51 protein-coding genes are annotated in these 57,671 nt (G+C 46.6%); 18 read left to right on the top strand and 33 right to left on the bottom strand.

Annotation, left to right across the window (positions count from 1 at the left end; translation table 11 throughout):
- Positions 1-164: 164 nt before the first annotated feature.
- Both F7Y48_RS20060 and F7Y48_RS20055 read left to right on the top strand, forming a co-directional pair.
- Positions 165-1,736, top strand: a complete 1,572-nt coding sequence (locus F7Y48_RS20060) for an ABC-F family ATP-binding cassette domain-containing protein (RefSeq protein WP_258507799.1) — start codon at positions 165-167, stop codon at positions 1,734-1,736.
- Positions 1,733-2,890 carry an MFS transporter gene (locus F7Y48_RS20055; RefSeq protein ID WP_258507798.1) on the top strand — a complete coding sequence of 386 codons (1,158 nt, stop codon included), beginning with the start codon at positions 1,733-1,735 and terminating at the stop codon, positions 2,888-2,890. Before F7Y48_RS20060 ends, F7Y48_RS20055 begins: the two co-directional genes overlap by 4 nt.
- A 74-nt stretch (positions 2,891-2,964) precedes the next feature.
- Here F7Y48_RS20055 and fis read toward each other — a convergent pair whose 3' ends face one another.
- The 9 genes from fis to F7Y48_RS20010 form a co-directional block, all read right to left on the bottom strand.
- Positions 2,965-3,261 carry a DNA-binding transcriptional regulator Fis gene (fis, locus tag F7Y48_RS20050; protein WP_000462885.1) on the bottom strand — a complete coding sequence of 99 codons (297 nt, stop codon included), beginning with the start codon at positions 3,259-3,261 and terminating at the stop codon, positions 2,965-2,967.
- A 23-nt stretch (positions 3,262-3,284) separates the two neighbouring features.
- Complete coding sequence (gene dusB, locus F7Y48_RS20045; RefSeq protein WP_005382505.1) at positions 3,285-4,253, bottom strand: tRNA dihydrouridine synthase DusB; 969 nt, start codon at positions 4,251-4,253, stop codon at positions 3,285-3,287.
- 139 nt (positions 4,254-4,392) lie between these two features.
- Positions 4,393-5,280: a 50S ribosomal protein L11 methyltransferase gene (prmA, locus tag F7Y48_RS20040; protein ID WP_005382507.1), complete on the bottom strand. Its 888-nt coding sequence runs from the start codon at positions 5,278-5,280 to the stop codon at positions 4,393-4,395.
- A 165-nt stretch (positions 5,281-5,445) separates the two neighbouring features.
- Positions 5,446-6,789 (bottom strand): acetyl-CoA carboxylase biotin carboxylase subunit, encoded by a 1,344-nt coding sequence (gene accC, locus F7Y48_RS20035; protein ID WP_316685319.1) that lies wholly within the window; start codon positions 6,787-6,789, stop codon positions 5,446-5,448.
- Between the two features lie 14 nt (positions 6,790-6,803).
- Entirely contained in the window at positions 6,804-7,268 is a 465-nt protein-coding gene (gene accB / locus F7Y48_RS20030) for an acetyl-CoA carboxylase biotin carboxyl carrier protein (RefSeq protein ID WP_005397840.1), read from the bottom strand.
- Between the two features lie 61 nt (positions 7,269-7,329).
- Positions 7,330-7,779 (bottom strand): type II 3-dehydroquinate dehydratase, encoded by a 450-nt coding sequence (gene aroQ, locus F7Y48_RS20025; protein WP_005397842.1) that lies wholly within the window; start codon positions 7,777-7,779, stop codon positions 7,330-7,332.
- A gap of 303 nt (positions 7,780-8,082) precedes the next feature.
- Positions 8,083-10,035 carry an acetate--CoA ligase gene (gene acs / locus F7Y48_RS20020; RefSeq protein ID WP_006742998.1) on the bottom strand — a complete coding sequence of 651 codons (1,953 nt, stop codon included), beginning with the start codon at positions 10,033-10,035 and terminating at the stop codon, positions 8,083-8,085.
- Between the two features lie 237 nt (positions 10,036-10,272).
- The gene (locus F7Y48_RS20015; protein WP_012841317.1) at positions 10,273-10,902 is read right to left on the bottom strand and encodes a 3'-5' exonuclease; all 630 of its coding nucleotides are present in this window, start codon (positions 10,900-10,902) and stop codon (positions 10,273-10,275) included.
- Between the two features lie 35 nt (positions 10,903-10,937).
- The gene (locus F7Y48_RS20010) at positions 10,938-12,764 is read right to left on the bottom strand and encodes a DUF294 nucleotidyltransferase-like domain-containing protein (RefSeq protein WP_316685318.1); all 1,827 of its coding nucleotides are present in this window, start codon (positions 12,762-12,764) and stop codon (positions 10,938-10,940) included.
- Between the two features lie 230 nt (positions 12,765-12,994).
- On the opposite strand from F7Y48_RS20010, the gene F7Y48_RS20005 reads away from it, so the two are divergent.
- Together F7Y48_RS20005 and F7Y48_RS20000 are read left to right on the top strand one after the other, a co-directional pair.
- Positions 12,995-14,182 carry a 3-phenylpropionate MFS transporter gene (locus F7Y48_RS20005; protein WP_005397849.1) on the top strand — a complete coding sequence of 396 codons (1,188 nt, stop codon included), beginning with the start codon at positions 12,995-12,997 and terminating at the stop codon, positions 14,180-14,182.
- 135 nt (positions 14,183-14,317) lie between these two features.
- Positions 14,318-17,749: a hybrid sensor histidine kinase/response regulator gene (locus F7Y48_RS20000; protein ID WP_176320522.1), complete on the top strand. Its 3,432-nt coding sequence runs from the start codon at positions 14,318-14,320 to the stop codon at positions 17,747-17,749.
- A 94-nt stretch (positions 17,750-17,843) separates the two neighbouring features.
- Here F7Y48_RS20000 and F7Y48_RS19995 read toward each other — a convergent pair whose 3' ends face one another.
- The 5 genes from F7Y48_RS19995 to F7Y48_RS19975 form a co-directional block, all read right to left on the bottom strand.
- Complete coding sequence (locus tag F7Y48_RS19995) at positions 17,844-19,229, bottom strand: class II fumarate hydratase (protein ID WP_258507794.1); 1,386 nt, start codon at positions 19,227-19,229, stop codon at positions 17,844-17,846.
- A gap of 17 nt (positions 19,230-19,246) precedes the next feature.
- Positions 19,247-19,624, bottom strand: coding sequence for a hypothetical protein (locus tag F7Y48_RS19990; protein ID WP_048626674.1), 378 nt, complete (start codon positions 19,622-19,624; stop codon positions 19,247-19,249).
- A 201-nt stretch (positions 19,625-19,825) separates the two neighbouring features.
- Positions 19,826-20,308, bottom strand: a complete 483-nt coding sequence (locus F7Y48_RS19985) for a hypothetical protein (RefSeq protein ID WP_012841321.1) — start codon at positions 20,306-20,308, stop codon at positions 19,826-19,828.
- 256 nt (positions 20,309-20,564) lie between these two features.
- Positions 20,565-22,292 carry a sodium:solute symporter family protein gene (locus F7Y48_RS19980; RefSeq protein WP_005397550.1) on the bottom strand — a complete coding sequence of 576 codons (1,728 nt, stop codon included), beginning with the start codon at positions 22,290-22,292 and terminating at the stop codon, positions 20,565-20,567.
- 12 nt (positions 22,293-22,304) lie between these two features.
- Complete coding sequence (locus F7Y48_RS19975) at positions 22,305-22,568, bottom strand: DUF4212 domain-containing protein (RefSeq protein WP_005397548.1); 264 nt, start codon at positions 22,566-22,568, stop codon at positions 22,305-22,307.
- 520 nt (positions 22,569-23,088) lie between these two features.
- Here F7Y48_RS19975 and F7Y48_RS19970 point away from each other — a divergent pair.
- Positions 23,089-24,834: a potassium/proton antiporter gene (locus F7Y48_RS19970; protein ID WP_005397543.1), complete on the top strand. Its 1,746-nt coding sequence runs from the start codon at positions 23,089-23,091 to the stop codon at positions 24,832-24,834.
- Between the two features lie 2 nt (positions 24,835-24,836).
- On the opposite strand, the gene F7Y48_RS19965 is transcribed toward F7Y48_RS19970, so the two are convergent.
- The 4 genes from F7Y48_RS19965 to aspA all read right to left on the bottom strand — a co-directional run bounded on the left by F7Y48_RS19965 (position 24,837) and on the right by aspA (position 30,568).
- Positions 24,837-25,466: a response regulator gene (locus F7Y48_RS19965; RefSeq protein WP_005397542.1), complete on the bottom strand. Its 630-nt coding sequence runs from the start codon at positions 25,464-25,466 to the stop codon at positions 24,837-24,839.
- A gap of 194 nt (positions 25,467-25,660) precedes the next feature.
- Positions 25,661-27,472: a protein-disulfide reductase DsbD gene (locus F7Y48_RS19960; protein ID WP_258507793.1), complete on the bottom strand. Its 1,812-nt coding sequence runs from the start codon at positions 27,470-27,472 to the stop codon at positions 25,661-25,663.
- Between the two features lie 161 nt (positions 27,473-27,633).
- Complete coding sequence (locus F7Y48_RS19955) at positions 27,634-28,941, bottom strand: anaerobic C4-dicarboxylate transporter (RefSeq protein ID WP_005382378.1); 1,308 nt, start codon at positions 28,939-28,941, stop codon at positions 27,634-27,636.
- Positions 28,942-29,116: 175 nt separating this feature from the next.
- Positions 29,117-30,568 (bottom strand): aspartate ammonia-lyase, encoded by a 1,452-nt coding sequence (gene aspA / locus F7Y48_RS19950; RefSeq protein WP_005397540.1) that lies wholly within the window; start codon positions 30,566-30,568, stop codon positions 29,117-29,119.
- Between the two features lie 430 nt (positions 30,569-30,998).
- On the opposite strand from aspA, the gene F7Y48_RS19945 reads away from it, so the two are divergent.
- Positions 30,999-31,517, top strand: a complete 519-nt coding sequence (locus F7Y48_RS19945) for an FxsA family protein (protein WP_053807754.1) — start codon at positions 30,999-31,001, stop codon at positions 31,515-31,517.
- A 70-nt stretch (positions 31,518-31,587) separates the two neighbouring features.
- On the opposite strand, the gene trmL is transcribed toward F7Y48_RS19945, so the two are convergent.
- The 4 genes from trmL to F7Y48_RS19925 form a co-directional block, all read right to left on the bottom strand.
- A complete protein-coding gene (gene trmL, locus F7Y48_RS19940; protein ID WP_005382381.1) occupies positions 31,588-32,067 on the bottom strand; it encodes a tRNA (uridine(34)/cytosine(34)/5-carboxymethylaminomethyluridine(34)-2'-O)-methyltransferase TrmL in 480 nt (159 codons plus the stop codon).
- Between the two features lie 136 nt (positions 32,068-32,203).
- Positions 32,204-32,812 (bottom strand): superoxide dismutase, encoded by a 609-nt coding sequence (locus F7Y48_RS19935; protein WP_005397537.1) that lies wholly within the window; start codon positions 32,810-32,812, stop codon positions 32,204-32,206.
- 176 nt (positions 32,813-32,988) lie between these two features.
- A complete protein-coding gene (gene cpxA, locus F7Y48_RS19930; protein ID WP_134648267.1) occupies positions 32,989-34,383 on the bottom strand; it encodes an envelope stress sensor histidine kinase CpxA in 1,395 nt (464 codons plus the stop codon).
- Entirely contained in the window at positions 34,383-35,072 is a 690-nt protein-coding gene (locus tag F7Y48_RS19925; RefSeq protein WP_005397534.1) for a response regulator, read from the bottom strand. Before F7Y48_RS19925 ends, cpxA begins: the two co-directional genes overlap by 1 nt.
- 190 nt (positions 35,073-35,262) lie before the next feature.
- On the opposite strand from F7Y48_RS19925, the gene F7Y48_RS19920 reads away from it, so the two are divergent.
- The 3 genes from F7Y48_RS19920 (at position 35,263) to pfkA (ending at position 38,042) form a co-directional block, all read left to right on the top strand.
- Complete coding sequence (locus F7Y48_RS19920) at positions 35,263-35,775, top strand: CpxP family protein (RefSeq protein ID WP_256954742.1); 513 nt, start codon at positions 35,263-35,265, stop codon at positions 35,773-35,775.
- Between the two features lie 111 nt (positions 35,776-35,886).
- Positions 35,887-36,795 carry a CDF family cation-efflux transporter FieF gene (fieF, locus tag F7Y48_RS19915; RefSeq protein WP_005397530.1) on the top strand — a complete coding sequence of 303 codons (909 nt, stop codon included), beginning with the start codon at positions 35,887-35,889 and terminating at the stop codon, positions 36,793-36,795.
- A 284-nt stretch (positions 36,796-37,079) separates the two neighbouring features.
- Positions 37,080-38,042 carry a 6-phosphofructokinase gene (gene pfkA, locus F7Y48_RS19910; RefSeq protein WP_005397529.1) on the top strand — a complete coding sequence of 321 codons (963 nt, stop codon included), beginning with the start codon at positions 37,080-37,082 and terminating at the stop codon, positions 38,040-38,042.
- Between the two features lie 103 nt (positions 38,043-38,145).
- Here pfkA and F7Y48_RS19905 read toward each other — a convergent pair whose 3' ends face one another.
- On the bottom strand, positions 38,146-39,528 hold the full coding sequence (locus F7Y48_RS19905; protein WP_074190085.1) for an MATE family efflux transporter: 1,383 nt from the start codon (positions 39,526-39,528) through the stop codon (positions 38,146-38,148).
- A gap of 240 nt (positions 39,529-39,768) precedes the next feature.
- Between F7Y48_RS19905 and F7Y48_RS19900 the strand changes: the two genes are divergently transcribed.
- The 3 genes from F7Y48_RS19900 to F7Y48_RS19890 all read left to right on the top strand — a co-directional run bounded on the left by F7Y48_RS19900 (position 39,769) and on the right by F7Y48_RS19890 (position 42,663).
- Entirely contained in the window at positions 39,769-40,059 is a 291-nt protein-coding gene (locus F7Y48_RS19900) for a co-chaperone GroES (RefSeq protein WP_005381516.1), read from the top strand.
- 77 nt (positions 40,060-40,136) lie between these two features.
- Positions 40,137-41,783, top strand: coding sequence for a chaperonin GroEL (groL, locus tag F7Y48_RS19895; RefSeq protein WP_005381509.1), 1,647 nt, complete (start codon positions 40,137-40,139; stop codon positions 41,781-41,783).
- 316 nt (positions 41,784-42,099) lie between these two features.
- Entirely contained in the window at positions 42,100-42,663 is a 564-nt protein-coding gene (locus tag F7Y48_RS19890) for a VC2662 family protein (RefSeq protein WP_005395435.1), read from the top strand.
- Between the two features lie 101 nt (positions 42,664-42,764).
- On the opposite strand, the gene F7Y48_RS19885 is transcribed toward F7Y48_RS19890, so the two are convergent.
- Positions 42,765-43,262, bottom strand: a complete 498-nt coding sequence (locus F7Y48_RS19885) for an MgtC/SapB family protein (protein WP_005395427.1) — start codon at positions 43,260-43,262, stop codon at positions 42,765-42,767.
- A 95-nt stretch (positions 43,263-43,357) separates the two neighbouring features.
- Positions 43,358-44,380 carry an EF-P beta-lysylation protein EpmB gene (epmB, locus tag F7Y48_RS19880; RefSeq protein WP_005381502.1) on the bottom strand — a complete coding sequence of 341 codons (1,023 nt, stop codon included), beginning with the start codon at positions 44,378-44,380 and terminating at the stop codon, positions 43,358-43,360.
- 32 nt (positions 44,381-44,412) lie between these two features.
- Between epmB and efp the strand changes: the two genes are divergently transcribed.
- Both efp and F7Y48_RS19870 read left to right on the top strand, forming a co-directional pair.
- Positions 44,413-44,979 carry an elongation factor P gene (gene efp / locus F7Y48_RS19875; RefSeq protein WP_005395425.1) on the top strand — a complete coding sequence of 189 codons (567 nt, stop codon included), beginning with the start codon at positions 44,413-44,415 and terminating at the stop codon, positions 44,977-44,979.
- Between the two features lie 265 nt (positions 44,980-45,244).
- A complete protein-coding gene (locus F7Y48_RS19870; protein WP_005395423.1) occupies positions 45,245-46,648 on the top strand; it encodes an SPFH domain-containing protein in 1,404 nt (467 codons plus the stop codon).
- Positions 46,649-46,749: 101 nt separating this feature from the next.
- Here the strand turns inward: F7Y48_RS19870 and frdD are convergent, their stop codons facing one another.
- The 4 genes from frdD to frdA are packed head-to-tail and all read right to left on the bottom strand — an operon-like array spanning position 46,750 to position 50,081.
- Entirely contained in the window at positions 46,750-47,127 is a 378-nt protein-coding gene (gene frdD / locus F7Y48_RS19865) for a fumarate reductase subunit FrdD (protein ID WP_005395421.1), read from the bottom strand.
- Between the two features lie 10 nt (positions 47,128-47,137).
- A complete protein-coding gene (gene frdC, locus F7Y48_RS19860) occupies positions 47,138-47,521 on the bottom strand; it encodes a fumarate reductase subunit FrdC (RefSeq protein ID WP_005395419.1) in 384 nt (127 codons plus the stop codon).
- Positions 47,522-47,523: 2 nt separating this feature from the next.
- A complete protein-coding gene (locus F7Y48_RS19855; protein ID WP_005381489.1) occupies positions 47,524-48,282 on the bottom strand; it encodes a succinate dehydrogenase/fumarate reductase iron-sulfur subunit in 759 nt (252 codons plus the stop codon).
- Complete coding sequence (gene frdA / locus F7Y48_RS19850; protein ID WP_047010259.1) at positions 48,282-50,081, bottom strand: fumarate reductase (quinol) flavoprotein subunit; 1,800 nt, start codon at positions 50,079-50,081, stop codon at positions 48,282-48,284. Before frdA ends, F7Y48_RS19855 begins: the two co-directional genes overlap by 1 nt.
- Before the next feature lie 435 nt (positions 50,082-50,516).
- Here frdA and epmA point away from each other — a divergent pair, with 435 nt between their 5' ends.
- From epmA to F7Y48_RS19830, 4 genes are all read left to right on the top strand, one after another.
- Entirely contained in the window at positions 50,517-51,488 is a 972-nt protein-coding gene (epmA, locus tag F7Y48_RS19845) for an elongation factor P--(R)-beta-lysine ligase (protein WP_046874653.1), read from the top strand.
- Positions 51,489-51,497: 9 nt separating this feature from the next.
- Positions 51,498-51,872, top strand: a complete 375-nt coding sequence (locus F7Y48_RS19840; RefSeq protein WP_316685317.1) for a VanZ family protein — start codon at positions 51,498-51,500, stop codon at positions 51,870-51,872.
- 21 nt (positions 51,873-51,893) lie between these two features.
- Positions 51,894-52,529 (top strand): TetR/AcrR family transcriptional regulator, encoded by a 636-nt coding sequence (locus tag F7Y48_RS19835; protein ID WP_316685316.1) that lies wholly within the window; start codon positions 51,894-51,896, stop codon positions 52,527-52,529.
- 144 nt (positions 52,530-52,673) lie between these two features.
- Positions 52,674-53,630 (top strand): DHH family phosphoesterase, encoded by a 957-nt coding sequence (locus tag F7Y48_RS19830; RefSeq protein WP_316685315.1) that lies wholly within the window; start codon positions 52,674-52,676, stop codon positions 53,628-53,630.
- 73 nt (positions 53,631-53,703) lie between these two features.
- Here the strand turns inward: F7Y48_RS19830 and F7Y48_RS19825 are convergent, their stop codons facing one another.
- From F7Y48_RS19825 to secB, 4 genes are all read right to left on the bottom strand, one after another.
- The gene (locus F7Y48_RS19825) at positions 53,704-54,849 is read right to left on the bottom strand and encodes a murein hydrolase activator EnvC family protein (protein ID WP_168187841.1); all 1,146 of its coding nucleotides are present in this window, start codon (positions 54,847-54,849) and stop codon (positions 53,704-53,706) included.
- Between the two features lie 26 nt (positions 54,850-54,875).
- The gene (gene cysE / locus F7Y48_RS19820) at positions 54,876-55,697 is read right to left on the bottom strand and encodes a serine O-acetyltransferase (protein WP_005395410.1); all 822 of its coding nucleotides are present in this window, start codon (positions 55,695-55,697) and stop codon (positions 54,876-54,878) included.
- A gap of 78 nt (positions 55,698-55,775) precedes the next feature.
- The gene (gene gpsA, locus F7Y48_RS19815; RefSeq protein WP_006743122.1) at positions 55,776-56,813 is read right to left on the bottom strand and encodes an NAD(P)H-dependent glycerol-3-phosphate dehydrogenase; all 1,038 of its coding nucleotides are present in this window, start codon (positions 56,811-56,813) and stop codon (positions 55,776-55,778) included.
- A gap of 195 nt (positions 56,814-57,008) precedes the next feature.
- A complete protein-coding gene (secB, locus tag F7Y48_RS19810; protein WP_005395400.1) occupies positions 57,009-57,473 on the bottom strand; it encodes a protein-export chaperone SecB in 465 nt (154 codons plus the stop codon).
- Between the last annotated feature and the right edge of the window lie 198 nt (positions 57,474-57,671).

Below are 57,671 nucleotides of genomic sequence, written 5' to 3'. Positions count from 1 at the left end.
GCTGAAGTTATACGCAGGCGTCTGTACACCTGATAAAAGAGAAGAGATGGCCGGTGATATTTCATCATCGGCCTTTTTGTATCTGTTAAGCAGCTACAAAGCATTATCCAGTATTGAAATAAGGGCCGGTATTGATCACCGGCCCTTTTTATTTGGTTAAAAACATGAGTATTTTACAAGTTAAAAATTTGTCTTATCAGCTCGCTGATAAGAGTTTATATAATAACGCGACATTTCGAATTAACGTGGGAGAGAAAATAGGTATCACCGGAGCGAATGGCGTTGGAAAAAGCACCTTATTAAAACTGCTTGTCGGTGAATTATCTGCAGATAAGGGCTGCATTGACTGGTTACCAAACCTTGAGGTGGGGTATTTAGAGCAACATTTTAAGATGGATAATGCGCTGACGGTTTATGAATGCTTAAAGAGTGCTTTTGAGAACTTATACGCTGCCGAGCAGAAGCTTTGGACTTTGTATCAGGCGATGACCGAGTCTCACTCTACATCTCTTTTAAGCCAAGTCGCCCGACTACAGGCATATTTAGAAGATGAAGACTTCTATGCAATTGATACCAAAATTGAACAAGTTGCTGTAGGTCTTGGCATTTATCAATTTGGCTTAGATACACCGCTTGTCTCGCTAAGTGGTGGTCAAAGACACAAGGTCCTTTTAGGGAGGTTGTTACTCCGCAACCCCGATGTGTTAATTCTCGACGAGCCGACAAACTATCTTGATGCTCTGCACATTGAATGGCTGGCCACGTTTCTCAACGATTACACTGGCACTGTTTTACTGGTTTCTCATGATATTGACTTCCTTAATCAAGTAGCGACCAGTATTTGTGATATTGATTATCAAACGGTCCGAAAATACAGCGGCACTTATGTCAAAGCAATGCAGCAAAAGCATCACGACGGTGCTTTGTTAGAAAAGCAATATAAGGCTCAGCAAAATGAAATTCGAAAGTTAGAGCAATTTATTGCCAAAAATGGCGCTGGAGTTAACGCGAGTCTTGCTAAGGGACGCAAGAAAAAACTGGATAAAATCGAACGTATTCAACTGAATTATATAGAGAAAGTATCGATGTTTGACTTTGCTCACCAGCCTATTGGGCAACAGTATGTGATTGACGCAAAAGCGTTGATGATAGGTTATCAGCAGCCTCTGCTTCCTGCGCTTGATATCACGTTAGCGCACGGGGAGAAGTTGGTCGTTTCTGGTTTTAACGGCGTAGGTAAGTCGACTTTACTTAAAACCCTTATGGGGGAGATCGAGCCGCTCTCTGGTGAGGTGGTATTGGCAAAAGGTGCAATGATTGGGTATTTTTCTCAAGATTTGTCTTGGCGTCACCCTCAGCACACGCCTGAGCAGGAGCTATGCTCTTGTGATCCAACGATATCAAGCAAAGAATCACGCAAGCTATTAGCTCGCTTTGGGGTCACCGGAGATAAGACGCAGCGCCACCTAGATACATTAAGTGGAGGTGAGCAAACTCGCGTGAAACTTTGTTGTTTATCAGTCCAGAAATGCAATGTTTTGCTGTTGGACGAGCCAACGACACATTTGGATAGCAGCAGTAAAAATGCGCTTAAAGAGGCTCTCCAGCGCTTTTCTGGTAGTGTGATTGTGGTATCTCATGAGAAGGCGTTTTTACAATCTTGGCCTGATAGAGTTTTAGATATTTCGTTGCTCACTTATGCTGAATCGGAAACAGAACAGGAGGTGGAGCTATGATGCAGTCCATAATCCTATTTCTTGTTGCTTTTCTTGTTGGTGCTGATGAGTTGATGCTTGGATCTATTCTTGAACCTATCGGAAATGATTTAAGTGTTCAACCGAGTCAGGTTACGTTATTTATTACGGCATATAGTTTAGCTATAGCAATTTGTGCTCCTTACCTGGGACGTTTATCAGACCGGGTTGGGCGTATTCGTATCATGTTGCCTGCTTGCTTCGTATTTGGGGTTGCGTCTATTACGACGGGCATAGTTCATGATTTTGAACTTGCGATTGCAAGTCGAGTGATCACAGGTATTGCAAGTGCAGGCATGTTGCCAATTGCATTCGCGTTGGCGGGAGACGCGAAGGGTAATAGAGCGATGCGTCAAATTGTGATGGTTCAGGCGGGATTAACGCTGGGTATGATAACCAGCCCAGCGATCGGAGCATTGCTGACCCAGCTTTTATCATGGCGTGCCGCTTTTATTATTTTGGGGGTTGCGGCTCTTCTTGTCGGTGCCATGAGCGTAGTGTTCATGAACAACAAGCATGATGAGTCCAAGGTATTAGATACTCTGCCGCCTATCACAGACGTCATTCATCTTCCAGGCGCGTTGAGGGCGATTTTAGCGATGTGTTTAGGCCTAGGGGGAGGTATTGGTGTATTTAACCTGATAGGCCTTCATATTCGAGATACCAGCGAGTTGGCGCTCGGTTGGGTGGGCGCTATTTATGCTGCTCTAGGGATCGTGAGTGTGGTTGGAAATATGTGCGTGGGGAGAGCTTGCCGTTGGCTTGGTAGCTCTCGAGCCGTTATGCGAGTGGCTTTAATGGTGTGCATACCTTGTAGTGCATGGGTGTTCTCAAATGAGATGAGTACGGTGACCGCTTATCTTCCAGCTCTAGTGTTCTGGTCTCTTGCTGGAGGGGTAGGCTCTCCGGCGTTACAAGCACATATAGCAAGCTTATCTGATGAACATCGAGGTGTGCTGATGTCTTCTGGAATGAGTATGATGCACTTTGGTGTCGCGATTTGGTCTGCCTTGGCGGGCTTTGCTTATTCTGTAGGTAGTGAATGGGTCGCTGTCGTGGCTTTGTTATTGTTTGGCTCAGCGGTAGTTATCTTAAAGCCAGTTGGTAATGCTGAACAAAGTGAGCGTTATTCGTAGTATTTTTGTAGATAAAGAAAAGCCGTTACCTAAAAAGGTAACGGCTTGTTCCAAATACTTTTTGAAAAACGGTCTTAGTTCATGCCGTATTTCTTAAGTTTTTTGCGAAGAGTACCGCGGTTGATACCCATCATAGTTGCCGCGCGAGTTTGGTTACCGCGAGTGTACTGCATGATAGTATCTAATAGTGGCTGTTCAACTTCAGCTAGAACTAATTCGTATAGTTCTGTTACTTCCTGGCCGTTTAGTTGAGCAAGGTAGTTTTTAAGAGACGCTTTAACAGAGTCACGTAAAGGCTTCTGAGTAATCTGGTCTTGTGACGTTACTGTAGTTACTGTTAATGCTTCTGAAGTCAGATTTTGTTCGAACATATTCGGTCTAGCTCTTCTCTTAATTATGATGCAACGTTATCAAAATAACCTTCTAACGCCTCAATTTGCAGCGGAGCTGCGTCGATAGCGTTGAAGGTACGGCGAAACTCACTTGCCTGTTCATGCTCTTTCAGGTACCACCCAACGTGCTTGCGCGCGATACGTGGACCTAAGAACTCCCCATAAAATTCATGCAGAGCATTTACATGACCAAGCATAATGGTTTTCACTTCCTCAGTTGGAAGCTCCTCCATTGTGGTGCCGTTTTCCAAATAGTGATGGATTTCCTGGAAAATCCAAGGACGACCCTGGGCAGGGCGTCCAATCATTAAAGCGTCCGCACCGGTGTACTCCAGTACAAATTTGGCTTTCTCCGGGCTATCGATATCACCGTTCGCGATAACCGGAATTGAAATCGCCTCTTTTACCGCTTTAATGCTGTCATATTCGGCCTCACCTTTGTACATACATGCTTTCGTTCTGCCATGCAGAGCAAGAGCTTGTATGCCGCAGTTTTCGGCTAATTTAGCGATCTGGACACAGTTCTTGTTGTCTGTATCCCAGCCAGTTCGAGTCTTTAACGTTACAGGAACGTCCACTGCATTCACGACCGCTTTCAAAATCTCTTCGATAATGTTTGGGTATTGAAGCAGAGCAGAGCCCGCTAGCTTCTTATTCACTTTTTTTGCCGGGCAGCCCATGTTGATGTCGATGATTTGTGCACCGTTCTCAACACTGAATTGAGCTGCGTCCGCCATAAGCTGTGGATCGGAACCCGCAATCTGTACAGAGCGAATGCCCGATTCGCCCTCGTGTACCATGCGCTGTTTCGACTTTGACGTTCCCCATAGTTTTGGGTTAGCAGACATCATTTCACTGACGGCCATTCCCGCACCATAGCGAAGACACAACTCGCGAAACGGTCTATCCGTTACACCAGCCATAGGGGCTACGATTAGATTGTTCTTAAGTTGATAGTTTCCGATTTTCAAAACGTCATCACAGTTCTGTACCAGCAAGGGCGCGCATTTTACGCATTTTTTCACTGCGTGAAAAGACTAATATTTGAGCATTTACAAATTGTTTTTGTAAATCGTATGAATTTCAAACAATTAGCTCTGAAAACCTTGTCTAGCCTTGCTTACGACCAGAGATGCGACACCATTCGCTTTGCTCAACAATCGGGTCAATGTGAAGCTCGTCACGGTAATAATTCGCAACATCTTCGGCTTGAGTGTCTAATACGCCGGACATGGCGAGGTCGCCATTTGGCTTAACTAGCCCTTTGATGATAGGTGCAAGTTCACGTAAAGGTCCCGCAAGGATGTTGGCCACAACGACGTCAGCGACGAGACCTTCAGGTTGATTTTGCGGTAAGTAAACTTCTAGTTTGTCTGCAACGCCATTACGCTCAGCGTTGTCTTTTGAAGCAAGCAGGGCTTGAGGATCAATGTCGATCCCTATCACTTTTTCAGCGCCCAGTTTGATCGCCGCGATCGCCAGAATGCCAGAGCCACAACCGAAGTCGATAACGGTCTTACCGCTTAAGTCCATGCTTTCTAGCCACTCAAGACAAAGTGCTGTTGTAGGGTGAGTACCCGTACCGAATGCAAGGCCAGGATCCAACATAACATTAACAGCGTCAGGATCTGGAATGTCGCGCCAGCTTGGACAAATCCATAGGCGTTCACCAAATTTCATTGGGTGGAAGTTTTCCATCCATTCGCGTTCCCAGTCTTTATCTTCAAGCTGTTCTACTTTGTAAGCAAAATTGTCAGCCAGCATATTGCTCGCTTTAATTTGGTCGATGATGAAGTTGGTGTCTGCTTCTGCATCGTACAGTGCCAGAATGTCAGTATCGCCCCATAAGCGAGTTTCGCCAGGTAGAGGTTCGAATACAGGCGTATCCTGCGCGTCTAAGAATGTAACAGACAGCGCGCCAGTCTCTTCCATTAGCATGTCGCCGATTTGCTCAGCGTTTTCATTGGTCGCGTTGAGTTTGATTTGAATCCAAGGCATTGGTTTTTGCTCTTAAAGTGAATGAAGTGGCGCAGAGTTTACCAGAACTCTACGATTTGTTTGAGTATATACCCAAATAAGCCTACTTATCTGTTGAATGCTTAGAGTACATACAAAACAAAAATGCCCACGGGTGTGGGCATTTTTTAAGACGTTAGCTAAGGCTTATTGTAAGCCGAGCTTCTTCTCTAGGTAGTGGATGTTTGCACCACCATGCTGGAAGTTTTCGTCATTCATAATGGAGAATTGCAGTGGCACGTTGGTTTTGATGCCTTCGATGATCATCTCACCCAGAGCATTCTTCATGCGCGCAATCGCTACATCACGGTTTTCACCGTACGTGATTAGCTTACCAATCATTGAATCGTAATGAGGTGGTACTGTGTAACCAGAATAGATGTGTGATTCCCAACGCACACCCATACCGCCAGGCGCGTGGAAACGCTCGATCTTACCTGGAGATGGTAGGAAGCGTTCTGGGTCTTCTGCGTTGATACGGCACTCAATCGCATGGCCACGGATCTTAATGTCATCTTGAGTGAATGACAGAGGTTGACCCGCTGCAACGCGAAGCTGTTCTTTGATTAGGTCGATGCCGGTAACCATTTCTGTTACTGGGTGTTCTACCTGAATACGAGTGTTCATTTCGATGAAGTAGAATTCACCGTTCTCGTATAGGAATTCGAACGTACCTGCGCCGCGGTAACCAATTTCGATACATGCACGAGTACAACGTTCACCGATGTACTTACGCATCTCTTCAGTGATACCTGGTGCTGGCGCCTCTTCCACTACTTTTTGGTGACGACGTTGCATTGAACAATCACGCTCACCAAGGTGGATTGCGCCGCCTTGACCGTCAGCGATAACTTGCACTTCAACGTGACGAGGGTTTTCTAGGAATTTCTCCATGTAAACCATGTCGTTGTTGAACGCTGCTTTTGCTTCAGCACGCGTCATTGCAATCGCTTGAATTAGGTCTTTTTCTGTGCGAACGACACGCATACCACGGCCACCGCCGCCACCAGACGCTTTGATGATGACTGGATAACCAATGCGTTTAGCAAACGCCTTGTTTTTCTCTTCGTCGTTGTCCAGAGGACCGTCAGAGCCAGGTACACAAGGAACGCCAGCTTTCTTCATTGCGTTGATAGCCGACACTTTGTCACCCATCAGGCGGATAGTGTCTGCTTTTGGACCAACGAAGATGAAACCACTGCGCTCAACTTGCTCAGCGAAGTCTGCGTTTTCTGACAAGAAGCCGTAACCAGGGTGAATGGCAACTGCTCCTGTTACTTCTGCTGCAGAAATAATTCGTGGGATATTTAGGTAGCTGTCGATACCACGAGCAGGGCCGATACATACGGTTTCGTCTGCGAGTAGTACGTGCTTAAGATCGCGGTCAGCTGTCGAGTGAACAGCGACGGTCTTAATACCTAACTCTTTACAAGCGCGAAGAATACGAAGTGCAATTTCACCTCGGTTCGCGATGACTACTTTGTCTAGCATAAGGCAAGCCCCGCTTATTCGATTACAACAAGAGGTTGGTCGAATTCAACTGGTTGGCCGTCTTCAGCTAGGATCGCTGTAACAACGCCAGATTTGTCCGCTTCGATTTGGTTCATCATTTTCATTGCTTCAACAATACATAGCGTATCGCCAGCATTTACTTTCTGACCCACTTCTACGAATGCTTTAGAGTCTGGGCTTGGAGAACGATAGAAAGTACCAACCATTGGAGAAAGAACTTGGTGACCTGCAGGCGTTGCAGCTGCTGGAGCTTCTGCTGCTGGCGCTTCTGCTACTGGTGCCGCTGCTGCTGGAGCAGGTGCCGCTACTGGAGCTGCTGCGTAGTGAACTGGTGCTTGAGGGGCTGCAGTGCCGTGACGACTGATGCGTACTGACTCTTCACCTTCAGAAATCTCTAGCTCAGCAATGCCAGACTCTTCAACTAACTCAATTAGCTTCTTGATTTTACGAATATCCATCTTTTCTTTCTCTTTTATCTTGTGATTAAGACAACCCTCGTGGGGTTGCAGAGTGTTAGGGTTACTTTGCCTGTAGCTTATTAATCGCGGCAGACAGAGCGAATTCATAACCTTGTGCGCCTAAACCGCAAATCACGCCTTCTGCTTTATCTGACAGATAAGAGTGATGACGAAATGGTTCACGTGCGTGCACATTTGATAAGTGCACCTCAATAAATGGGATGGCGACGCCAAGTAATGCATCTCGCAGTGCCACACTGGTATGAGTGAAAGCCGCTGGATTGATGATGATGAAGTCAATCTTGCCATAAGCAGCATGAATGGCTTCAATCAGTTCGTACTCACGATTTGATTGTAGGTGTTCCAGTTCCACCCCAGCGTTATGAGCTTGCTTCGTAAGAGCATCCACAACTTGTGCTAAGGTGCTGTGACCATAGTGTGTCGGTTCGCGCAGACCCAATAGGTTAAGATTTGGTCCGTTTAGAACAAGAATCCGTGACTTTGCAGACATTATGTTGCTATCTTCCCTTATCGTGAGTGGAACGTTTATATTCCCAAATATACGATAGTTCAGCACGATTTTTTTGTTAAAACCGAGCAAATTTTAAAAAATCGACCAAGATTATAGCTAATTCATAGCAATTAGCAGCAATTTACTGGTCTAATCTCCTAATAGCCACCTTCGTTTCTGTAACCAAGTTAACAAAAACAACATAATTGCCATGTTCTTTGTGTGGCTAATTTGTGCGCACAAGCAAAAAACCGCCATGAGTGATGGCGGTTTTTAAAGTGCTTTTAAAACAGTTGGTTGAATTTATGCCAATTCTGCTTTCTCTGCGATAAGTTTGTCTACCACGCTCGGATCGGCAAGCGTTGACGTGTCTCCGAGGTTGCTTGTATCGCCCGTTGCAATCTTACGCAGGATTCGACGCATTATCTTACCAGAACGAGTCTTCGGTAAGGAATCTGTCCAGTGCAGTACATCTGGTGTCGCGATTGGACCAATCTCTTTACGCACCCAATCTTTAACTTCTTTGTGCAGCTCAGCTGACGGGAATTCACCATCGTTCAATGTAATGTAAGCGTAGATAGCTTGGCCTTTGATGTCATGTGGAATACCAACAATCGCTGCTTCTGCAATCTTGTGGTGCGCCACTAGCGCTGATTCAATTTCAGCGGTACCCATACGGTGACCCGACACGTTTAGTACGTCATCAACACGGCCAGTGATCCAGTAGTAGCCGTCTTCGTCACGACGCGCACCATCACTGGTGAAGTACATACCCTTAAAGGTTGAGAAGTAGGTCTGTTCAAAGCGCTCATGGTCGCCGTAAACCGTGCGCATCTGGCCTGGCCAAGAATCAAGGATAACCAAGTTACCTTCAGCAACAGTATCTTCAAGAATATTGCCCATGTTATCGACAAGAGCAGGCTGGACGCCGAAGAATGGGCGAGTCGCAGAGCCTGGTTTTAGATCGGTTGCCCCCGGTAGTGGTGCAATCAAGATGCCGCCAGTTTCCGTTTGCCACCAAGTATCGACGATAGGTGAGTTCTCGTTACCAATCGTTTTGTAGTACCACTCCCACGCCTCTGGGTTGATTGGTTCGCCCACTGAGCCCATGATGCGCAGGCTTGAACGAGATGTGCCTGCAACCGCTTCATCACCTTTTGCCATTAGCGCACGAATCGCGGTTGGGGCGGTGTATAGAATGTTGACTTGGTGTTTATCAACCACTTCGCTCATACGGCTTGTGCTTGGGTAGTTTGGTACACCTTCGAATAAGATGGTCTTCGCCCCATTTGCAAGTGGACCGTAGATTAGGTAAGTGTGACCGGTAATCCAACCCACGTCCGCGGTACACCAGAAGGTTTCGCCTGGTTGGTAATCGAACACATATTTGAAGGTCATCGCCGCGTAGACGAGGTAACCACCAGTCGTGTGTAGTACACCTTTAGGTTTGCCTGTTGAACCTGAAGTGTAAAGGATGAAGAGCGGATCTTCGGCTTTCATCTCTTCTGGTGGGCAAACGTCAGAAACGTTAGCTGTTGCTTCGTGCCACCAAACATCACGGTGTTCATGCCATTCGACATCACCACCTGTACGTTTAAGCACCAACACTTTATTGATGGTTTTTACGTCTGGGTTAGTTAGTGCTTCGTCCACGTTCTTTTTCAGTGGAACGGCACGCCCGCCGCGCACGCCTTCATCAGCGGTGATCACGACTTTAGCGTCAGAGTCGATGATACGGCCAGAGAGTGCTTCTGGTGAGAAACCGCCAAATACAACAGTATGAACCGCACCGATGCGGGTACAAGCGAGCATAGCCACTGCGGCTTCTGGCACCATTGGCATGTATAAACACACCACGTCGCCTTTACGTACGCCTTGCTCTTTCAATGCGTTGGAGAACTTACATACTTCTTTGTGCAGTTCGTTGAAAGTGAGTGTTTTGTCGTCGGCTGGATCATCGCCTTCCCAGATGATTGCGACGTCATCCCCGTGTTCTGCGAGATGACGGTCAATACAGTTCGCCGAGACGTTCAGCGTGCCGTCTTCAAACCAACGAATGTCGACATGACCAGTATCGAAAGAGGTGCTTTTTACTTTGGTGAAAGGTTTGATCCAATCAACGATTTTGCCGTGCTCGTTCCAGAAGCCCTCTGGATCGGTTACCGACTGCTGATACATGGCTAAGTAAGTATCATTATCCGCGTGTGTATGAGTTTTAATATTTTCTTTTACCGGATAAACGTGGGCTTCGCTCATGGCTTCTCTCCTTGTGCCTTATTTCTCGGCCTTACACCAATCTAGATAAGATTTTGAATATGTTTTTGTAGGGCTGTTTTTTGGTTCTAAATAACTTGGTCGTGGTAATGACGACGTTGTGCTTATAACTGTCAGTCACTGCGCGTATTTCCACAATTAGACTTTAGGATGAGAGTGAAGGAAGCGCCGTGAAATCGCTGAAACAAAAGTATTTCTGGGAGCTAGGTCAACTGATTTTTATGTATACGGCGCGGTTAGGTTGGGCAAATCGCCTTTCGTTAAGCGAACAAAGACCAAAGCGGCAGAAATCGCATCTTGTAAAGCGTCGTGTTTATCTTGGATAGGAAGTTCGAGGTGTTTACAAATAGCATCCAGACTTAAGTCGAAATAGGCATTCGGCAAATGTCTTTCCAGCTTGTCGTGATAAATCTGACTGACCTCGATGAGCGGGTTAGGAAGTGGAAAGCCAAGTTGCCTCAGACAAGCAAGATCTAAGATCTTTTTATCGTAACGAATGTGATAACCGACAAGTGGTCGGTTGCCGATAAAGTCGAGCAGCTCGAGCAGCGCCTCTTTTTCGCTAATCCCGTCGACTAAGTCTTGGTGGCGAATTCGATGAATTTTGACTGAGCCAGAATCGAGCGATTGCGGCGCGCGTAAGCGGACTTCAAATGGCTGACTAGTGATGATGCGATTGTCGATGATCTTCGTGGCCGCAATGGTCACCAACTCGGCGCGATTTGGATCAAGGCTGGTGGTTTCGCAGTCGAGAGAAACGTATTCCGTTTTATCGGGCGTGCAAAAAAGTGACTGATAAGAAGAGCCTTTCAGTTTGTAGTGCCAGTATTTGCGTTGTAACCAGTTCATTGCCTACGCCTCTGTATGATTTATGAAAATCATGGTTAATCACGAATTTGATAGTGGAAGCCTAAAAATTGCTTAAATTTTTTCACTACATGTAAGCTGTGGCGAAGTAAATCACGCTCGGTTCTATCCAGTTGTTTAATATCAATGTTATTCAATGCTTCTTGCTTTTTGAGTTGTTGATTAAGGCGAACCTTAAAGAACAATTTCAGTGCTTCGTTGAGGTTATCTGTCGTTTCAGGCTCTAAGATGCGTTTTTTCCGAAGTGCTTCAATGCGCTCAAACGTGTTCTTCTCCTCAATGGCATATTCCAAAGACAAGGTGCGAATGCCGTGCACAATTGGGAAAATGCCGCCGCGTTTAATATCTAACCCGTCCTTAGCACTTTTTACGTTGCCAAACAGAGTTAGGGGCACAGAAAACTGCAAGGCAGGGCGAGTAAAATCAGACAGTATCAACATGCGATCTTTCATTGTGTCGCGAAGGTGGGTCGCGATTGGAGCCAGCAGTTCGCGATTTCCCGCAACAGCATGGGCGTCACTGAAAATGGCTAAGTCCATGATTTGTTGTGGTTCGGCTTTGGCTATCCAGCGGTCTAAGGTGTTTATCCACTCTTGCTGCGTTTTGACCCATTTCGGGTTGTTGACCATGACTTTACCCGGGCAAAGTGGATAACCGAGCTGTTGTAGAGTGTGCGTGAAGGATTGCATCACTTGTTCGCAATGAGGCCATTCCAAACCATCTTGAATAATTAGAGCATTGTCTTGGTCTGTCTTGAGAATTTGTTCTCCTCGACCTTCTGAGCCGAGTACGATTAAGCAGCAATGATCGTGCAAGGCCGGTGGTACCACTAACTCGAACGCTTTTTCGATAATTTGCTCGTTCACGGCGGAAATCAGCTCCATGATAAAGCGAGTGCGGATGCCGTTTCTCAATAAACTCTCGACCAATTGACGCTGGCGGTTTGAGGCCAATGCGAGCTCTTCCACACTGCTTGCTCTGGCAATACTGAGCGTTAATACGTGAGAGTGGGTAGAAAACGCGCTGAGAATTTGGGTCATATCCAGCATGCCGACGGCTTGGTTGCCATCACATACCATGAGACGTTTCATTCGATTTCGGGTCATGGTGATCATGGCATTGAACAAAAAGTCACCATCATCAACGTGATAGACAGGAAAGGTGGCGATATCACCGACAGGGGTATTGAGTGCGCAGCCATCTAACATCACGGAGTGCAGCATGTTGGTGCGCGTCACGATGGCGTATGGATGAGCCGAAGGCCATTTTTCTAATCGCGGATCGTCATCATTGAGTTTGACAAGTGCTGCATCGATCCCATTTGCTTTTAGGGTGTGCGTCACCTCGTTAATCGGCGTATTTGGCTCAAGGATCATCGGTGGGTGATAAATGCTGCGGTCCACTTTGGTGAGGATAAACTCTGCCAAGTTTTGTTGTTGGTGAGCGGCTTCGATGAGCTCTTGTCGCTTTGATAAATTGTTATCGAAATAGGCCGCAAACTGACCATTCTCGTTGTAAAGCGCCAGAAAGACGTCTTTCGGCAGCAGATAGGAGAGTGTGTCCTCAAGAGCGATGTATTGATGACGTACGTTGTCTTCAAGTAATGAGCGCACATCAAACATATCGTCGTTGGCATAATGCGCGAACACTTCCTGCTGATCTTGGGAGCGTTCTTCTACCGCGCCTTTGATCAGAATATGCAAGTGAGGGTTTTTCTGTCCGCAAGATAAAATAACATCTCGAGCTCGATAGTAGGCAACGTCCAGAGACGAGCGCAGTCGTGTCTGTTGTGCTTCGGTTAAGCGGTCGAACGGTGGAGATTGCATGTTAAATTTGTCAGGCATGAGAACACCCAATGATGGAAGGAACACTCTCTAAGTCTGACAAATTTCCTACTGGAAGCCAGACGACTTTGGTCTAAATCACGATGATTTCGCTTTAAGATGGCCAATGTCGCAAAGTTAGTATTCCATCGAGGAAACGATAAGTTGCCTATTCTTCCCTTTTTATAATACGCATAGCGATCCATAATTCCCGGTTCGAACGTTGATGTTCCCGTTTTAGGATATTAGTAATGTTGAAACCTTCTCCGTATGGCTGGATTTCCCAGTACTTTCTCGGATTCTTCTTTGCGTATGGCGTATATCTGCCATTTTGGTCACTCTGGTTTAAGGAGCAAGGTGTCTCTTCGACCGACATCGGTTTGCTAGTTGGGTTAGGTCTTGCGACACGTTGTGTCGCCAATATCGTGATCACCCCACGAGTGCACAAAGTTGAACACCTTATGCCTGCTTTACGTTGGTTGAGTTTCGCTGCCCTCCTTTTTGTTGGATTTCACTTTTTTACAGGTGGCAGTTTTTGGTTAATGGCGTTAGCGACGGTGCTATTTAACCTCTGTTGTGGACCGATTGTTCCATTATCGGATGCGATGGCAAACTACTACGCTCGTCTGAAAATGCTCGACTACGGCCGTACGCGCTTATGGGGCTCGATCGCCTTTATCGCGGGTTCGACGGCCGTGGGTTATCTGGTGGCTGAATTTGGCTCTGATATGATCTTGTACACGGCGATGGCCGGGGTATTAGTTTCGTTGCTATTTTCAATGCGTATGACTAACCCGATGCCCGTTACGCTTGGTGGGCAAAGCGCGGAGCGTCCAAAACTGAGTGCTCTTTTGACTGACAAGCCGATACTTAAATTCTTAGTGTTGGTGTCATTAATTCAGGGCAGTCATGCGGCTTACTACGGTTTTAGCGCTATTCACTGGAAAGCCGCAGGTCATTCGGAAGATGTGATTGGCTATCTGTGGAGCTTGGGTGTTGCAGCCGAAGTGGCAGTGTTTGCGCTGAGCAAGCGTTTATTTGTCGGTTGGTCAATGCGCGCGTTATTTGTTGTTGCTGCCGTTGGTGTGATGATGCGTTGGGGCATTACGGCATCGACAACGTCGATTGTTGCTTTGGTGATTGTTCAATTATTGCATGGCGTGACCTTCGCAACGGCACACATTGCTGCGATTCAATATATCCAAAACTCGGAAGAGAATAAGATAGTAGCGCTGCAAGCATTGTATAACGCGATTCCGCTAGGCGCATTCATCGCACTGATGACCGTGTTGAGCGGTTGGGGTTATGAGCACTGGGGACCACTTGTGTTCTGGGGCATGGCCGCGATGGGGTTATTGGCACTGTTCATCAAGCTCGAACCACAAGAGCCACATCATGTGGTCGATGTATCAGACAAGTCACTGGAAACACAGAATTAGACTTCTGTGACAAAGGTTAAAAACTAAGCTTTGTCTCCGTTGTGAAAGCAGTGTTAAATGAAACCTCTCCCTAATGGAGAGGTTTTTTTTATTCTCTTGCTTTAAAACGGCAAGAAAGGCAAGAAAGGATATCGGATGCAAGGATGGCTGGTGGTTCCCGTTTCTTTGGCGTATTTGGGAGCCTTATTTATCATCGCGTGGTACGGCGACATTCAGAAAAGGTGGTTAGCACGCTGGCGGCCGTGGATTTATAGCCTTTCCATTGCGGTGTACTGTACATCGTGGACCTTCTACGGCACGGTCGGGCAGGCCAGCAGTAACCCTTGGTCTTTCTTGCCCATCTATATTGCCCCCATTTTAGTGTTTACCATCGGATGGCGCGTTTTAGCTCGGCTTATTTTGATTGCTAAACGGGAACACATCACGTCGATTGCTGATTTTATCGGAGCTCGTTACGGCAAATCTCAAGGTTTGGCCGTAGTTGTTACACTCATTGCGGTTGCGGGAATTTTGCCATACATCGCTTTGCAGTTGCGTGGTATCACCATGGGGTTAGAAATCATTGCCCCAGAACTGGCTACCGATTTTGGTTATCAAAACGATAGCGTGTCGTGGTTTGTCGTGGTCGCACTGGCAATTTTTACCATGCTATTTGGTACCCGGCACATTGATAACACGGAACACCATCGTGGGATGATGATGGCGATTGCCTTCGAATCGATTATCAAACTGTTGGCGTTTTTAGTGGTCGGTGTATTCATTGTTTGGTTGGCGATGAACACCGAGAATTTGAGCTTGGTTGATGTTGCCGCACAGACGTATCAGTCACCAAACATCCCGACCATATTGATTCATACCGTACTCACGATGCTTGCGATTGTTTGTCTTCCACGACAATTCCATACGATGGTAGTGGAAAATGAACGCGCGCAAGATTTGCATGTTGCTCGTTGGTTGTTTCCCATTTATCTGATCTTGATGGGGATTTTTGTTTTACCTATTGCGTGGGTAGGGCAAGGTTTGTTGAGTGGTGCTTCGCCTGATACTTATGTGATCAGTGTGCCGATGTCGGTAGGGGCGAGTGAAATCGCTTTGCTTGCATTTTTAGGCGGCACTTCGGCGGCCAGTGGCATGGTTATCGTGTCGACGATTGCCTTAGCGATCATGGTATCGAACGACTTGGTTATGCCACTACTGTTACGTCGCATGCGATTGACGCAGCGTAACCATCATCACTTCTCTGAATTATTACTGCGGATCCGCCGTGGTCTGATTTTAGTTCTACTAATTGGCGCTTGGGGTTTTTATCAAGCGTTAGATACCATTCACTCACTCTCAGCGATCGGCTTTCTCTCATTTGCGGCGATCACGCAATTCGCGCCTGCGCTGGTGGGCGGTATGTACTGGCGTCAAGGGAATAAGAAAGGTGTGTATGTTGGCTTGGCGGTAGGCTTTACCATTTGGCTGATTACGTTAATGAGCCAAACGGACATGCTTGCCGGGAATGCCAGTAACAACTTTTTGATTTGGTTGATCACCCCACCAGAGGTATTGGCTGGCTTTGACATTGCGATTTCAGATTGGGGGATGATCCTCAGCGTGGTCGCCAATGCAGTGTGTTTTGTCGTGGTTTCTATGACTACACGACCAAGCCTAAGTGAGCGCTTACAATCGGCGTCATTCGTTGGTACGCCACTGCCTGAAAGCGAAAACATGAGCCTATACCAGAGTCGTGTTACGGTTGCTGAACTAGAAATGCTAGCGTCTAGGTTTGTTGGGCGAACGCGAGTAAAAGCGGCTTTTCAAGCGTATTGGAGCCAGCAACGAGAAGAGCTAATGCCGAATCAGCAGGCGCCATCTTCTCTGATTCGACATACCGAACGTGTATTAGCCGGGGTATTCGGCGCTTCTTCTGCTAAGTTAGTACTCACTTCTGCGTTGCAGGGAAGAAACATGCAGCTTGAAGAGGTGGCGACTATCGTCGATGAAGCCTCTGAACTGTACGATTTTAGCCGAGGCCTACTTCAAGGGGCGATTGAACATATCGGTCAAGGTATTGCGGTGGTCGATAAGCAATTACGCTTGGTGGCTTGGAACCAACGCTACTTAGAGTTATTTGAATTTCCGCCAGGCTTGATCCAAGTTGGGCGACCGATTGCGGATGTGATTCGGCACAATGCAGAGCAAGGTTTATGTGGCCCAGGCGATCCTGATGACCACGTCCGTCGCCGTGTGTATCACCTTGAGCAAGGGACTCGGCACACCTCTTCTCGGGTTCGTCCTGATGGTCGCGTGATTGAGGTACAAGGTAACCCAATGCCAGGTGGTGGCTTTGTGATGAGCTTTACCGACATCACCGTATTCCGTGATGCAGAGCAAGCGCTGAAAGACGCCAACGAGACATTGGAAGAAAGGGTGCGTCTGCGGACTCGGGAATTAGAACAACTTAACAAGCAGCTGGTGGCAGCGACGCAACGCTCCGATTTGGAATCGAAGTCCAAATCACGGTTCTTGGCGGCAGTAAGCCATGACTTGATGCAGCCACTCAACGCTGCGCGCCTGTTCGCTTCTTCATTGTCGGAAGTAGCCAAAGACAGCGAAGCTAAAAAGCTGTCGGCTCACATTGAGAGTGCTTTAGAGGCGGCCGAAGACCTGATAGGAGATTTGCTGGATATCTCGCGCTTGGAGTCGGGCAAGCTGGAAGTCAATGTACACGGTTTTGCGTTAAACGATGTGTTGTCGAATTTGAATGCGGAGTTCAGCGCATTAGCCAAGCAACAAGGTATAGCATTCACCATGATTCCATCCTCACTCATGGTGAAATCGGATCCCAAGCTGCTGCGCCGCGTGGTGCAAAACTTCCTGACTAATGCGTTTCGTTATAACCCGAATGGCAAAGTGGCGCTCGGTGTTCGCCGGGTAAAAGGGCGAGTGCGTATTGATGTGTGGGACAACGGTGTAGGTATTGAAGAAGAGAAGCAGCAAGAGATCTTTGAAGAGTTTAATCGCGGAACTCAAGTTCGTTCCGACCAAGGTCTCGGGCTTGGTTTGGCGATTTCCAAGGGAATTGCTCAAGTGCTCGGGCATGAAATTTCGATGCGTTCTTGGGTTGGGAAAGGCAGTGTCTTTTCTATCACGCTTGATAAAGCCGATCATGTGCAGCCGCACCCAGTTCAAGTCACGACAAGTAACCAGTCTGAACTTGGTCATCTAAGAATTCTATGTGTGGATAATGAGCCCGATATTTTAGTCGGTATGGAAAACTTACTGTCTCGATGGGGCTGCGATACGCGAGTGGCGACCGATTTGGTCGAAAGTCTACAAGCTCTCGAGGATGGTTGGATTCCGGACGTGATTTTTTCCGATTACCGACTTGATGATGGTCGTACTGGCTTGGAAGTGCTACAGCAATGTCGCTTGAGACTAGGCAACTGCTTTGAAGGTGTCATCATCAGCGCGGATCGTACCGATGATATGCTTGATGGCATCAAGGCAAATGGGTTCAGCTTTATTGCGAAGCCAGTTAAGCCGCTTAAATTGCGTTCGGTGCTCAACCGTGTCGCATAGATTTAGAGTGTTTTAGCGTTGCTATAAAAGAGACCTCCGAATGGAGGTCTCTGTGTTTGTAATCTTATTTTGGTTTGTAGGCTGAGTTTGCCGCTTATTCCGCGACGCCACCTTGGGTGAGTTTTGCGGGATTAAGCAATCGTTCTAGCGTGGCTCTATCTAAATCGGTTTCTTCTTCTGCGACATCAATAATCGCACGCCCCTGCTTATAGGCTTTCTTCGCGACTTCTGCCGCTTTCAGGTAGCCAATGACCGGGTTGAGGGCCGTGACCAAAATTGGGTTTTTGGCGAGCGCTACATCCAAGTTGTCTTGACGAACTTCGAATGTTGCAATGGCTTTATCAGCTAAAGCCGTTGCGCTGTTAGCGAGTAAATCGATGCTCTCCAATACGTTATGAGTAATGACAGGTAGCATGACGTTTAGTTGGAAGTTGCCTGCTTGGCCCGCGACGGTAATCGTGGTGTCATTACCAATGACTTGCGCTGAGGCCATAGCTGCGGCTTCTGGGATCACAGGATTTACTTTGCCAGGCATGATGGAAGAACCCGGTTGCAAGCCTTGTAATTCAATCTCACCTAAACCAGCCAATGGGCCTGAATTCATCCAACGAAGATCGTTTGCGATCTTCATGATCGCAACTGCTGCTGTTTTGAGCTGTCCCGACAGAGCGACGATCGCATCTTGACTGCTTAAATTGAAAAAGAAGTTATCACTGGCCGTGAACTGAATACGAGTTGACTGGGTTAGGTTGCTAGCGAATAAGTCTGCAAAGCGTGGATCGGCATTGATCCCCGTGCCAACCGCTGTACCACCTTGGGCTAAGGCTTTTGCCGCAGGAAGTGCTTGTTCAATCGCTTGTTTTGCGTGCTCGATTTGGAACTGCCAACCGCCAAGTTCTTGAGCAAAGGTAATTGGCATCGCGTCCATTAAGTGGGTGCGACCGGTTTTTACAACATCTTTCAATGCTTGTTGCTTAGACTCTAGTGTTTGGATGAGGTGTGACAGGGCCGGGAAGAGCTGTGTTTCAATGGCTAATGCTGCGCTAACTTGAATGGCCGTTGGCACCACATCGTTACTGCTTTGTCCCATGTTGACGTGATCATTAGGACTGACGGTACCGCCTAGATGCTGGGAGGCCAGTGTTGCAATCACTTCATTCGCATTCATATTTGAGCTGGTGCCTGATCCGGTTTGAAATACGTCAATTGGAAATTGCTCAATATGATTGCCCTCGATAATCGCCTGAGCTGCGTCAGCAATCGCATTAGCGATATCACCTTCAAGCAGCCCCAATTGTGCGTTGGTGAGTGCCGCAGTCTGCTTGATGTGTGCCAACGCTTGGATGAAGCCAGATGGCATCTTATGTTGACTGAATGAGAAGTTATCGACGGCGCGCTGAGTTTGGGCTTGGTAGAGTGCATCTGCTGGGACTTTCACTTCGCCCATACTGTCAGTTTCTATGCGGAATTCGGTGCTCATGGTAGGGATCCTTTTGGTTAATCGAGTGAGATTTGAATCAGGCGTAATTGTTGTTGTAATGCGAGAAATTTCACGTCGCCTTGTTCAAACTGATAGTAATAGCGTTTGAGACAGAATAATGGCGTATGGATAGAATCGAGACAGACACGACGGAAGATGCAACTGCGAGTGGAGTCTTGAATTGCGTCTAGTAGATGGAAATAAACCTGACGCAAAAACAGCTCACACAACAATAGATTTTCTTCATCGGCACCGTGTTCATAGCAGGAAGACAACACCATTCCCCAATGAATATAGTCATGAATTACGTCTGGCTCAAAGCCGTGTGGTGCGGCGAGAAGGAATCTATCTTGTGCTTTAAAAAATGCGTTAAAGATGTCCCGTTTGTTGTCCATAACCACCTCTCGTTTAATGTAATGATAATTATTATCAATTAAGTGGTGGGTTGGCAACCCTTTTTAGAGTAAGAGGTTGTTGAAGAAAGACTTACGGAAACAAAAGCCGACGTAAAAGCGTCGGCAGAGAGGGAATTATTTAGTCCTGAGGTGACAATGAGGTATCGACGTTTTGGATATCGGTGTCTTTATCTGTGGCCATTACTCTGTAAATAAGGTTTCGTACTTCACAAACGCGGTTTGTGTTTCGCCGTAATAAAGTGTGCCTCCAGATTGAATGACGACTCTTAACCAACTTTCTGCGGATGCTGGTCTTGGTAAGGTAATGTACCAACTTTTTCCAGCCTGATCGGCGGGCTTCATATCAATCGGCTGAGCATTTTTCTCTTCGTCATTAACGATGGAAACTTTGACCCCTTCGAGTGGATAGGCGGCATTGAGTGACAACTCTAAGCCATTTTTCGTGAGCTGTTCTGAGCGAAACTTCACTTTAAAGTCGCCATTTTCCATGTCACACAGTCCACTGGTGTAACGACAGTTAGACTTACTCGCGAGTTTGTAAGTTTCCCCTTCTTGTGCCGCGTGGGGTTTCTCGCTGAGTGCCATATCGGTGCCGAAGTAGGCGATCAAAGAAAGAATCGGCGCAATCAGCAGTGCGAGAATAAAGTGCTTGTTTTTGAACATAAAATACTAATTCCATCAATTATCTGTTCATTTTTACTGGCTAAAATCACTAATAACTTCGTTAATGATTTTGAAGGTAGAGCAACTAGCTTGCTGCAATCTTTGCCTTGTTCTAAACGATTGTTTCTGCGTTCCCCGAACATATAACCAATGCCATTCGTGTGCTTCCTTGCTACGGCTCAGGGAATCTAATTATTAGAATAAGTTAGGTGAATAAAAAAGCCCCAAGTGGGGCTTTTGTGGCTTGCGTTATATTTTAGTGATCCACGGCATCGCCTGCACCAACAGGGACACGAACGTGTTCAACAAGATCTTTAACTTCTTGAGGTGTTTCCGCCGTAACTTTCGATACCGCGAATGCCACGATGAAGTTAAATAGTGCGCCGATAGCACCAAACGCGTTTGGCTCAATACCTAGGAACCAGTTGGTTCCCCAGCTTTCTAGATATTTCCAGTCAGCAACGAATAGGATGCCTTTGTGCTGGAATACGTAGAACAGTGTGATACTGATACCAGCAATCATACCGGCGATTGCGCCTTCTTTATTGATGCCTTTGCTGAAGATACCCATCATCAACGCAGGGAAGATGGATGACGCAGCAAGACCAAAGGCGAGCGCCACCGTACCAGCGGCAAAGCCAGGAGGATTCAATCCGAGATAGCCTGCGGCTGCGATTGCCACCGCCATCGAGATTCGGCTGGCAAGCAGCTCCTTCTTCTCGGATATGTTCGGATTTATAACCCCTTTGATTAAGTCATGGGAAATCGCCGACGAAATAGCGAGCAACAGACCCGCAGCTGTGGATAGTGCTGCAGCGAGACCACCAGCGGCTACGAGTGCAATGACCCAGTTTGGTAGCTTAGCGATTTCTGGGTTTGCTAGTACCATGATGTCACGGTCAACTCGCAATTCATTGGTGTCAGGGTTTGAGGTGTACTCGATCAGGCCATCGCCATTCTTATCATCAAAGCCTAATAGACCTGTTGTTTCCCAGTTCTTGAACCAATCAGGGCGCTCATCATACGCAAGGTGCTGACCAGGCGCAGGGTTGACGGTATCCATTAGGTTTAGACGTGCCATTGCTGATACTGCTGGCGCCGTTGTGTATAGAATAGCGATGAACACAAGTGCCCAGCCTGCAGAAGTACGCGCATCACGCACCTTAGGTACTGTAAAGAAACGGATGATAACGTGTGGTAGACCTGCAGTACCGATCATCAATGACATGGTGTAAACGAACATGTTTAGTGTGCTACCGCGAACCTGTGTGGTGTACTCACTAAAGCCGAGTTCGGTCACCACTTGGTCGAGCCTATCGAGCAGATAAACATCGGTGCCTTGAATGGTACTCCCGAGGCCAATCTGAGGTAGCGGGTTACCTGTAAGTTGCAGAGAGATAAAGATTGCAGGGATAGTGTAAGCAAGAATGAGTACGCAATATTGAGCAATCTGCGTGTATGTGATGCCTTTCATGCCGCCAAGTACTGCGTACATGAATACGATACACATACCAATCAGTAGGCCTGTTGAGTAATCAACTTCTAGGAAGCGACCGAAGGCAACGCCAACGCCTTTCATCTGGCCGATAACATAAGTGACCGATGCGATGATAAGACAGATAACCGCCACGATACGTGCCGTGTTCGAGTAGAAGCGTTCACCAACAAACTCTGGCACCGTAAACTTACCAAACTTACGTAGATAAGGGGCGAGTAGTAGCGCAAGCAGTACGTAACCGCCCGTCCAACCCATTAGGAATACGGAGCCGCCGTAACCCATAAAGGCAATCAGACCCGCCATTGAGATGAACGATGCCGCCGACATCCAGTCAGCAGCGGTTGCCATACCGTTAGCGATTGGGTTTACCCCGCCACCTGCGACATAGAACTCTTTGGTTGACCCCGCACGCGCCCAGATCGCAATACCGATGTAGAGGACGAAGGTTGCACCAACAACCAAGTAGGTAATAGTTTTCAAATCCATCTGAGTTACTCCTTACTCATCTACGCCGAATTCACGGTCGATTTGGCGCATCTTCCATGCGTAATAGAAAATAATACCTAGGAAAGTGTAGATGGAGCCTTGCTGAGCAAACCAGAAACCAAGTTTGTATCCACCTAATTGAAATTGATTAAGTACGTCGACAAATAAAATGCCGCAGCCGAAAGACACTACGAACCAGATGACCATAAGGCCAATCATGAGCTTCACGTTTTTGTCCCAATAGGCTTTGGCTCTTTCTTCGCTTTCAAATGCCATTGCCGTCTCCTTACGATTGGTATTGTTGTTAAAAAAATGTTTCAACATGTACATTAGCAAGGTGTTGGCAAGAACTCTTTTCAACTTTAGTCGGGGTATAAAAAATAAAAAACTCCTGTGATATGGGCGCTTAGAGAAGAGTTAGGGTTATTTGTTAATGTTAAAAAGCTGTTAAATTAGCCAAAGGTCTAAGGAGAAAAATGATAAAAAGCACGAATAAGAGACGTGATTAATTTTTTCTTCATTGATTTTAGCGATCCTTAACAGAAACATTCTGCGTTCTTCTTTTTATCAATCAGCGAAAAAATTGGCGTGAAAAATTCACAAGTAATTTATTTACATAAAGTTTTCGTACCAAATCACCGTTTTAGCGCACAATAAAGTAATATAACTGAGTCATTCTCGTACAACCTCGCGCTTTGGGACGGTTTAAGGAGGAGGCAGATTAAGGCATTAACTTATTAACGAAGTCGCCTTAGCTCATCACAAGCATATCGTTTTTCATTAAGGGAGGGTGAGAATGGACGCAGATACCATTAATAGTTTTTTTCTTATAGGTGCGTTGTTAATCGCACTTAGCGTTCTTTTAAGCCCAGTTTCCTCTAAGTTGGGAATCCCAATTCTTTTGGTATTTTTAGCCGTTGGAATGCTGGCGGGGGAAGACGGTTTAGGCGGTATTTTATTTGATAATTTTTCGATCGCTTACTTGGTCAGTAACCTCGCATTAGCCATCATTTTGCTCGATGGTGGTATGAGAACACGGGTTGCCAGCTTTAGGGTGGCGTTATGGCCTTCGGTGTCTTTAGCAACGTTTGGGGTTGCGATCACCACTATTTTGACCGGGCTGATGGCAACGTGGTTATTCGACTTAGACTTGCTGCAAGGTATATTAGTTGGTGCGATAGTCGGTTCCACTGATGCCGCCGCGGTTTTTTCTCTACTCAAAGGTCGTAGTCTTAACGAACGTGTTGGCTCAACGCTGGAAATTGAATCCGGCACCAATGATCCTATGGCGGTGTTTCTGACTGTTACTCTGATTGCTATTTTAGCGAACCCAGATGCAGATTTGAGTGTGGGCTTTTTGGCGCTCAGTTTTCTTAAGCAGTTTGGTATTGGTGCTTTACTCGGTTTTGCTGGTGGCTGGATTTTGTGGAAGGTCATCAATCGTAATCAACTGCCGGATGGCTTATATTCGATTTTAACCGTCAGTGGTGGCTTGCTGATTTTCGCTTTATCTAATGCATTAGGTGGCAGCGGTATTCTGTCAATTTATCTGGTTGGTTTACTGCTAGGTAATCGTCCAACACGCAGCCGCCATTCCATTCTTCATGTTCTAGATGGCATGACGTGGCTAGCTCAAATCGGTATGTTCCTCGTGCTTGGTTTATTGGTTACGCCTTCCAACTTGCTTTCTATTGCGTTGCCTGGTTTGGCGCTGGCCTTTGGGATGATTTTATTTGCCCGTCCAATCTCGGTTTGGATCGGTTTACTGCCATTCAAGAGTTTCACACCACGTGAAAAGTGGTTTGTTTCTTGGGTAGGCTTGCGCGGTGCTGTCCCAATCATTCTGGCGGTATTTCCAATGATGGCAGGATTGCCAGATGCGCAGTTGTACTTCAATTTGGCGTTTTTCGTGGTAATGGTCTCTTTGATTGTGCAAGGTGGCACATTGACTAAAGCGATGTCTCTGGCGAAGGTAGAGCTGCCTTCTAAACCTGAGCCAATTTCACGCACTGGTGTGGAGATTTACCCAACTAGTGAGTGGGAGCTATTTATCTATAAGCTTAAAGCGGATAAATGGTGTATTGGTGAACCATTGCGTAGTCTTTCGATGCCGGATGGAACGCGCATCGCCGCAGTATTTCGCAATAAGGCGTTATTGCATCCGTCAGGCAGCACGCGCCTCGAAGAAGACGATACCTTGTGTGTGTTGGCGCAAGAAAAGGATTTGGATGCCCTGAGCTTGCTATTTAGTGAAGCGCCTGAGAAAGCGTCATTGGCACGATTCTTTGGTGATTTCTTCCTAGATATTGAAGTGAATCTTGCCGATATTGCGATGATGTATGGCCTGAACTTGGGCGATGAGTCACTCGATAAAAGCTTAAGAAACCTTGTAGAAGAACAACTGGGGACTACACCAGTGTTAGGGGACCAATTCGAGTGGCAAGGCTTGCAATGGATCATTGCCGATGTCGTTGACCAACAAGTCACCAAAGTGGGCATCCGTTTGCCAAGCGAGCAAAGCCTGCTCGCTGATGAGGAGTGAACCTAGTCGTTCATCTCCGTTAGCATGATGACAGCTTGTGTGCGGTTTTTTACGCCGAGCTTGCGGAAAATCGCCGTCATGTGCGCTTTGATGGTGGCTTCTGAAACATTCAATTCGTAGGCGATTTGTTTGTTCAGTAAGCCATCTGACAACATCCCCAACACCTTATATTGCTGTGGCGTTAGCGCGGCAATCTTCTCCGCTAAGTCATTACATGCCGCGTTATTGGTGATCAGCCCTTCAGGAAAATACGGGTCGCCATTGAGCACTTGATTGAGCGCATTCACCAATTCGCGCATATCGCTCGATTTCGGAATAAAACCAAACGCACCATGGCTTTTCACTTGTGTCACGATCGCTGGCTCTTCACTAGCCGAGACGACGACGATTGGTAAGTCTGGATGTTCTGCTCGCAAGTGAATCAAGCCAGACATACCATTTGCTCCTGGCATTTTGAGATCCAATAGCACCAAATCTGGCTCTTCTTCTCGCTCTAACAAAGCCAGTAGTGCGTCGAGTGAGTCCGCTTCCAGCAAATTTGCCCCACTGATTGCCATGTGGATAGATTGAAACAAGGCATTACGGAAAAGTGGGTGATCATCTGCAATGATGATGGTGTAGGTCGAATCCATGACGTTAAACACTTTTGACTATTTCGTTAAATTTATTATTGTCCAGCTTGGAGAGAGTGGACAATATTTATTCGCTAAAAGTCTGAACCAAATCGACTTTTATTAGGAAAATTGCATATAAGCGCAATTTTCTCATTCAAATCTGGGTAATAAAAAACGCCAGTGGTCATCACTGGCGTTTGAATATCTGATGATCAGAATTGTTGGATGTGCTCTAAGAAAGGCTCGGCTTGCATAAAACCGGTTAAACGCGCGTTTGAAACGTGTTTGCCATTCGCATCCCAGAACTCGATGGTTGGCAAGCCAAGCACGTTCATGTGTTTGAGTAACTCAATATCTTGCACTTGGTTCTTGGTTACATCAGCTTGCAGAAGAACAAAGTCTTTTAGCTTGGCTTCGACGCTTGGATCATGGAAGGTGTACTTCTCAAACTCTTTACACGCCACACACCAATCGGCGTAGAAGTCGAGCATCACAGGTTTGCCAGCTGCTTTGGCTAGCGCTAGTTGTTCTTCCAACTCTGCAACATTGGCAATGCGTGTAAAGCTTACGGAAGTTTGTTGAGCTTGCGTTGCGTTATTACCAAACCAGTAATTTAATACTGGCTGTGCTGACGCGAGCAAACCCAATACGGCGATGATGCCAACGGCGCTTTGTTTCCAGCCACCAAACTCCAAGCTGTTTTTCACATGATACAGCCAACCAAAGGCAGCGATGCCCAGTGTTGACCACAGAATTGTTGACCACATTTCTGGCATGATGCGTTCCAGTAAGAAGATAGGTGCAGCAAGCAGAATAAAGCCGAACAGCGTTTTCACGCGGTCCATCCAACCACCTGCTTTTGGTAGCAACTTGTTGCCAAATACCGCTACCAGGATCAACGGAATACCCATGCCCATCGCTAGCGCGTAAAGGGCGACACCACCAGTGAGTAAGTCGCCACTTTGTGCGACGTAAAGCAGCGCACCAGAGAGTGGGGCGGTAGTACACGGAGAGCAAACCAAGCCAGATATTGCCCCCATTGCAAACACGCCAGCACTGCTACCACCTTGCTGCTTGTTACTTAAGTTATTCAGCCACGTTTGCACGCTGCTTGGTAACTGCAATGAGTACAGACCAAACATCGACAGAGCTAATGCAATGAACAGTACACTCAAACCAATCAGCACATAAGGGTGTTGCATCGCCGCTTGGAACTGCATGCCCGCAGACGCCACTACAAGGCCGAGCAGCGTATAAGTCAGCGCCATGCCTTGTACGTAAACAAATGACAAACCAAGCGCACGACGTTGGCTCAGTTTGCCGCTACCAAGCACGATGCTGGTCAAAATTGGGTACATCGGCAGCACACAAGGGGTAAATGCTAGACCCACACCAAGTGCCAAAAACAACAACGGCGTCCACCACTTGTCGGCTAGATTCGCGGCTAAGCTATCTTGCTCACTGACTGGTACTGAAGTGGAGGTTGGTTTTGTTGCTGGCTGTGCTTGTTCTGTCGTCGGTGCCTTGGCAGTCGGTGCTACGGTGTCGGAATTGGATGAAGAAAACGCGCTGATTGGAATCTCACGTGTTTCTGGTGGGTAGCAGAAGCCCGCTTTCGCACAGCCTTGATATTGCACAATGACACGTGCGCCCTCTTGCCAATTACTCAGTGGGATATTGACAAATAGTGGTGTGGTATAGATATGCACATCACCAAAGAATTCATCTTGATGTGGCGTGCCGTTTTCCATTTGCAGTTCGCCCAGTGAGATGTTCTCACCAGACACAGATAAACGCTCTTGATACAGGTAATAACCATCGCGTACCTGCCAATCGAGCATCAATTTGTCGTCTTGCTGGTAGAAATTAAACGGAAATGCCTGATCGACTGGAACAAAGCTGTCGCTGCTGCTACCAAAACTGTTGTTCTGGCTATTGGTAAACTGGTCTTTGCCGAACAAGGCCAAAGACGGAGTGGAAAAGGTAATAAGCCCTAAGAGTAAAACGGAAAGTAATGCGCGCATAAAAGAGTCAATTCATCTTAGATAATTGCCGTTAGTGTAACTCAATCAGACCCGGAGGCGAGTCAATAAGTTTCATGAAAATGAAGATTTATTGAGCATAATTCAAGACGACAGGCAATAAAAAAGGGAGCCGAAGCTCCCCGAGTAAGACTCTGTTTCTACTAGATCAGTAGACCACCGAATGCGAAGCCAAGTGCTACTGCAGAAGCGATGGTTACCACACCAGGTACAAAGAATGGGTGGTTGAATACGTACTTACCGATACGAGTTGAACCCGTGTCGTCCATCTCAACCGCTGCTAGAAGCGTTGGGTAAGTTGGCAGTACGAATAGCGCACTTACTGCTGCGAAAGATGCAACTGCGGTAAGTGGTGCCACACCGATTGCTAGTGCTGCTGGCATCAGCGCAACCGTGGTTGCACCTTGCGAGTAAAGCAGCATTGAAGCGAAGAATAGAACAAGTGCTAGCATCCATGGGTAGTCTGCTAGTAGCGCACCAGCCACTTCTTTGATGCCGTCAACGTGCGCGTTAACGAAGGTAGAACCTAGCCATGCCACACCAAGAACACACACACACGCTGTCATACCAGAGCGGAATGTTGCTGCGGCTGGAATTTTGCCGGCGTCGATTTTACAGCTCATTACGATAGCTGCCGCGGCTGCTAGCATTACCGTCATGATAGCTTCGTTACGACCTAGAGCAGGGTTCTCGATAAGGCCAACAGAGCCAGAAATTGCTGCTGCGTAACACACTACGAATGCGATTGCGCCTAGGAAGATGAACGTCGCTTTCTTCGCTGTTGGTAGGATTTCGCGTTTTGCTTCTGTATTTAGCTTGATTAAGCCTTTTTCTAGACGCTCTTGGTATTCAGCATCGTCTTTTAGCTCACAGCCCATGAAGTTCGCAACGAACGCACCGATCATACACGCGATGAACGTCGTTGGGATACAGATTGCCAATAGTGTTAGGTAGTCAACGCCGAATGGATGCAGCATCGCAGCGAACGCCACTACTGCCGCTGAGATTGGTGATGCGGTGATAGCGATTTGCGATGCCACTACTGCGATAGACAGAGGACGAGAAGGGCGCACACCTTGACCTTTCGCGACTTCTGCAATTACTGGCAAAGTAGAGAATGCCGTGTGGCCAGTACCCGCCATTAATGTCATTAGGTAAGTTACGATAGGCGCATAAAAGGTGATGCGCTCAGGATGCTTGCGCAAAAAGTTTTCAGCAACTTGCACCATCCAGTCTAAACCACCAGCCACTTGCATTGCTGCGATGGCCGTGATGACAGACATGATGATCAAAATTACGTCAACGGGAATGTAAGCTTGGCTTGTTGGCACACCTAAGATCAAAGACAACGCAATGACCCCAGCACCACCGGCAAAACCAATGCCGATACCACCGATTCTTGCCCCCAAATAGATGAAGAGCAGAACCACGAAGAGTTCGACCATGACCATATTGATACCTCTTTAGTTTTTATTTGATTCTGATTTTTTGAACACTCAGGAACAGGAGTAAATGCTCAGAGAATTAGAACCCAGTGGCCTAATGGCAATAAAAGCATATAAAAAATGTGGTTAACCGTATGAGAGCTTAAAAAAGGGGCCTGAGTGGCCCCCTTCGAATTAGTTATTACTCGTAGCGTTTCGCTTTGTAAGTTGGATGCATGAAGTTTTCGACTGACAAGATTTCATCAAGCTCTTCTGCGGTTAGCAGGCCGCGCTCTAGCACAACTTCGCGAACACTCTTACCGGTTTCCGCACAAATCTTACCTACGATGTCACCTTCGTGGTGGCCGATGTATGGGTTTAGATAAGTGACGATACCGATAGAGTTGTAAACGTAGTTTTCACAAGTCTCTTTGTTGACCGTGATGCCGTCGATACATTTATCACGTAGGTTCACACACGCATTGTGTAGTAGAGATATAGACTCAAACATGCTTTGTGCGATAACTGGTTCCATTACGTTTAGCTGTAGCTGACCGCCTTCTGCTGCGAAAGAAACCGTGTTGTCGTTACCTAGAACTTTAAAGCAAACTTGGTTTACTACTTCTGGGATAACTGGGTTTACTTTTGCTGGCATGATTGAAGAACCTGCTTGCATTTCAGGTAGGTTCAACTCATTTAGACCTGCGCGAGGGCCAGAAGAAAGTAGACGAAGGTCGTTACAGATCTTCGATAGTTTCACCGCTAGACGTTTTAGTGCACTGTGCGTCATTACGTATGCGCCACAGTCAGAAGTCGCTTCGATAAGGTCTTCTGCCGCAACAACGTCAAGACCTGTTACTTCCGCTAGGTGTTTTACTGCAAGAGCTTGGTAGCCAGTCGGTGTATTTAGACCTGTACCGATTGCGGTTGCGCCTAGGTTGATTTCTAGGAGTAGTTTAGAGGTGTAATCTAGAGCACGAATCTCTTCGTTTAGTGTTACTGCCCAAGCGTGGAACTCTTGACCTACAGTCATTGGTACCGCGTCTTGTAGCTGAGTACGACCCATTTTCAGTACATCTTTAAACTCAATTGCTTTAAGTTCGAATGCGCCTTTTAGGTACTCAATTGCTTCCATTAGTTTGTGTACGCTGTTGTAAACCGCGATACGGAAACCCGTTGGGTACGCACAGTTGGTTGATTGGCTCTTGTTTACGTGGTCATTTGGGTTAACAAATTCGTATTGACCTTTCTCTTTACCCATTAGCTCAAGCGCAACGTTTGCGATCACTTCGTTCGTGTTCATGTTCACTGAAGTGCCCGCACCACCTTGGAATACGTCTGATGGGAACTGATCCATGCACTTACCAGTTTCTAGGATCAAATCACACGCTTCGATGATGTAGTTTGCAACGTCTTTTGGAATCGCACCAAGTTCTTTGTTTGCCAACGCCGCTGCTTTTTTGGTCATTACCATACCGCGTACAAATTCTGGTACGTCAGAGATGGTCATATTAGAGATGTTGAAGTTCTCGATCGCACGTAGCGTATGAATACCGTAGTACGCATCTGCAGGGACATGACGTTGACCTAATAGATCTTCTTCAATACGAGTGGCTGGGTTTGCTGTTTTTGGAGCATCAGATAGGGTAGCCATAGCAGGATCCTTAGATGATAATTCTGATAATAAAGTTATTTATTAGCCATTTCTGCAATCTAGAATCCATTCATCAGAATTTTTGGCTGGAAAATCCGTCCTGACTTATGTGGCACATGATACTGCACCTAGCGCATAAAAATAGTAACTAGATCACCTTTTTCGTTTTTCATGAGTCAATAATTTGCAAAGTATGAACGGGTTATTAATAACCCTTTATGGGTACTCGATTTTCCTCGACAAACATGGGTTTTTAGAGTTCGAAATTAGCACTTTAAAAGCACGAAAAAATCGGTATGCAATTGAATGAAACACTCCACTACCACTTTTTCTGCGTAGGAAGAGACCAGTATGAACACGCTTTTTTACAACGATTCGTTTGAGCTTAGTCCGCTTTTACCATTACACTGAATTAAACAAAGGAGGGCGTGTGTTTCCTATCTTATTATTGGCGTTTATTTTTGTCCCGATCATTGAAATCGGCTTATTTATTCAGGTGGGCGGCTTTTTAGGTTTATGGCCGACTATCGCATTAGTATTAATCACGGCATTTGTCGGTGCATCGTTGGTGCGCAGCCAAGGCATCCAAACTCTGATGTCGGTGCAGGGGCGTCTGGAACAAGGTGAAATTCCAGCCCAGCAAATTTTTGAAGGTGTAATGCTAGCGGTGGCTGGCGTGCTGCTGTTAACACCGGGCTTTATGACCGATGCTCTTGGTATGCTGGTGTTGCTTCCTGCGCCACGCGCCGCGATTGCCAAATACTTGATGAGTAAAATGGTGGTGAAAACCATGCATGGTGGTGGCTTCCAAGGTGGTTTCTCTAACCAAGGGCCATTTGAGCAAGACCCGTTCCGCCGTGACCCATTTAATTCCCAGTCAGACGATGGCAATACCTTTGAAGGGGAATACGAGCGTAAAGACGATGATGATCGCAACAAGCTCAACTGATTGAGTCAGAGAGTAAAGAAAACAAAAGGGCGCACTAAGCGCCCTTTTTTGTGTTTGGAATTCGTGGTGCTTACAACGCGCCTTCAAACCCCATTTGACGCCATGCTTCAAAAGCAATGATCGCAACGGCGTTCGAAAGGTTTAGGCTGCGCGCATCTGGCATCATTGGAATGCGGATACGCTGCTCCATTGGCAAGCTATCGATGATTTCAGCAGGCAAGCCACGAGTTTCTGGACCAAACATCAATACGTCACCTGCTTGGTATTGTGCATCAACGTGGTGACCTGTGGTTTTGGTGGTGCAGGCAAACAATCGGTAGTTACCTTGTTTCTCTTTCTCTAAATATTCTAAGAATGCTTGATAGTTCTTATGACGCGTTACGCGAGCTAAATCATGGTAATCCAAACCAGCGCGGCGGACTTTCTTCTCTTCAAGATCGAAACCCAGAGGTTCAATTAAGTGAAGGTTTGCACCGCAGTTGGCACAAAGTCGAATGATGTTGCCGGTGTTCGGCGCGATTTCTGGTTCGTATAAAGCGATATCAAACATGGTATTGAAATAGAGTTGGTCAAATAGAGGGGCAGTATATACCCAAGTCAGCAAGATATGCGAGATTCAGCAAGATTGACCTGGGTATGAAAGTAGTCATTAGCGCGGACGCTAATACCGTAAGTATCGATGCTCTTTATAATAGAGCGTGAGCGTAATTTTCTTCAACCGCTCGCCAATTAACGACGTTCCACCATGCGTCAATGTATTCTGGACGACGGTTTTGGTAGCTGATGTAATACGCGTGCTCCCACACGTCAAGAGCGAGAATTGGCTCGCCGCGTACATCCACTACGTCCATCAGAGGGTTATCTTGATTGCTGGTGGACGTAATGTGAATCTCTCCATCTTTTACGATCAGCCATGCAAAGCCAGAACCAAAGGTATTAATCGCGGCTTGGGCAAACGCTTCTTTAAATTGCGCAAAGCTACCAAATTTATCGTTAATTGCCTGAGCAAGTGCGCCTTGAGGCTCACCGCCACCGTTTGGTGACATGCAATTCCAATAAATGATGTGGTTGTAATAGCCGCCGCCATTATTACGCACTGCTGGGCTGAGCTTAGAGATATTGTCAAAGATCTCGTCTAATGACTGAGTTTCGAGCTCGCTCCCTTCAACGGCACTTACGAACTTATCGAAATAAGTCTTGTGATGTTTGCTGTAATGCACTTCCATGGTTTTCGCGTCGATGTACGGCTCTAGTGAATCGTACGGGTAAGGCAGAGCGGGAAATGTATGTGACATAGTAAATCCTCCTTAATTGGAAAATTTACTTTAATGCTAACGATAATTATTATCAACTTTGATCTTTGTAAGGGTATTCGAAGGCGTTCCCACCCAATTTCTAAAGTGAAGATGAAGCAGTGAATCTCTCACTCTAGAAATTGGGTGTGGCTTACTGTTAGCTCATCGGCTTGAAGTTAACGATTGATAGGTAAGGTGATACTCATGCGCAATCCGCCTAACGGACTTCGACTGGCTGCGATCGTGCCACTGTGCTGGCGGATGGCACTTTCGGTAATGGTTAGGCCGAGACCCGTGCCGCCGGAGTGGCGATCGCGGGCAGTCGAAACGCGATAAAACGGGCGAAAAATCGCGGCTAATTCTTCTTCTGGAACGCCCTCGCCATTGTCATCAACCGTGATATGCAGCGTATCATCATCGGCCTTGATGTCGATTTGCACCTCATCTTTCCCGTAATAAATGGCGTTACGAACGATGTTTTCCACCGCACTCATCAGCAGTTTAGGATTGCCGGAGATACTTCGTTTTGGCAGTTCAGAATAGTGTAGGTGCTTACCCATTTGCTCAGCTTCAAACTGCGCATCTTTAATGATCTCTTCCCACAAACTTTCCAGTGGCTGCGTTTCGCGAGTCATATGGCTGTTCGCCTGCATGCGAGACAGTTCAAGCAATTCGCTGATCATCTGTTCCAGGCGCTGCGCTTCGGTATCGATACGAGTCAGTTCTGGGCTTTCACCCTGCTTACGCGTCGCTAATGCGCTCGCCATACGTAGGCGAGTTAAAGGTGAGCGTAACTCGTGAGAGATGTCGGATAGCAGGCGTTGCTGTCCTGAAATCATCTGATTGACCGCCTCGACCATCTGGTTGAAGCTGCTGCCAGCCTGACGAAACTCTGCTGTGCCTTTTTCTAAATTTGGGTCTGTGACAAATTCGCCTTTCGCGACACGTTGAGCGGCGGCTTCAAGACGACGCGCTGGCTGACTTAGTGCCCAGGCAAGCCATAACAGCAATGGTGTACTAACCAGCATGACCGCGAGCAACAGCTGGAATGGGTGATCAAACAGACGCAAGAGTAGTGGTGGTGGCTCATTCCACTTGAAGCCCACATACATCAAGATATCGGAGCCAGCCAAAGTTATCGGGATTGGACCTGCAATCATGTATCGACCATACAGTTTCTGCTTTGGCTGGTTGTAATCTTCGATACTGGTGACAAAGTTTTGCATGGCACGTAATTGGAAATTACTGCGTTTTTCTGTCGTAAGAACATTACCGCTGTAGTCAGAAAAAAATACGCGCGGACGAGGGTCATGCTTACCGTGACGGTTACCCTCGATACGAAATAGTATTCGACCTAAATCAGTTTGCTGACTGTATTTTTGTTGGATTGCGTCACGCGTTTCTACCATACGTTTATAGTGCTCTTCTGGAATGTCGCGAGCTTTGCGAGGGTCCAAATGTGGCAGTGATAGCACAGCTATCAGCACCAATAACATAGTGAACCAAAAAATGGCAAAGATGCGTCCATACAAGCTATTGATGTTTGGCAGTTTGATGCGTGATAGGCGCATTAATCCTCCTCAAGCAGCATGTAGCCACGACCACGCAGGGTTTTGATTCGCGGCTTGCCATTGCTCTGATCTGGTAATTTTTTACGTAAGTTCGAAACATGCATATCGATCGCGCGATCAAAAGCGGCGAGTCGTTTACCAAGCACATCTAAGCTCAATGTTTCTTTAGTTAGCACTTGTCCTGGGTTTTGCACAAAGTGGGTCAACAGAGCAAACTCGGTTGCTGTGAGATCGAGCAACTGTTGATCGCAGTATGCTTCTTGTTTACCTGGGTAAAGACGGAGCTCTTGATACTCAATGCAATCGCTGTTTTTGGTGTTTTTCTGTGTGCTGCTGGTACGGCGTAAGATCGCACGGATACGAGCTAACAGTTCACGGTCACTAAAAGGTTTCGGTAGATAATCATCCGCGCCTAGCTCTAAACCAATCACGCGGTCAATTTCTTCCCCTTTAGCGGTCAGCATCAAGACAGGAGTTTCCCAGTTTTCACGCAAGCGTTTAAGGGTTTCCATGCCATTTAGCTTCGGCATCATGACATCCAACAAAATCAAATCAATCTTATCATTGACCGCAGCTAAGCCTGCTTCGCCATCATTTGCTTCGCTGACGTCAAATCCTTCGAAACTGAGTACTTCTTTTAATAAGCTGGTTAGCTCGATATCGTCATCAATTAAAAGAATGTTTGCCATGGGGGCACCTATAGTAACTTACCGATAGCTTAATATTACATTGGAATGATGTGCTGCGAAGAGGGTAAAAATCACTCTTTACGATTCTTTACGCTCCCTATACGTCGCTTTACCTAGTGGGTCGTATTCTATACTCAAGCGCTGTGAGAACAGCTCAAAAGAATCACTCACCTGTGTAAGGAATCAAATTATGAAATCTGCAAAAAAACTTGTGTTAGCTGCTGTTGTTCTACCTCTTACCCTCGGCGCAGCAAGCGCATTCGCTTACGGTGGTAAAAACCATCATCAAGGCCCGCGTGATGAATGTGGCATGGGAATGGACCGCGGCATTATGCGTGATTTGAATTTGACGGATGCTCAAAAAGATCAGCTTAAGTCTTTCCGTGAAGCAAACCGCGCACAGATGAAAGGCAAATATTCTGAAAATCGCGAAGCTCGTATGGCTGAGCGACAAGCACACCACGCAAAAATGCAGTCACTCTTACTAGCGGATAGTTTTGATGAAGCACAAGCGACCGCATTAGCAAAAGAAATGGTTGAACGCCAAACTGAGCACCGTGTGCAAATGCTAGAAAGAAAGCACCAAATGCTGAGCGTATTAACGCCAGAACAAAAAGCAGATTTTGTGAAGTTGCAAAATGAACGCATGCAAGAGTGTGGCGACAGAATGCATAAGCGCATGGAAAAATACCGCAATAATTAAGTCATGAATTGATGTTATATAAAGAGGCAGCCATTGGTTGCCTCTTTTTGATCTGGTTATTTCATGGGCATTCAATATACTCAACGTATGGTTTGAGTTAACTCTTTGATTATGAAACAGCAATATGCACGTTTAGTGACGACCGCAGCTTGGACTGCAACTATTGTGGCGACTCTTCTCTTGATTGTAAAAGTCATCACATGGTGGGTAACCGGCTCAGTTAGCCTATTGGCATCACTGATCGACTCAATGTTGGATATCGCCGCGTCGGTGGTAAATCTCGTTGTTGTCCGTTATGCCTTACAACCAGCAGACCGCGAACATACGTTTGGGCATGGTAAAGCTGAGTCTCTAGCGGCCTTGGCTCAGGCGATGTTTATTTCGGGGTCGGCGGTATTTTTGATCCTGAACGGGATTGACCGATTTTTCCGTCCACACGCACTGCATGCGCCGGAGCTCGGTGTTTATGTATCGCTGTTTGCGATTGTGGTCACACTTGGCTTGGTGATGTTCCAAAAACATGTGGTGCGCGTGACAGGGAGCCAAGCAATCGCGGCGGATTCTCTGCATTATCAGACTGATTTGTATATGAACGCTGCGATCATGGTGGCTCTGGGACTCAGCTACTTTGGCGTGACGCAAGCGGATGCGGTGTTTGCGATTGGCATTGGTGTCTTCATTCTTTACAGCGCCTTCAAAATGGTCAGCGAAGCGATTCAGACGTTATTAGACCGAAAGCTGCCGGATTCCGAATTGGAGCAAATCCGCAATGAATGTTTGAATGTGAAAGGGGTTCTTGGGGTTCATCAACTGCGCACCCGTATGTCAGGACCGACACGATTTATTCAGTTGCACTTGGAGCTAGACGATAACTTACGTTTAATCGAAGCGCACTATATTGCCGATAAAGTTGAAGAAAACCTTTTAGCTTTGTTTCCTGATGCGGATGTTTTGATCCATCAAGATCCGTTGTCTGTCGTTTTTGGGCCAGAGAAAGAGCAAAAAGCGCAAGATTGGTAGGGCTCGAAAAATCCATAAGTGCCTGACGACAAACAGGCACTTATTGACTATCTTTCCATCAATACTTATTAAGATTCGTGATCCTGATGTGAATCAACAAAGTTTCATAGAGAAACTGTAATACTCTTACATAAGTAGAAAAGTTACATAAAAAAGTGCGTTTTCATTGGTAATCCTGTAGAGGAAATGTAACATAACGCACAGTTCTGGATTATGCAGGTTGCTTGGTAACAAGGGGCCTAAAAGAAAATTAAATAATTGATTGCCAAAGATCGAGGGTGAGCATGATTAAGAAGATCGGTGTTTTAACAAGTGGCGGTGACGCACCTGGTATGAACGCGGCGATACGCGGCGTAGTACGTACAGCACTATCCGAGGGATTGGAAGTATTCGGTGTGTACGACGGCTACCTAGGCCTATACGAAGGCCGCATCGAGAAGCTAGATCGTTCTAGCGTTTCAGATGTGATCAACAAAGGTGGTACGTTCCTAGGTTCTGCACGTTTCCCTGAATTTAAAGAAGTGGAAGTGCGTGAAAAAGCGATTGAGAACCTGAAAAAACATGGTATCGATGCGCTAGTCGTGATCGGTGGCGACGGTTCGTACATGGGGGCGAAGAAACTGACTGAAATGGGTTACCCATGTATCGGTCTTCCAGGCACAATCGATAACGATATCGCTGGTACTGACTACACAGTGGGCTACCTAAGTGCACTAAACACAGTTATCGATGCAATCGACCGTCTACGTGATACTTCTTCATCTCACCAACGTATTTCAATTGTAGAAATCATGGGCCGTCACTGTGGTGACCTAACTCTGATGTCTGCAATCGCGGGTGGTTGTGAGTACATCATCACTCCAGAAACTGGTCTAGACAAAGACAAGCTGATCAGCAACATCCAAGACGGCATTGCAAAAGGTAAGAAACACGCAATCATCGCGTTGACTGAGCTAATGATGGATGCTAATGAACTAGCACGTGACATCGAAGCGGCGACAGGTCGTGAAACTCGTGCAACAGTACTTGGTCACATCCAACGTGGTGGTCGTCCAACTGCATTTGACCGTGTTCTAGCATCTCGCATGGGTAACTACGCTGTTCACCTATTGATCGAAGGTCATGGTGGTCGCTGTGTCGGTATCGTGAAAGAGCAACTTGTTCACCACGACATCATCGACGCGATCGAAAACATGAAGCGTCCAGTACGCAACGATCTATACAAAGTTGCTGAAGAACTGTTCTAAGCAAGTTTGAAATAGATAAAGAAAAACCGCGGCTTTCCGCGGTTTTTTTGTATTTGAGTATCAGCAAAAGGAAACTGACGCATCGGACAGAATCGACAGAATCTTACGAAGCGCTGCTCTGTTCAATGAGCGTCAATTTACGTTCGCGCAGTGCAAACATATAGCCAAGTAGGCCACCTAACGTATTCCCTACTGCGATACCTATAAACAAGCCTTCAATACTGTAAATTTGGCTTCCGATCCATGCTGATGGCAGGGTAAACACAAACAAACGCATAAAGCTCCATTGGAATGCTCGTAATGGTTTGTGCATCGCATTCAACCCACTGATTAACATCATCACAATGCCTTGAAAACCATAACTGAACGGCACCACAAGCAGGTAATGCCACAGCAGATTTTTAACCGCTTCTTCCTGCGAGAACAATGCCGCTAGAGGAATACTCAATGGCACCATCATCAAGAAGATAAACCCTTGGAACACGACCGCAAAACGCATGCTGATAAATAAGCCGGAAAAGGCGCGTTGAGGGTTTTTCGCCCCTAAGTTTTGTGCCATGAATGGTGTGAGTGCTGAGGTCAGAGACATCAAGACTAGGATCAAAATAGACTCAATACGCTGCGCCGCACCGTAAGCCGCAACTGCTGCCGTACCGTGGTTGGATAAAAGCATCATCAAAATTGCGCCCGACAATGGATTCATCGCGTTCGACAGTGCGGCAGGAGTGCCGATTTTTAACGTTTGCTGCCAATCTTGTTTCAGTAAGGACCATTGGGGTTGAGCGAGCAACTTTTCGCGTTTAACTAGCACATAGAATGAGCCACATAGTGCACCTAACCAGCTAAAAGCACTGGCTATTGCCGCACCTTGGATACCAAGCTCGGGGAATGGGCCAAGTCCGAAGATCAGTAGTGGATCGAGCATGCCGTTAATCAAGCCTGCCAACATCATGATTTTGGCGGGTGTTTTTGTATCCCCAGATGCTCGTATCGCACTGTTGCCTGCCATCGGGATCACCAACAATGGAATGGTGAGATACCACACCTGCATGTACTCTTCGATGAGTGGAATTAGGTCGTCGGCTGCGCCAAGAAAGCGGAACAGTGGTGCAATAGTGGCAAAGCCAATCGAAGAGGCGATAGCCACGAGTAACACCGCTAATAACAAACCGTGAGTGGTAAACCGAGCGGCTTGTGGGGCGTGACCTTGTCCAAGTAAGCGACCAATATTGGTCGATAGACCCATCCCTATCCCCATCGTGATGCAGTTAACCGCAAAGGTTACAGGGAAGGTATAGCTGATCGCCGCTAGCGCTTGAGTACCAAGCAACGAGATAAAAAACGTGTCCACCAAGTTAAACATCAAAATCGCGATCATGCCCATGGTCATGGGGACGGTCATTTTCCGCAGCGTTTCAGGAATAGGTGCGGTCAACAAACCATGCTTATCGGTCGCTTGGGGTTCCAGCTTGTTATTTTCCTGCATGTATGACAACTATGTGGTGAGCAAACTGCAAGGATACAAGAAAGCGAGATGCTGGGCGAGTGAGCATTTCGAACGCAAACCGTTGCTTAGTTGTTCGTTATTTTAACTAAGTCACAAAATTTTTGTGCCACCCCCTTGGGATCGCTGCTTCGACCCCTTATATAGGGATCACGTGTCTGGGGCTACAGTCCCTAAGGACAATTATCAAATAAACATGGAAATTTTCAGGAGAGACGACCGATGAACATTCGTCCATTACATGACCGAGTTATCGTTGAACGTAAAGAAGTTGAATCTAAGTCTGCTGGTGGCATCGTTCTGACTGGTTCTGCTGCAGAAAAATCAACTCGCGGTGTTGTTCTAGCTGTGGGTAAAGGCCGCATCCTAGAAAACGGCACAGTACTGCCGCTGGACGTTAAAGTTGGTGATACTGTTATCTTCGCTGAAGGTTACGGTACAAAAACTGAAAAAATCGACGGTAAAGAAGTGCTTGTCATGTCTGAAAACGACATCATGGCGATCGTTGAATAATAGCAATCATTGAGTAATTTTTTGCTCAGATTCAATTACGAAATTACACACAAAGAATTTTAGAAAGGAAATCAAAGATGGCTGCTAAAGACGTTAAATTTGGTAATGACGCACGAGTTAAAATGCTAGAAGGTGTAAACGTTCTGGCTGACGCAGTAAAAGTAACACTGGGTCCTAAAGGACGTAATGTCGTTCTAGACAAATCTTTTGGTGCACCGACTATCACGAAAGATGGTGTATCAGTAGCGCGTGAAATTGAACTGGAAGATAAATTCCAGAACATGGGCGCACAAATGGTTAAAGAAGTTGCGTCTAAAGCAAACGACGCGGCAGGTGACGGTACAACAACAGCAACAGTACTAGCACAATCTATCGTAAACGAAGGTCTAAAAGCAGTCGCCGCGGGTATGAACCCAATGGACCTTAAGCGTGGTATCGACAAAGCAGTAGCAGCAGCAGTAGAGCAACTAAAAGAGCTTTCTGTTGAATGTAACGACACGAAAGCGATCGCACAGGTTGGTACTATCTCTGCAAACTCAGACGCAAGCGTAGGTAACATCATTGCTGAAGCAATGGAGCGTGTGGGCCGTGATGGCGTTATCACTGTTGAAGAAGGTCAGGCGCTACAAGATGAGCTAGACGTAGTAGAAGGTATGCAGTTCGACCGCGGTTACCTATCTCCTTACTTCATCAACAACCAAGAGTCAGGCAGTGTTGATCTAGAAAACCCATTCATCCTGCTAGTTGATAAGAAGATCTCAAACATTCGTGAACTTCTTCCAACGCTAGAAGCTGTAGCGAAAGCGTCTCGTCCACTGCTTATCATCGCAGAAGATGTAGAAGGCGAAGCGCTAGCAACATTGGTTGTCAACAACATGCGTGGCATCGTGAAAGTTGCAGCAGTGAAAGCACCTGGCTTCGGTGACCGTCGTAAAGCAATGCTACAAGACATCGCTATCCTAACTGGCGGTACTGTGATTTCTGAAGAAATCGGTCTAGAGCTTGAAAAAGTAGCACTAGAAGATCTAGGTCAAGCGAAGCGTGTTTCTATCACGAAAGAAAACACGACTATCATCGATGGTATCGGTGAAGAAGAGATGATCTCTGGCCGCGTAGCTCAAATTCGTCAACAAATCGAAGACGCAACTTCAGACTACGACAAAGAGAAACTACAAGAGCGCGTAGCGAAACTGGCTGGCGGTGTTGCAGTAATCAAAGTTGGTGCAGCAACTGAAGTTGAAATGAAAGAGAAGAAAGACCGTGTAGAAGATGCGCTAGCCGCAACTCGTGCAGCGGTTGAAGAAGGTGTTGTTGCTGGTGGTGGTGTTGCACTTATCCGCGCGGCATCTAAGATTGCTCACCTAACGGGTGACAACGAAGAGCAAAACGTTGGTATCCGCGTTGCACTACGTGCAATGGAAGCGCCAATCCGTCAAATCACGAAGAACGCAGGTGAGGAAGACTCAGTGGTTGCGAACAACGTGAAAGCGGGTGAAGGCTCTTACGGTTACAACGCGGCAACAGGCGAATACGGCGACATGCTAGAAATGGGTATCCTAGACCCAACGAAAGTAACTCGTTCTGCGCTACAGTTCGCAGCATCGGTTGCGGGTCTGATGATCACGACTGAAGCAATGGTTACTGACCTACCGCAAAAAGACGCACCAGCGATGCCTGACATGGGCGGCATGGGTGGCATGGGCGGCATGGGCGGCATGATGTAAGCCAGCTTATCTCTTTGCTCTAAGGGAATCCTTATAGCGGAAAGATAACCGACCAAACCTTTAAAAGTCGAGGCATTTGCCTCGACTTTTTTATGCGCGTTATCCGAGAAACTTAGCATTCTGATGTGGCTTCGATTGTGAGAGGCGAGTTCAAGAAATGTCAGTGGAAAAACATGAAAATAGAAGCGACAAAATTTTTTCTTTTGAGTCAGATGGTTAAATCTGACCTACCGCTAACACTTTTTGAACGTGGATAGCGCAAAATCTGAACATTACACTATGTTGTAAATTGTTGCTTCCCATCATGGAGATGAAAATGAAAAAGCTTATGACGTCATTGGCGGTTGCAGCCGCTATCGCATCACCAGTTGCTCTTGCTGACAGTACACCTGTGATGTTCTCTACTATCGACAACACAAACGCACCTTCTAACTCGTCAGTTGGTGGTGTTCGTTTAGCCGTGTTGCATGGACAGGTGAATGAGGTTAAAGGTGTCGACTTTTCACTGCTTGGTATGTCAGAAACGGATCGTACGACAGGTGTGAACTTCGGTCTGTTTTTTGGTGCAGCAAAGGTAAACCAAGAAATGAAAGGTGCGTCTTTAGGCTTAGTTAACTGGAACCAAGGTCAGACGACGGGTGTTAACTTGGGTGCTGTCAACATTACGAACAATGTAAAAGGCTTGAACTGGAGCGCGGTGAACTATTCTGAAGGCTACACCATGGCGGATGTGGGCTTAGCGAGTATCTCTAAAAAGTCTAACTTCCAGTTTGGTTTCTTCAACATGACCGATCAAATTGATGGCGTACAAATTGGTCTTTTGAACTGTGCGGATAACGGTTTCTTCAAGTGTTTCCCACTCATCAACTTCGCTAAATAATCCCCGAGCAAGTTAGAATTTTTAGATACCGAAAGCCCTCGATATTCGTCGAGGGCTTTTTAATTACTGATGGGGTGAAGCGAGTTTATCGGCGGCGTTAACTATTTAATTAAGCGGGATGAGGTTTTGCGTTGTTGAATTCTTTGGTGAACCCCTCGGCGCAATGCTTTGATGTGGTTTTCTGCTTTATCCACGCCCAGTAACACCGTTAAAGCCAGTAGGGTAATGACCACCGACTGCGTTAAATAACCCAAACCGATCATCAACCCTAATCCTGCCAGTACCCAAATAACCGCTGCGGATGTTACGCCGTGGATTTTTCCATCGAGTGTCATCATCACGCCTGCGCCTAAGAAGCCGACGCCAGTAATAATCTGACCAAGCACGCGTGCTTGATCGAGTGTATTTGGCGATAACGATACTGCCATCGACATAAACAGGTAAGTGCCTGAAATAATAAGAATTGCCGTGCGAATGCCAACAGGTTTACCACGAGTTTGGCGTTCGATACCGATCATTAGCCCATTAATGGCACAGCATAGTAGGGCAGGCCAGCTGAATGGGCCAAGATCGAAAATTTGTTCGAGTGCTGTATGCATCTTGACCTCCAAAAGAGCGGAGTATGCATAGACTTACCGTGCAAAGCGAACAAAAAGGAACGGTCGTGACGACAAATTTAATTGAGCGTCAGGACCTATTCTAAATGCAAATCCAATGGCGTTTTACTTGGCCTGCCACCAATTTCTCGTGTCAGTTTTGGTACCAGGTAACCCGATACACGCGTGATGAGTCCGCGCATAATGGCTTTTGCTTCTTCGTCCGAAATAAAGTAGTGCGCCGCGCCTTGCACCTTATCAAGAACGTGGAGGTAATAAGGCAAGATACCCGCGTCAAATAAGGCTTCACTTAATGCCACTTGAGCTTCTACCGAATCATTCACGCCTTTCAGCAGAACGCCTTGGTTTAGAAGCGTAACGCCTGCTCTTTTGAGCTTGAACATCTGTTCAGCAAATTCGTCATTGATTTCGTTGGCATGGTTGATGTGAGTCACGAGGATGATTTGCAACCTTGATGCTTGCAGCAGTTGGCATAGTTCATCAGTGACTCGAGCGGGAATCACCACAGGTAAACGGCTATGAATACGCAGACGTTTGATGTGAGGTATGTGAGCAATGTGCTCTAAAAGCCAATGAATCTCATCGTCTTTTGCCATTAATGGATCACCACCTGAGAAGATGACTTCGTTCAACTCTGGTTGCTGCGCCATGTACTCTAAGCACTTTGTCCATGCCTGCTTGCCGCTTTTATTTTCTTGATATGGGAAGTGACGACGAAAACAGTAACGGCAATTTACCGCGCAGCCACCTTTGACGATCATTAAGGCGCGGTTGCGATACTTGTGTAGCAGGCCAGGAACTTCATTATCCTGCTCTTCTAACGGATCGTTGGAATAGCCCGGATGTACTTCAAATTCGTCACTTAATGGTAAAACCTGACGTAAAAGAGGGTCTTTAGGGTTGCCTTTCTCCATCCTATCGACAAAACTTTGCGGTACACGCTGTGCAAACAGCTTGCGCGCGGCAAACCCGTCTTGCCACGGTGAAGGATCAATTTCCAGTATTTCGAGCAATTTTGCAGGATCAGAGATCCCATTCGCCAACTGTTTGAGCCAGTTTTGCTCAACAGATTCGACTTTTCGGGTTATTATGTGCGGCATTGAATTTAGCTCTAAGAATGTAAGAGGAAAAAATGGCTACAGTTAGCACCAATGAATTTAAAGGCGGTCTTAAGTTAATGCTTGATAACGAGCCTTGTGTAATTCTGGAAAACGAATACGTTAAACCAGGTAAAGGCCAAGCGTTCAACCGCGTTAAAATTCGTAAACTTCTTTCTGGTAAAGTGCTAGAGAAAACATTCAAGTCTGGTGACACTTGTGAAGTGGCAGACGTAATGGATATCGACCTAGATTATCTATATTCAGACGGCGAATTCTACCACTTTATGAACAGTGAAACGTTTGAACAGATCGCAGCGGACGCAAAAGCGGTAGGTGACAACGCTAAGTGGTTGGTAGAAAACAACACTTGTATGATCACTCTTTGGAACGGTAACCCAATTACTGTTACTCCACCAAACTTCGTTGAGCTAGAAGTGGTAGACACAGATCCAGGCCTGAAAGGTGATACTCAAGGTACTGGTGGTAAACCAGCTACGCTATCAACTGGCGCTGTTGTTCGTGTTCCTCTGTTCATCTCAATTGGTGAAGTGATTCGCGTTGATACTCGTACGGCTGAATACGTAGGCCGTGTGAAGTAAGTACTTTAGATTGATTGTTTGAAAGGTCGCTTCGGCGGCCTTTTTTATTGCCTGTAATTCTCTCTTGAATGTTCCTGCATAGAAAATCGATATCCTCCGCAAATTTTCGATGATTTTGTATTATTCGTAAAAATCTTATTTATTTCATGAATCTGTCGATTATTCCTTAATGTAACATTTTGATACATTAGTTCTTGTTGTTGAGTTGCATAGCAATCTGATTTTTATCGATTTAACTCAGTAACAATCCAAAAAGGAGAACAAAATGGAAAGCAGAGGCTTAGGAAGGGGTTTAAAGGTGGAAGAAAGACGTCAGTTACTACACAAAGGATTGAAAGCTGCGGTGTTTGGCGTACCGCTGTTGGCAATAGGCTTAACGATTAATAGCTCTGTGCTGATGACCGATGCAGGTTACAGCTACGTGCATCAGAACAATATCACAGGTGAGTTGGATGTGTTTACTGAACCTGGCATTCATTTTCGCATGCCATTTCTGTCCAAAATCACCAAGTATGACCAAGTGATCACTGTGTCATTCGGTAACAGCAAGGGCGAAGATTTTTATCAACGTCTTGATGCGATTCAGGTTCGATTTGCCGACACCTACATTGGTCAGATCCCCGTAACATTCCGCTTTAAGCTCAGTAATGACCCTGAAGCGGTGAAGAAGATGCACAAAGAGTTCCGCAACAATAGTAACTTGATTGATGCGTTGCTTGTAAAGAACGCACGTAACGTGACGGTGATTACTGCTACCCAATACACGGGTGAAGAGTTTTTCCAAGGTGGTTTGAACCAGTTCAAATCGAAACTTGGCGATCAGTTGCGAGAGGGGATTTATCTAACAGAGCGACGTCAGGTTGAAGTGGAAGAGTTGGATCTTGCGCCTGTTGGGGCGAATCAGGCCAATGCGAACCAACTACAGCGCACCAATCAACTGGTTTGGAAAACGGTGCCAGTTGTAGATAAAACCGGGCAACCAATTCGTCAAGACAACCCGTTACAACAATACGGCATTCAAGTGACGCAGGTGACCATTGGTGATCCACAGCCAGAAAAGCAATTGGATCAGCTATTGGCGGATAAAAAGCGTTTAGTGGCGGATCGTATTCGCGCGATTCAGGAACAAGAAACGTCGAAAGCACAGGCTGAGACCGAGCAGTTACGTAAAGAGATTCAACGAACACGTGAAGTGCAAGACGCTCAGCGTGGTAAAGAACTCGCTATTATTGCTCAGCAAAAAGAAGTGGAAGTTGCACGTCAGATTGCAGAGCGTGAAATCGTTGAAGTGGAAAAAACCAAACGACTTGCTGAAGTCGAGAAGGAGAAAGAGCTAGCTATCGCAGAGGCTAACTTAGCCATTCAAAAGGCGAACGCACTTTCTGCTGAGTTTGAAGCGAAAGCGATATTAGCGAAAGGTCGTGCAGAATCTGAGGTCCTAAAAGCGAAGTACTCGGCGTTAGGGGCAAACCGTGAAGTTTATTTGGCAGAGTTGAATCGAGACGTAGCGAACTCGTTGTACAACAACTTGCAAAACTTCCAAGTTCAGATGCCACAAAACTACATTGGTGGTAGCGAAGAAACGGGCTTGAAAACAAACCTAGATGTGATTACTGGCTTTGGCGCCCTGGGTCTTATGGACCAAACGAAGAAGGTCATACAGCAATAAGATCATGGGTGGTCAAAAGCTTAAAAAGCAAAAAGATCATGGGTAACCCAAAGCAATAAAAAAGCTGGCATAGAGCCAGCTTTTTCTTTTTAGTCAGTATCTTAAATCATGAAGATAAAGATAACGGCTAGTGCAGTAATGAGGCCTGCAAATGCATAGCATGCAATTTTACCTATCACACCAGTGTGGAATTTAAGGTCGTGCATGCCGTGGTGTACACGGTGCATCGCATGCCACATTGGTAGAGCTAGGGTGCCAATGATGAATAGTGCACCGATGATACTGGTTGCGAATTCGGAGACACGCTCGTAGCTCATCGCTTCTGCATCAATCACGCCTAGTGGGACCAAGATGCCCAGCACCAATACCGTGATTGGCGTGATCATCGCGAACCAAGTACCGCCAGCACCAAATAGACCCCACCAGATTGGCTCATCAGAACGTTTTGGTGATGTGTTTACACTATAATTCGGTTTCATGCTCAGCTCCTTACACCACGATGAGAACGATCAGTGAGATGAACGCAACCGCGGCCCACTGAGTCAATACGATGATTTTCTTGTCCACCAGTTTGCCTTTCAAACGAATTGGCATTACTTGCGGCATCATGCTGAAGAAAGTTTGAGCGTGGAATAGGCTACCTAGTAGTGCAACGATGTTGATTGCGACTACGATTGGGTTTGCCATAAAATCCAACCAACCTTGCCATGCTTCAGGGCCTTTCACCAAGCAACCTAAACCGAAAGTTAGGAACAGAGTGAATAGGATCAAAGGCAGCACAGTCGCTTCACGTAGCATGTAGAAGCGGTAGAAAGGATGGTTCTTCCACCAAGTGCGTTTTACTTCACGAACGTAAGGTTTACGATTGCTCATCCTTATGCCTCCACTTTCTTTGGTGAACCATCAGGTTTCAACATAGCAATCACGAAGTCCATAGAAGACTCCACTTTGCCTTGGTTTACTGCCGCTGCTGGGTCAACGTTCTTCGGACAAACTTCAGAACAGTAACCAACAAACGTACAACCCCAAGCACCGTTTTCACCGTTGATAAGCTTCATGCGCTCATCTTTACCGTTGTCACGGCTGTCTAGGTTGTAGCGGTGCGCTAGCGTTAGTGCCGCAGGACCGATGAACTCAGGGTTTAGACCAAACTGAGGGCACGCCGCGTAGCATAGACCGCAGTTGATACAACCAGCGAACTGCTTGTATTTCGCCATTTGCTCTGGCGTTTGCAAGTTCGTACCGTCTTCTGGTTTGCGGTCGTTACCAATGATGTACGGTTTGATTGCTTCAAGACGTTCGATGAACGGTGTCATATCAACAATCAAGTCTTTCTCGATTGGGAAGTTCGCTAGAGGCTCGATAGTCACACCGTCTGGGTAATCACGTAGGAAGCTCTTACAAGCAAGCTTCGGTACGTTGTTCACCATGATGCCGCAAGAACCACAGATCGCCATACGGCAAGACCAACGGTAAGAGAGATCTTTGTCTAGGTGATCTTTAATGTAGCCCAGTGCGTCAAGCACAGACATGGTTTCATCGAATGGCACTTCGAATGTTTGCTTGTATGGTTCTGCATCTTTTTCTGGGTCGTAACGCAGAATGTCTACTTTTTGAATGCGATTTGCTGACATTATGCTTGCTCCTCTGCGTTCTTCTCTTCAGCTGCGGCTTTTTCTGCTGCTTCACCGTATAGACGAGCTTTTGGTTGTGACTTAGTGATAGTCACATTGCTGTAATCGATACTTGGCGCTGAATCTGGTTTGTAGAAAGCAAGTGAGTGTTTTAGGAAGTTCACGTCATCACGCTCTGTACAACCGTCGTCCAGACGTTGGTGCGCGCCGCGAGATTCTTTACGTAGAATCGCAGAGTGAACCATCGCTTCTGCGACTTCTAGGCCGTAACCCACTTCAATTGCGTACAGAAGATCAGTGTTAAACACTTTGCCTTTGTCTTTAATGCTGATGCGTTTGTAGCGTTCTTTTAGTTCGGTGATCTTGTTAATGGTTTCTTGCATCAAATCTTCTTGACGGTAGATACCACAACCCGCTTCCATGGTATGACCCATTTCCGTGCGGATGTTTGCCCAGTTCTCATCACCTTCTTGGTTCATCAGTTTGGCGATGCGCTCTTCAACTGCTTTCACTTGAGCATCGATTGCAGACTCGTTCCAACCTTTGAATTCTTCAGCGCGTTTCACTGCGTTTTCACCCGCTACGCGACCAAATACCACAAACTCAGCCAATGAGTTAGAACCTAGACGGTTTGCACCATGAAGACCAACAGACGCACATTCACCAACCGCGAATAGACCTTTAATGCGAGTTTCACAGCCGCCGTTTGTCTCGATACCACCCATGGTGTAGTGAACCGTTGGACGAATTGGAATTGGCTCTTTTGCAGGGTCTACGTTTACGTAAGCTTTTGCTAGCTCACAGATGAACGGTAGACGCTCTTGTAGGTACTCTTCACCAAGGTGGCGAAGGTCTAGGTGCACCACGTCACCCAGTGGGTGTTTGATGGTGTTGCCTTTCTGTTGTTCGTGCCAGAAAGCTTGAGAAACTTTGTCACGAGGACCCAGTTCCATGTATTTGTTCTTCGGTTGGCCAACTGGAGTTTCAGGGCCCATGCCGTAATCTTGTAAGTAACGGTAGCCGTTCTTGTTAACGATGATACCGCCTTCACCACGACAACCTTCCGTCATCAGGATACCTGTGCCAGGAAGACCTGTTGGGTGGTATTGAACGAACTCCATATCACGTAGAGGAACGCCGTGACGGTAAGCCATTGCCATACCATCGCCCGTTACGATACCACCATTGGTGTTACAGTGGTAAACACGGCCCGCCCCACCTGTTGCTAGAACAACAGATTTTGCTTTGATAGTAACAAGCTCGCCTTCAGACATGTGAATAGCAATCAGACCTTGAACTTCGCCTTCATCAACAAGCAGATCCACCACAAAGTACTCATCAAAACGTTTGATGTTGCTGTACTTCATGGATGTCTGGAATAGCGTATGAAGCATGTGGAAGCCAGTTTTATCTGCAGCGAACCAAGTACGTTCAACCTTCATACCACCAAAGCGGCGTACGTTGACTTCACCGTTCTCTTTACGACTCCATGGGCAACCCCATTGCTCCATTTGGATCATTTCGCGAGTCGCGTTCTCTACAAAGTATTCAACAACATCCTGTTCACATAGCCAGTCACCACCGCCAACAGTGTCGTTGAAGTGGTTGTCTAAGCTATCTTCATCCTTGATAACTGCTGCTGAGCCACCCTCTGCAGCGACCGTGTGGGAGCGCATTGGATAAACTTTAGAAATCAGAGCGACTTCTAAGTCTGGGTTTGCTTCAGCCGCTGCAATAGCAGTACGAAGACCAGCGCCGCCTGCGCCGATGACTGCGATATCTGTGGTGATAATTTGCACAGTTATCCTCCAGTGTGTGATTGCGGAAATCCGCTTGTTATTGTCATTACGAGGCGCTCTTTAAAAAGAACTCCCCAAAAGTAGTAGGGTTAGTGTAGATGAGCCACATGGCAGAAAAATTGATGTAATTGGGTTTTTGCTTCGGTAATGCACTTAAGGGCATAGAATTTATAGGTTATGTGACTGCTATCACGGCATCGAGGTTTTGGCCCTCAAGCATTAACATTAGGGATGTTAAACCTGTGTTGCGTGACATTAACCGCATGGATAATAGGATTTTAACTGAGTGTTTTTTGTGCTGCGGCACGAGTAATACTTGCCTCAAATAGGCGAGCACGTTAGTAAAAAGAAGAAGGGATATTCCTCTCTTCTTGAAGAGTAAAAAGCATGTAGAATGAGACTTTCCTCGCTGAATTAAAGTTTGAGAGACTTGTTATGCAAACCAACTGGCAACCTACTGCTTCCATTGACCAACTTCGTCAACGTGCGACGTTAATCGCGTCGATTCGCCAATTCTTCGCTGATCGACAGGTGATGGAAGTCGACACGCCAGCCATGAGTCACGCAACCGTGACTGACATTCATTTGCATACTTTCCAAACCGAGTTTGTTGGCCCGGGTTATGCCGATGGTAGCAAGCTGTTCTTTATGACCAGCCCTGAATTCCACATGAAGCGCCTGCTGGCGGCTGGCAGCGGTTGTATTTATCAAATCAACAAAGCATTTCGTAACGAAGAAAATGGTCGTTACCACAATCCAGAATTCACGATGTTGGAGTGGTATCGCGTTGGCTTTGACCATCATAAATTGATGGATGAAATGGATGATCTGTTGCAACTGGTATTGAAGTGTGGCGCAGCGCAGCGCATGACGTATCAACAAGCCTTCATTGATGTGTTGGGTGTGTGCCCACTAGAAGGCTCGATGACGGAGCTGAAAGCGGCGGCAAGCAAGCTGGGTTTGAGTGACATTGCAGAGCCTGAAGAAGATCGCGATACGTTACTGCAATTGCTATTTAGCGTGGGAGTCGAACACAAAATTGGTCAGGATGTGCCTGCTTTTGTGTACGACTTCCCGGCATCACAGGCGGCGCTTGCGAAAATCAATCCTCAAGACCATCGTGTTGCGGATCGCTTTGAGGTGTATTTTAAGGGAATTGAGCTGGCAAATGGGTTCCATGAGCTCGATAACCCGAAAGAGCAACTGGCGCGTTTTGAGCAAGATAACGCGAAGCGTCTCGACATGGGTTTAAAACCGCAGCCAATCGACTATCATTTGATCTCCGCATTGGAGGCAGGGTTGCCAGATTGTGCGGGTGTTGCGTTAGGCATCGATCGTTTGATCATGCTAGCGCTCGGCTGTGACCACATTGATCAAGTGACGGCTTTTCCATTCCCAATCGCATAAGGATATTCAATGAGCTTGGCTGCTGCACGTTTGGTCATTCTCAGCTACGCAATACTGATTGCTTACTTATCGTTGAGCTCGGGCGAGTTGCAAGACTGGGGCAACATTGCGTATCTTGATAAAATGCAGCACGCCATGGCGTACAGCGGATTTGCGTTTTTAGGTTGCTTTTGCGTGTGGCGTTGGCGTCAACGTTGGGCGGTGGCGATTGGTATCTTATTATTTAGTGCTGCCATCGAATGGCTACAAGGGTATGTCGGCAGACAAACCTCTTGGTTAGACCTTGTCGCCAACTCAACGGGTATTCTAACTGGTCTGTTATGTTACCGTATTTGGAGCCTCTATCGACCTAGGTTGGTGAAGTCGCTATACTCGATTCGTTAATGAAGAGGGAACACGATAACAATGAAAACGCGCGACAAAATCGTCTACGCGGCACTGGAGTTGTTCAACCAACATGGTGAACGCAACATCACCACCAATCACATTGCCGATCACATCGAAATTAGCCCAGGTAATCTGTATTACCACTTCCGTAATAAGCAAGAAATCGTTCGTGAGATCTTTGCGCTTTATTCAGCAGAACTTTTAGAAAGATTTACCCCTATTCAAGGCTCACAAGAAAGCCTGACTATGCTGAAGAGCTACCTAGACTCCATCTTTACGCTAATGTGGAAATACCGCTTTTTCTACGCGAATCTACCTGAGGTCTTGTCACGAGATGAGCAGTTACATGAGCAGTACATCGATGTGCAAGAAAAGCTGCAAGCGAACCTCATTGCGATCATGCAGGAGTTTGTATCGCTAAAGCTGCTTAATGTTGATCAACAGCAGTTGAAGTCACTGGTGTGTACGTTGCATTTGATTGCGTGTAGCTGGTTGGCATATCAATCTGCAATGGCTTCGAAAACCAGCATCACTGAGCAAATGGTGAAGCAAGGGATGTTGCAGATGCTTAATGTCGTTAAGCCATTAGCAACTGAGCAGGGCTTAGAGCAGCTACTGTTACTGGAAGATGCGGTCAGCAATCTACACAGTTAAACGTCAAACTGCTTAATATTTCGAGAGTCACTCTCATTTTCGAGTCGTGGCTCGAGTTGACTTGTCAAATATGCCACGCACAATAGTCCTCATACCGTTCAGCCCTCTCTGGGATATGACTCTCGATAAAGGAACTATCGCTCCATGAATTACGACATTTTTAATGGCGATGCTGATGGCATCATTGCGCTTCTACAATTACGCTTGGCTGATCCTATCGAGGCTCAGTTAATTACTGGTGTAAAGCGCGATATCAAGCTGGTGGAAAAAGTAGACGTGCAAGCGGGTGATGAGCTAACGGTGTTAGACATTTCGATGGAAAAGAACATGGTAGGCCTAGAGCAAGCATTGGCTCAAGGCGCGCACGTGTTTTACGCCGATCACCATAAGGTGGGTGATATTCCTCAGCATGGCAATTTGGATGCGCACATCGATCTCGATGCCAATATGTGTACGGCGTTGATTGTCGATCAATTGCTAAATGGACGTTTTCACACATGGGCGATTACGGCGGCTTATGGCGATAACATGATCGCGAAAGCAGATGAATTGGCTGACAAGGTCGGATTGTCACACGATCAGAAAGCGCAGCTTAAAGAGCTTGGCACTTTGATTAATTACAACGGTTACGGTTCGAAAGTGGATGACTTACATTTCCATCCAGCGGATTTATACCAAGCTTTGCTGAAGTACGCGTCGCCATTTGACGCTATTGAAGATAAAACTTCGCCTTACTACCAACTGCAATCTGCTTACCAACAAGATATGGATGCCGCTCTGGCAGTGCCTGCCACGCATGAGAGCGGTAAGCTGAAGCTGTTCGAACTACCAAACACGGCCGCATCACGTCGAATCAGTGGTGTTTATGGCAATTGGCTGGCAAATCAAAACCCAGATTCTGCTCATGCAGTACTCACCGAAAATGCAGATGGCACTTACACGGTCTCTCTACGTGCCCCGTTAAACAATAAACAAGGTGCCGTGGCCGTGTGTGGACAGTTTCCAACTGGTGGCGGCCGAGAAGCGGCGGCAGGCATCAACGCATTAAGCAAAGATGATGTAAGTGCTTTTATTGATGCGGTAGAAACGTACTACGCATAGCATTTGCCAAAATATGAATACAAAAAAGGAGCCGAGTGGCTCCTTTTTTATTATAAGTCGATGAGTCAGATAATTAGCGCTTCAACCAAGATTTCGGGTTTTGTGCTTCACTGTTGCGGCGAATTTCGAAATAGAGTGATGCGCGATCTTGCCCGCCAGTATCACCCGCAAGAGCAATCACTTCGCCTGCGGTCACTCGATCGCCTTCTTTTTTCGTCAACGCTTGGTTGTAGCCGTAGAGCGTCATGTCGCCTTTGCCGTGGTCAAGCAATACCACTAAGCCATACCCGCGTAAATACTCAGCAAATACGACAGTCCCCGGATAAACGGCTTTCACTTGTTGACCGTAATTGGCCGCAAGCACCATTCCCTTCCAGTTTACTTGCCCGGTTTGGCGAGTACCGAAGTTGTGTAATACACGACCTTTGAGTGGCCATGGCAGTTTACCGCGCTGTTTGCCCAGTCCGTCCATTGGCACAGCATTACGCTTAGCCGCTTTGGCGATCTCGGCTTTTAGGCGTGTTTCGTTGCGCTGCAGTTCAGCAAGGTAGCGTTTATCGTTCTTGATACTGCTCTGAATTTTATTCAAGGTTTGCTTACGTTTGGATTGTGTACTTGCCAGCGCCGTACGTTTCTCAGATTGCTGTTTGAGTAACGTCTCGATTTGCTCTTTTTCTAGCTCAAGCTGGTTTTTGTTGTGTGCCAATTCTTGAGTGGTTTTGGTGATTGCATCAATCACTTCAGCACGCGCTTTGGCTAAGTGCTGGAAGTATTGACTCATGCGGTCTTCTTCCACACCTTGATTCAACAAGTGACCATTGGCTTTCGCTCGTTCGGTCACGTAATACGTTTGCAGCAACTGTTTGAGCTCTTCCTCTTGCTCTTGGCGCTGCGCTTCTTGTAAGGCAATTTTCTCTTCTAGCTTGTCTATGTTTTTGTCTGCTTGTGCCAGCTCAGATTTGGTTTGTCTTATTTCGCGCTCAAGTTTAGAAATACCAAGTTCTTGCTCCTTGAGCGATTTTTGTAGCTCATTGAGTTGCTTTTCTTGGGACGAGAGAGATTTGCGTTGACGGCTTATCTCACTTGATACGCCTTTGAGCTCTTGTTGACTAGCGGCAGAAGAGGCGAGGGGATATGTGGCAGATAAAGCACAAGTTAATAAAATAGCCGAGCGTAGAACAGGGTGATTTTGTTTTCGCACTTGAGAGTTACCTACCACGTTGTTGTCAAAAGGTTTGTTGACGATTAAATACCATCTCCATGGATAAAGCTTTGTGATTTACCATTAAAGCCTTGATCCATATCGAGAGAAGGTTTGTCCGTTTTTGGACGACCGACGATTTTCGCAGGAACCCCCGCCACGGTTGTGTGTGGTGGCACTGCTTGCAATACCACAGAGCAAGAGCCGATTTTCGCGCCTTCGCCCACTTCGATATTGCCAAGAATTTTTGCACCTGCACCAATCATCACACCTTCACGGATTTTCGGGTGACGATCGCCGCACTCTTTACCCGTACCGCCTAAGGTAACGTCTTGTAGAATTGAGACGTCATTATCGATAACCGCAGTTTCACCGATGACGATCCCCGTTGCGTGGTCGAGCATGATGCCGCTACCAATGCGTGCTGCCGGGTGAATGTCTACCTGACACGCAACCGAAATTTGGTTTTGTAGGTAGGTTGCCAGTGCATGGCGCCCTTGTTTCCATAGCCAGTTTGCCACGCGGTAGCCTTGCAGAGCGTGGTAGCCCTTTAAGTACAGCAGCGGCATAGAGTACATCGAAACTGCTGGGTCGCGATTAACCGTGGCACAAATGTCACAAGCGGCACAATCGGTAATGGTTGGGTCGGCAGAGAACGCTTCTTCTACCACTTCACGTACTGCCATTGCTGGCATCGATGCCGTGTTTAACTTGTTTGCCAAAATGTAGCTGAGCGCGGCACAGAAACTTTCATGCTTGATGATGGTGGCATGGTAAAAGCTGGCCAGCATTGGCTCTTGCTCTGACATTTCGCGGGCTTCTGAGACAATTCTGTTCCAGACTTTTTGTTTTTCGCAGTGTTTCATTCTCAATATCCTGAGTGGTTCTTCCGTGACCCGACAACTTCTATTCTTCTCAGATGAGGTGCGAAGGGGCGTAGAGTGCTACTTTCCTTCGGCTTTTTTGTCACGAGCAAGTAAATCTTGCGCTGCCAGGCGTGCATCCTTCCCTTGATACAATACTTGATAAATTTGATCAACAATTGGCATCTCAACACCCATGCGTTGAGAGAGCATCCATACTTCTTTCGTGTTGCGGTAGCCTTCTACGACTTGGCCAATTTCTTCTTGTGCCGTGTCGACGTCTTTACCTTGACCTAGCGCTAAACCAAAGCGGCGGTTACGTGATTGGTTGTCGGTACACGTTAGGACAAGGTCGCCTAAACCAGCCATACCCATGAAGGTTTCTGGTTTTGCACCCAGCGCGGCACCAAGACGGCTCATTTCGGCCAAACCACGAGTAATCAATGCAGTACGCGCGTTGGCTCCAAAACCGATACCGTCAGACATACCCGCACCAATTGCGATAACGTTTTTCACCGCACCGCCCAATTGCATGCCGATAAAGTCACTATTGGCGTACACGCGGAAGGTTTTGCTGCAGTGGATTTTTTCTTGTAGGTCAGCGACAAATTCAGCATCTGGAGAAGCAACTGAAATTGCAGTAGGCATGCCCATCGCGAGCTCTTTGGCGAACGTTGGGCCAGACAATACAGCCAGTGAGTAGTTTTCACCGATAATGTCATAAGCGACGTCTTTCAGCAGACGACCCGTTTCTGGCTCAAGACCTTTGGTTGCCCAGCAGATGCGAGAGTCTTCACGTAAGAAAGGCTTACAGCTGTTCAGTACGATGCCAAAAACATGGCTTGGAACCACAACCAATAAATCTCGGCTTGCTTGTACGGCTTTTTCTAAATCCGATTCAATGATCAAGCTTTCAGGGAAATCAACACCAGGTAAGAAAGCGTGGTTCGCGCGATCCGCTTCTAAACGTGCCATGTGCTCAGGCTCGTGTCCCCAAAGGACTACGTTCGCGCCGTTACGAGCGAGTGAGATCGCCAGAGAGGTACCGTATGAACCTGCGCCAATCACCGTCATTGCGATGTCTTTACCGTAAGCATTGTTTGTATTTGCTTGTGTCATGCTACCGCCTAATTGTCTTTCTACTAGTAGAATCTAGTTCCTAATCGTCAAATTTTACGCCTTCTGGCGATTAGGAACTAGGAACTTTTGTCAGAAATAAAAAATGCACATTGCATCGGATGGTAGACGCTCTGTGCATTTTATTAGAGTCGATGACGTCAGCACTCAGGCTATTCGTCACTTACAAAACGTGAATTACGCTTCAGCTTCGCCTTGTTGAGCTTGCTGTTGTAGGTAGTTCATGAATAGCGCGTCGAAGTTAACTGGCGCTAGGTTCAGTTGAGGGAATGTACCTTTAACCACTAGGCTTGAGATAGTTTCACGAGCGTATGGGAATAGGATGTTCGGGCAGAATGCGCCTAGGCAATGTGCAAGTTGGCCTGCTTCCATTTGCTCAGCAGTGAAGATACCACCTTGTTGAACTTCACATAGGAACGCTGTTTCTTCTTCGTTCTTCACAGTTACAGTTAGACGTAGAACCACTTCGTAAACGCCTTCACCAAGCTCACGGCTTTGAGTGTCTAGGTCTAGTTTAACGTCTGGGTTCCATTCTTTTTGGAAGATTACTGGAGAGTTTGGCGCTTCGAAAGAAACGTCTTTTAGGAAGATGCGTTGAATTGCGAAGTTTTGTTGTGCTTCTTGAGGTGCTGCTTCAGCCATTTTTTAATCCTTAAATAAATATTTGTAGAGCCTAGAAACGTCTAAACTCAGAAAACTGGTATGTCCCGAGACTAACTGAGCCAATCTACCTTGACTAGATGAAGCGTGTATTACGTGCAAAGCGTCACAACTTAATGCTTCAACTGCTTTCAATTTGCTCAGTTTATTATCCACGAAGCTTGGCAAAAACACGCTTGA

The sequence above is a fragment of the Vibrio sp. 2-1-2a genome (assembly GCF_032648565.1).
Lineage (GTDB): Bacteria > Pseudomonadota > Gammaproteobacteria > Enterobacterales > Vibrionaceae > Vibrio > Vibrio diabolicus.
Note: the sequence above shows the minus strand (reverse complement) of the source record. Positions and strands in the feature narration are given on the sequence as shown.

Coding starts and splice junctions, on each gene's coding strand:
- F7Y48_RS19835 (WP_316685316.1), top strand. CDS start 51,894: ATGAAAACGCGCGACAAAATCGTCTACGCGGCACTGGAGTTGTTCAAC.
- frdC (WP_005395419.1), bottom strand. CDS start 47,521: ATGAGCAATCGTAAACCTTACGTTCGTGAAGTAAAACGCACTTGGTGG.
- F7Y48_RS19870 (WP_005395423.1), top strand. CDS start 45,245: ATGGAAAGCAGAGGCTTAGGAAGGGGTTTAAAGGTGGAAGAAAGACGT.
- F7Y48_RS19920 (WP_256954742.1), top strand. CDS start 35,263: ATGAAATCTGCAAAAAAACTTGTGTTAGCTGCTGTTGTTCTACCTCTT.
- trmL (WP_005382381.1), bottom strand. CDS start 32,067: ATGTTTGATATCGCTTTATACGAACCAGAAATCGCGCCGAACACCGGC.
- F7Y48_RS19925 (WP_005397534.1), bottom strand. CDS start 35,072: ATGGCAAACATTCTTTTAATTGATGACGATATCGAGCTAACCAGCTTA.
- F7Y48_RS19935 (WP_005397537.1), bottom strand. CDS start 32,812: ATGTCACATACATTTCCCGCTCTGCCTTACCCGTACGATTCACTAGAG.
- F7Y48_RS19900 (WP_005381516.1), top strand. CDS start 39,769: ATGAACATTCGTCCATTACATGACCGAGTTATCGTTGAACGTAAAGAA.
- frdD (WP_005395421.1), bottom strand. CDS start 47,127: ATGAAACCGAATTATAGTGTAAACACATCACCAAAACGTTCTGATGAG.
- F7Y48_RS19885 (WP_005395427.1), bottom strand. CDS start 43,262: ATGCATACAGCACTCGAACAAATTTTCGATCTTGGCCCATTCAGCTGG.
- F7Y48_RS19970 (WP_005397543.1), top strand. CDS start 23,089: ATGGACGCAGATACCATTAATAGTTTTTTTCTTATAGGTGCGTTGTTA.
- fieF (WP_005397530.1), top strand. CDS start 35,887: ATGAAACAGCAATATGCACGTTTAGTGACGACCGCAGCTTGGACTGCA.
- pfkA (WP_005397529.1), top strand. CDS start 37,080: ATGATTAAGAAGATCGGTGTTTTAACAAGTGGCGGTGACGCACCTGGT.
- cysE (WP_005395410.1), bottom strand. CDS start 55,697: ATGAAACACTGCGAAAAACAAAAAGTCTGGAACAGAATTGTCTCAGAA.
- F7Y48_RS20060 (WP_258507799.1), top strand. CDS start 165: ATGAGTATTTTACAAGTTAAAAATTTGTCTTATCAGCTCGCTGATAAG.
- accC (WP_316685319.1), bottom strand. CDS start 6,789: ATGCTAGACAAAGTAGTCATCGCGAACCGAGGTGAAATTGCACTTCGT.
- F7Y48_RS19960 (WP_258507793.1), bottom strand. CDS start 27,472: ATGCGCGCATTACTTTCCGTTTTACTCTTAGGGCTTATTACCTTTTCC.
- F7Y48_RS19985 (WP_012841321.1), bottom strand. CDS start 20,308: ATGTTCAAAAACAAGCACTTTATTCTCGCACTGCTGATTGCGCCGATT.
- aroQ (WP_005397842.1), bottom strand. CDS start 7,779: ATGTCTGCAAAGTCACGGATTCTTGTTCTAAACGGACCAAATCTTAAC.
- F7Y48_RS20015 (WP_012841317.1), bottom strand. CDS start 10,902: ATGAACTGGTTACAACGCAAATACTGGCACTACAAACTGAAAGGCTCT.
- groL (WP_005381509.1), top strand. CDS start 40,137: ATGGCTGCTAAAGACGTTAAATTTGGTAATGACGCACGAGTTAAAATG.
- F7Y48_RS19840 (WP_316685317.1), top strand. CDS start 51,498: ATGAGCTTGGCTGCTGCACGTTTGGTCATTCTCAGCTACGCAATACTG.
- F7Y48_RS19980 (WP_005397550.1), bottom strand. CDS start 22,292: ATGGATTTGAAAACTATTACCTACTTGGTTGTTGGTGCAACCTTCGTC.
- fis (WP_000462885.1), bottom strand. CDS start 3,261: ATGTTCGAACAAAATCTGACTTCAGAAGCATTAACAGTAACTACAGTA.
- aspA (WP_005397540.1), bottom strand. CDS start 30,568: ATGGCTACCCTATCTGATGCTCCAAAAACAGCAAACCCAGCCACTCGT.
- F7Y48_RS19855 (WP_005381489.1), bottom strand. CDS start 48,282: ATGTCAGCAAATCGCATTCAAAAAGTAGACATTCTGCGTTACGACCCA.
- F7Y48_RS19905 (WP_074190085.1), bottom strand. CDS start 39,528: ATGCAGGAAAATAACAAGCTGGAACCCCAAGCGACCGATAAGCATGGT.
- acs (WP_006742998.1), bottom strand. CDS start 10,035: ATGAGCGAAGCCCACGTTTATCCGGTAAAAGAAAATATTAAAACTCAT.
- F7Y48_RS19965 (WP_005397542.1), bottom strand. CDS start 25,466: ATGGATTCGACCTACACCATCATCATTGCAGATGATCACCCACTTTTC.
- F7Y48_RS19995 (WP_258507794.1), bottom strand. CDS start 19,229: ATGAGCACCGAATTCCGCATAGAAACTGACAGTATGGGCGAAGTGAAA.
- gpsA (WP_006743122.1), bottom strand. CDS start 56,813: ATGACACAAGCAAATACAAACAATGCTTACGGTAAAGACATCGCAATG.
- epmB (WP_005381502.1), bottom strand. CDS start 44,380: ATGCCGCACATAATAACCCGAAAAGTCGAATCTGTTGAGCAAAACTGG.
- cpxA (WP_134648267.1), bottom strand. CDS start 34,383: ATGCGCCTATCACGCATCAAACTGCCAAACATCAATAGCTTGTATGGA.
- F7Y48_RS19975 (WP_005397548.1), bottom strand. CDS start 22,568: ATGGCATTTGAAAGCGAAGAAAGAGCCAAAGCCTATTGGGACAAAAAC.
- F7Y48_RS19890 (WP_005395435.1), top strand. CDS start 42,100: ATGAAAAAGCTTATGACGTCATTGGCGGTTGCAGCCGCTATCGCATCA.
- accB (WP_005397840.1), bottom strand. CDS start 7,268: ATGGATATTCGTAAAATCAAGAAGCTAATTGAGTTAGTTGAAGAGTCT.
- F7Y48_RS19990 (WP_048626674.1), bottom strand. CDS start 19,624: ATGGACAACAAACGGGACATCTTTAACGCATTTTTTAAAGCACAAGAT.
- F7Y48_RS19955 (WP_005382378.1), bottom strand. CDS start 28,941: ATGGTCATGGTCGAACTCTTCGTGGTTCTGCTCTTCATCTATTTGGGG.
- F7Y48_RS19830 (WP_316685315.1), top strand. CDS start 52,674: ATGAATTACGACATTTTTAATGGCGATGCTGATGGCATCATTGCGCTT.
- F7Y48_RS20055 (WP_258507798.1), top strand. CDS start 1,733: ATGATGCAGTCCATAATCCTATTTCTTGTTGCTTTTCTTGTTGGTGCT.
- prmA (WP_005382507.1), bottom strand. CDS start 5,280: ATGCCTTGGATTCAAATCAAACTCAACGCGACCAATGAAAACGCTGAG.
- epmA (WP_046874653.1), top strand. CDS start 50,517: ATGCAAACCAACTGGCAACCTACTGCTTCCATTGACCAACTTCGTCAA.
- secB (WP_005395400.1), bottom strand. CDS start 57,473: ATGGCTGAAGCAGCACCTCAAGAAGCACAACAAAACTTCGCAATTCAA.
- F7Y48_RS20010 (WP_316685318.1), bottom strand. CDS start 12,764: ATGCCTGACAAATTTAACATGCAATCTCCACCGTTCGACCGCTTAACC.
- F7Y48_RS20000 (WP_176320522.1), top strand. CDS start 14,318: ATGCAAGGATGGCTGGTGGTTCCCGTTTCTTTGGCGTATTTGGGAGCC.
- F7Y48_RS20005 (WP_005397849.1), top strand. CDS start 12,995: ATGTTGAAACCTTCTCCGTATGGCTGGATTTCCCAGTACTTTCTCGGA.
- efp (WP_005395425.1), top strand. CDS start 44,413: ATGGCTACAGTTAGCACCAATGAATTTAAAGGCGGTCTTAAGTTAATG.